This is a genomic window from Paraburkholderia podalyriae, from assembly GCF_014397785.1.
Taxonomy (GTDB): Bacteria; Pseudomonadota; Gammaproteobacteria; order Burkholderiales; family Burkholderiaceae; genus Paraburkholderia; species Paraburkholderia podalyriae.
This window is the reverse complement of the sequence record NZ_VZQQ01000009.1, coordinates 228,606-270,609: the sequence shown is the minus strand read 5'-3', so window position 1 is coordinate 270,609 and position 42,004 is coordinate 228,606. Positions and strand designations below refer to the sequence as shown.

General features: G+C 60.5%; 29 protein-coding genes and 1 pseudogene (1 of these 30 running past the window's edge). 10 read left to right on the top strand and 20 right to left on the bottom strand.

From position 1 onward, the window contains the following. Window positions 1-204 precede the first annotated feature (204 nt). The 14 genes from tssC to F6X42_RS13610 all read right to left on the bottom strand — a co-directional run bounded on the left by tssC (window position 205) and on the right by F6X42_RS13610 (window position 19,886). The gene (gene tssC / locus F6X42_RS13675; protein ID WP_187634718.1) at window positions 205-1,707 is read right to left on the bottom strand and encodes a type VI secretion system contractile sheath large subunit; all 1,503 of its coding nucleotides are present in this window, start codon (window positions 1,705-1,707) and stop codon (window positions 205-207) included. 45 nt (window positions 1,708-1,752) lie between these two features. Next, a complete protein-coding gene (tssB, locus tag F6X42_RS13670; RefSeq protein WP_187634717.1) occupies window positions 1,753-2,286 on the bottom strand; it encodes a type VI secretion system contractile sheath small subunit in 534 nt (177 codons plus the stop codon). Window positions 2,287-2,498: 212 nt separating this feature from the next. After that, complete coding sequence (locus F6X42_RS13665; RefSeq protein ID WP_246530086.1) at window positions 2,499-3,857, bottom strand: OmpA family protein; 1,359 nt, start codon at window positions 3,855-3,857, stop codon at window positions 2,499-2,501. 311 nt (window positions 3,858-4,168) lie between these two features. Beyond that, entirely contained in the window at window positions 4,169-4,852 is a 684-nt protein-coding gene (locus F6X42_RS13660; RefSeq protein ID WP_246530085.1) for a DotU family type IV/VI secretion system protein, read from the bottom strand. 51 nt (window positions 4,853-4,903) lie between these two features. After that, window positions 4,904-5,584 carry a fimbrial protein gene (locus F6X42_RS13655; protein WP_246530084.1) on the bottom strand — a complete coding sequence of 227 codons (681 nt, stop codon included), beginning with the start codon at window positions 5,582-5,584 and terminating at the stop codon, window positions 4,904-4,906. Then, the gene (locus tag F6X42_RS13650; RefSeq protein WP_187634714.1) at window positions 5,538-8,366 is read right to left on the bottom strand and encodes a fimbria/pilus outer membrane usher protein; all 2,829 of its coding nucleotides are present in this window, start codon (window positions 8,364-8,366) and stop codon (window positions 5,538-5,540) included. The genes F6X42_RS13655 and F6X42_RS13650 overlap by 47 nt, the downstream gene beginning before the upstream one ends. A 20-nt stretch (window positions 8,367-8,386) precedes the next feature. Beyond that, on the bottom strand, window positions 8,387-9,160 hold the full coding sequence (locus tag F6X42_RS13645) for a fimbria/pilus periplasmic chaperone (protein ID WP_187634713.1): 774 nt from the start codon (window positions 9,158-9,160) through the stop codon (window positions 8,387-8,389). A 90-nt stretch (window positions 9,161-9,250) separates the two neighbouring features. Then, a complete protein-coding gene (locus tag F6X42_RS13640; RefSeq protein ID WP_187634712.1) occupies window positions 9,251-9,787 on the bottom strand; it encodes a fimbrial protein in 537 nt (178 codons plus the stop codon). Window positions 9,788-10,041: 254 nt separating this feature from the next. Further along, a complete protein-coding gene (locus F6X42_RS13635; RefSeq protein ID WP_187634711.1) occupies window positions 10,042-10,692 on the bottom strand; it encodes a response regulator in 651 nt (216 codons plus the stop codon). A 447-nt stretch (window positions 10,693-11,139) separates the two neighbouring features. Then, window positions 11,140-12,567 (bottom strand): basic amino acid/polyamine antiporter, encoded by a 1,428-nt coding sequence (locus F6X42_RS13630; protein ID WP_187634710.1) that lies wholly within the window; start codon window positions 12,565-12,567, stop codon window positions 11,140-11,142. Window positions 12,568-12,635: 68 nt separating this feature from the next. Beyond that, entirely contained in the window at window positions 12,636-14,072 is a 1,437-nt protein-coding gene (locus tag F6X42_RS13625; RefSeq protein ID WP_187634709.1) for a basic amino acid/polyamine antiporter, read from the bottom strand. Between the two features lie 152 nt (window positions 14,073-14,224). Continuing rightward, complete coding sequence (locus F6X42_RS13620) at window positions 14,225-15,703, bottom strand: efflux transporter outer membrane subunit (RefSeq protein ID WP_187634708.1); 1,479 nt, start codon at window positions 15,701-15,703, stop codon at window positions 14,225-14,227. Next, window positions 15,700-18,759: an efflux RND transporter permease subunit gene (locus F6X42_RS13615; protein ID WP_187634707.1), complete on the bottom strand. Its 3,060-nt coding sequence runs from the start codon at window positions 18,757-18,759 to the stop codon at window positions 15,700-15,702. The genes F6X42_RS13620 and F6X42_RS13615 overlap by 4 nt, the downstream gene beginning before the upstream one ends. Next, window positions 18,756-19,886 (bottom strand): efflux RND transporter periplasmic adaptor subunit, encoded by a 1,131-nt coding sequence (locus F6X42_RS13610; RefSeq protein ID WP_246530083.1) that lies wholly within the window; start codon window positions 19,884-19,886, stop codon window positions 18,756-18,758. Before F6X42_RS13610 ends, F6X42_RS13615 begins: the two co-directional genes overlap by 4 nt. A 1,040-nt stretch (window positions 19,887-20,926) precedes the next feature. Here F6X42_RS13610 and F6X42_RS13605 point away from each other — a divergent pair. Further along, window positions 20,927-22,978: an esterase/lipase family protein gene (locus tag F6X42_RS13605; RefSeq protein WP_246530082.1), complete on the top strand. Its 2,052-nt coding sequence runs from the start codon at window positions 20,927-20,929 to the stop codon at window positions 22,976-22,978. Between the two features lie 1,933 nt (window positions 22,979-24,911). Here F6X42_RS13605 and F6X42_RS13600 read toward each other — a convergent pair. Both F6X42_RS13600 and F6X42_RS13595 read right to left on the bottom strand, forming a co-directional pair. Beyond that, complete coding sequence (locus F6X42_RS13600; RefSeq protein ID WP_187634736.1) at window positions 24,912-25,886, bottom strand: ParB/RepB/Spo0J family partition protein; 975 nt, start codon at window positions 25,884-25,886, stop codon at window positions 24,912-24,914. Continuing rightward, window positions 25,883-27,094: a ParA family protein gene (locus F6X42_RS13595; protein ID WP_187634706.1), complete on the bottom strand. Its 1,212-nt coding sequence runs from the start codon at window positions 27,092-27,094 to the stop codon at window positions 25,883-25,885. Before F6X42_RS13595 ends, F6X42_RS13600 begins: the two co-directional genes overlap by 4 nt. 1,049 nt (window positions 27,095-28,143) lie before the next feature. Here F6X42_RS13595 and F6X42_RS13590 point away from each other — a divergent pair. After that, window positions 28,144-29,547 carry a replication initiation protein gene (locus F6X42_RS13590; protein WP_187634735.1) on the top strand — a complete coding sequence of 468 codons (1,404 nt, stop codon included), beginning with the start codon at window positions 28,144-28,146 and terminating at the stop codon, window positions 29,545-29,547. A 35-nt stretch (window positions 29,548-29,582) separates the two neighbouring features. On the opposite strand, the gene F6X42_RS13585 is transcribed toward F6X42_RS13590, so the two are convergent. Further along, window positions 29,583-31,079, bottom strand: coding sequence for a GntP family permease (locus F6X42_RS13585; RefSeq protein WP_187634705.1), 1,497 nt, complete (start codon window positions 31,077-31,079; stop codon window positions 29,583-29,585). Window positions 31,080-31,081: 2 nt separating this feature from the next. Beyond that, window positions 31,082-32,125 (bottom strand): patatin-like phospholipase family protein, encoded by a 1,044-nt coding sequence (locus tag F6X42_RS13580; RefSeq protein WP_187634704.1) that lies wholly within the window; start codon window positions 32,123-32,125, stop codon window positions 31,082-31,084. 549 nt (window positions 32,126-32,674) lie between these two features. On the opposite strand from F6X42_RS13580, the gene F6X42_RS13575 reads away from it, so the two are divergent. The 8 genes from F6X42_RS13575 (at window position 32,675) to F6X42_RS13545 (ending at window position 40,680) form a co-directional block, all read left to right on the top strand. Then, window positions 32,675-33,046, top strand: coding sequence for a GFA family protein (locus F6X42_RS13575; protein WP_187634703.1), 372 nt, complete (start codon window positions 32,675-32,677; stop codon window positions 33,044-33,046). Beyond that, entirely contained in the window at window positions 33,043-33,165 is a 123-nt protein-coding gene (locus tag F6X42_RS45295) for a hypothetical protein (RefSeq protein WP_281393964.1), read from the top strand. Before F6X42_RS13575 ends, F6X42_RS45295 begins: the two co-directional genes overlap by 4 nt. Window positions 33,166-33,172: 7 nt before the next feature. Continuing rightward, the gene (locus F6X42_RS13570) at window positions 33,173-33,913 is read left to right on the top strand and encodes a response regulator (RefSeq protein ID WP_187634702.1); all 741 of its coding nucleotides are present in this window, start codon (window positions 33,173-33,175) and stop codon (window positions 33,911-33,913) included. Next, window positions 33,910-35,253 carry an ATP-binding protein gene (locus F6X42_RS13565; protein WP_187634701.1) on the top strand — a complete coding sequence of 448 codons (1,344 nt, stop codon included), beginning with the start codon at window positions 33,910-33,912 and terminating at the stop codon, window positions 35,251-35,253. Before F6X42_RS13570 ends, F6X42_RS13565 begins: the two co-directional genes overlap by 4 nt. Before the next feature lie 460 nt (window positions 35,254-35,713). Then, on the top strand, window positions 35,714-37,135 hold the full coding sequence (locus tag F6X42_RS13560; protein ID WP_187634700.1) for a basic amino acid/polyamine antiporter: 1,422 nt from the start codon (window positions 35,714-35,716) through the stop codon (window positions 37,133-37,135). Between the two features lie 56 nt (window positions 37,136-37,191). After that, window positions 37,192-38,451 carry an arginine deiminase gene (gene arcA / locus F6X42_RS13555; RefSeq protein ID WP_187634699.1) on the top strand — a complete coding sequence of 420 codons (1,260 nt, stop codon included), beginning with the start codon at window positions 37,192-37,194 and terminating at the stop codon, window positions 38,449-38,451. Window positions 38,452-38,566: 115 nt separating this feature from the next. Beyond that, window positions 38,567-40,060: a Na+/H+ antiporter NhaC gene (gene nhaC / locus F6X42_RS13550; RefSeq protein ID WP_187634698.1), complete on the top strand. Its 1,494-nt coding sequence runs from the start codon at window positions 38,567-38,569 to the stop codon at window positions 40,058-40,060. 284 nt (window positions 40,061-40,344) lie between these two features. Further along, on the top strand, window positions 40,345-40,680 hold the full coding sequence (locus F6X42_RS13545) for an RcnB family protein (RefSeq protein WP_187634697.1): 336 nt from the start codon (window positions 40,345-40,347) through the stop codon (window positions 40,678-40,680). A 101-nt stretch (window positions 40,681-40,781) separates the two neighbouring features. Here the strand turns inward: F6X42_RS13545 and F6X42_RS13540 are convergent. Then, a pseudogene (locus F6X42_RS13540) lies at window positions 40,782-41,986 on the bottom strand (MFS transporter). Then, window positions 41,983-42,004 carry the 3' end of a GAF domain-containing protein gene (locus F6X42_RS13535; RefSeq protein ID WP_187634696.1) on the bottom strand. Its footprint extends 542 nt past the window's final position, so 22 of the gene's 564 nt are visible here — the last part of the coding sequence; the start codon falls outside the window, past its right edge; it ends in the stop codon at window positions 41,983-41,985. The pseudogene F6X42_RS13540 and the gene F6X42_RS13535 overlap by 4 nt, the downstream one beginning before the upstream one ends.

Below are 42,004 nucleotides of genomic sequence, written 5' to 3'. Positions count from 1 at the left end.
GCTCGAACCCTGCTGCTTCATGCTTGCAATCGTCATGCGTTCTTCAGGCTGCAGTTGTTGGTAACTTCTTTTTTGCATTGGCACACCTTACACGAGCAAGGTGTTGCACTTCAAATTTGATCGCGCCGGTGCTCAATGAAAGTCAGGCATGTTTAGTGAGCGCCTGTCCGTCGCTCAATCACCGAATAAACGGTAGACGCCAGATCAGGCCGCTTCCTTCACGAGGGGCAGCTTTGCGACGAGACGCAAAGACACCGTCAGACCTTCGAGTTGGAAATGCGGACGCAGGAAGAATTTCGCCTGGTAATACCCCGGATTTCCCTCGACGTCCTCGACGACCACTTCGGCCGCTGCCAGCGGTCGACGCGCCTTGGTTTCCTGCGACGAATTCCCCGGATCGGCGTCAACGTAGTTCATGACCCATTCGTTGAGCCATTGCTGCATTTCGTCACGCTCCTTGAACGCGCCGATCTTGTCGCGCACGATGCACTTCAGGTAATGAGCAAAGCGTGAGCATGCGAACAGATACGGAAGACGCGCCGACAGATTCGCGTTCGCAGTCGCGTCGGGATCGTGGTACTCGACCGGTTTCTGCAACGACTGTGCGCCGATGAACGCCGCGTACTCGGTGTTCTTGCGGTGAATGAGTGGCATGAAACCACTCTTCGACAATTCCGCTTCGCGACGGTCGGAGATCGCAATTTCCGTCGGGCACTTCATGTCGATGCCGCCGTCATCGGTCGGGAACGTGTGGCACGGCAGGTTTTCGACGACACCACCGCTTTCCACGCCGCGAATCAGCGTGCACCAGCCGTAGTGCTTGAACGACCGGTTGATGTTCACCGCCATTGCGTAGGCCGCGTTCGACCACACGTAACGACGATGATCGGAACCGTCGGTCGCTTCTTCGAAATTGAATTCGTCGACCGGATTCGTCTTGACACCGTACGGCAGACGCGCGAGGAAACGCGGCATTGCAAGCCCGATATAGCGCGAGTCTTCCGAGTTGCGCAGCGAGTTCCACGGCGCGTATTCGAGGTTTTGCGTGAAGATCTTCGTCAGGTCGCGCGGGTTCGCGAGCTCCTGCCACGAGTCCATCTGCAGCACGGACGGCGCCGCGCCCGTAATAAACGGCGCATGCGACGCCGCCGCCACCTTTGCAATCGAGCCAAGCAAATCGACATCAGCCGGCGTGTGGTCGAAGTAGTAGTCGGCGACGAGACAGCCATACGGCTCGCCACCCAATTGCCCGTACTCTTCCTCGTAGATCTGCTTGAAGAACGGACTCTGGTCCCATGCAATCCCTTTATAGCGCTTCATGGTGCGACGCAGGTCGTCTTTCGACGCATCCATGAAGCGGATCTTCAGCTTCTCATCCGTTTCAGTGTTCGTGACGAGGTGATGAAGTCCACGCCATGCGCTTTCAAGACGCTGAAAATCTTCGTGGTGGAGAATCAGGTTGATCTGTTCGGATAATTTGCGATCGATCTCGCCAATAATTGACTCTATGTTCTTGTACGCGTCGTCGGACACCGTGACCGACGTGAGCAGCGCTTGCTGAGCGAGCGTCCGGACAGCGCCCTCGACAGCCTCGCGTGCGCGCTCCGTTTTGGGCTTGAATTCGCGCGACAGGAGCGCGTTGAAATCGGACTGATCGGTGACGCTCGCCGTTGCCTTGGTGTGCGTATTCGCTTGAAGTTCGGCCATCATTTCCCCATTGATTCAGGCTGTGCTTTCGTGCCGAAAGCAGAATTATTCGTTGGTCATCGGCTCGTCGGTGGAGGCCGCTTGCGGCTTCGGCGCCTTTGCGAGCGCTTCGAGCAACGCAGGGTCTTTCAACACCTTGCTGACCAGGCTTTCCGCGCCACTTTTACCATCCATGTATGTTTGCAGATTGGCGAGTTGCGTACGCGCCTCGAGCAGCTGCGACAGTGCGCCAACCTTTTTCGCGACGGCCGCGGGCGAAAAGTCGTCCATGCTTTCGAACGTGATATCGACCATCAGATGACCTTCGTTCGTCAGCGTGTTAGGCACCGAGAACGCGACACGCGGTTTCATGGCCTTCATCCGCTCATCGAAGTTTTCGATGTCGATATTGAAGAACTTGCGGTCGCCGACGGCGGGTAGCGGTTCGAGCGGCTTGCCCGACAAGTCTGCGAGGACGCCCATCACGAACGGGAGTTCGACTCGCTTTTCTGAACCGTATATTTCGACGTCGTATTCGATCTGGACGCGGGGAGCACGATTACGTGCGATGAATTTCTGAGAACTGTTAGAAGCCGACATGGTGCTCTGACGTTATTCGCTCAAGTAAAAGAAAAAGCGGCGATACCGCTAGCTTTCGCGCAGGAAATCCGCAACCTGGTGATCTTATGTTCCGAACCAGCGTAGCGATATGGGCGCTTGCCCAAAAAGTCGGTCTCGTTCTCACGAATGAATTGCCGGTTTGGCGTGTCGCGAGCGGAGGCAGCCAGCGGGCTACCCGCGACGAGTACTTTTTAGTGCGTGCCTGAGTCGGGAATAAGAGAAATTTCGACACGACGATTCATCTCGCGCCCCTGACTACTTTCGTTGCCAGCAATCGGCCGCGTATCGCCATAACCCTGAATTGCGAAACGTGTGACGGTCACCAGAGCAGTATTGACCAACCAATCGCGGATGGCCTGCGCGCGTGCCTCGGAAAGCTTTTGATTCGCGGCGCCGGGGCCGACGTTATCGGTGTGACCCGCGATAAGAATCCGCTTGTCCGGATTCGCGCGAATCAGATCGAGAACACCTTTGAGCCGTGGCTCTGCTTCTGATTTCAGCGTCGCCTTGCCGCTGTCGAACAACGCGAGGTTGTCGATCGTCACAGCGGACGGTGGCGAAGGCGCGGCGATCGACGGTGAGTGCCATGTCGCGCTCACCCGTTCAAGCGCGACTTGCAACAGATCGCTTCGATACAGGCCCCAGCCGAGTCCGGTCGTTGCACTGTCGCTCGCATAGCGAGCCAGCTCCGCGGATCGTCTGTGCAACGATTCCTCACGCTCCCCATCCGCGCGAGCTGTGGATATATGCGTGCCGACCTCGACACCGTTGGCGACTCGCGCGACCAACCCGCCGTTCGACCACGCCGATACACCGATCGATACCATCAAGACGACGGCCGAGGCAGCCACCGCGTGCAGCGTTACGGTCTGCGACCGGACCCACCCGCTCTTCGAAACCCGGAGGCTCTCGTTCCGCGCGACGGTCGCGAGCAAAGGCAGAGACAGCGGCTTCGGTCGCGCCTTAGACGTCGTCAGCGACAGGCGCAGCCCGGTCTTGCCGGTCAACCATCGCATCCACGCGCCGGCGCGTATCGGCGAGTGTCCGATGTCGGCCAACAGCAAGCCGCGCAGCGAGAATGGCGCGGTGCTCGCGAGCGATGAAAGGATCGATAACAGCGCCGCATCTTCTAGCCAGTCGACCACTGCATGCCCCAATCCAGCGCGCGACGCACGTTCCGGTTGTGCGACAGCGAGCCATGCCTGGTCCAGCTGTTGCCTGAGCGCTTGCACGTGTTGCCGTGCGGTTCCGGTCGCGGGGTACATTGTCGATATATCGATGGCATCGCCGAACCAGACCGGTTTCACACCCTGGTCGCCATTCGCACCGAGATACGCGTATATCGCGATATAACAGGGTAAGACGAACCCCTTGGGACCGATACTCGCATGGAGTTCATGCTTCCAGCTGGAAAATTCGCGGCGAATCACCGCGTCGTCGCACTCACCGTCGGGAACAACGGGCATCAAAACGGCATCCGGCGAACGTCGATGCGACTCCAACACCGTGGCCATCACGCCGGCGAGCGCTTCCGGGGTCCGGACAGGCATCCACACGGCATCATCGTTGCGGCGCAGCGTGGATGATTGCCCATCACGTGCGAACAACGCACCTGCGTGCGGTCCGACCACGAGAACAATCGGCAACTCACGCACGGTCCCACGCTGAACGTCCTGGCCCTCGCGGGTCGCATTCGATCGCCCGCAAGTAAGCAAAACTGCGGCGCCCACCGCCGTCAACACAACAAGGCTGAGCGCAACTGCCCACCAAGGGTGGAGGGCAAGCGGCAAACATACCCATATCAGGCCAGCTACGCAGACAACGATCCAGATCAGCGCCGCCAGGTAGCGGTCTACAGAAGTCATTGCGAACGCTCCCTCTGGCCAGGATTGCTCTGCTGCGACGACGTCTGGGGCAAGCGACGTGTCTGAACTTCCGGACTAAGGTCGAACGCCGCCCATAGTGACGCGACCGCAATCGCACCAGCAACGGCCGCGCCCGTGATCGTGCTAATGCGTGACATGCGTGACATGCACGGCGGCCGAATCGAACTCGTCCTTATCATGGCAGTCTGCGATGAGTCGGATTTGGATAACACCGCCTTATCTCGCGTATGCCTGTTCAACGCCGATTTCGCACGTTCTAGATGTTCATTGGCGTCTTCTCGTCCCCCGTCGAAGCCCAGTCCCAGCAACATGCTGTAGAACTTGAGTCTGGCGAGGTCCTGATGGCCGCCGTCCACCAACGCGTCGATCCGTTCCCATACCCGCGCGGCGCCATCGCGCACGCGATGAAAACGCATCTGCAGCGGGTCACGCAACCATTCCTCGTGTTGCCTGGAGGGCAATGCATGCAACGTCAGCTCGTCCAGCAAAACGCATTGTGCGAGGCTGATTTCCTGGATATCGGTTGCCGGAAAGGTCCGATCCTGCATTTCCTGCTGTAGCGTCTCGACCAACGTTCCACAACGCGCACGCCAAAAAGGAATAGCCGGGATCTCCGCGCCGTTGGACAGCAGTGCCGCATGCAGAGCAGTCGGTCGCATCAGTGCGGCCGTTGAGTCAGACATCATAAAAACGTATTGCCGGCGGCAACGTCAGAGCATTTCGACGACATAGGTGACGAATGTATTGACCGTACCGGCAGTGGCTCGCCCGGTCGCGTAATAGCTGGCAATGAAATCCACCGGCATCGGATCCGTGGACGTGATGGGAATGATATTCATCGTGGATCGGTCGCCGACCTTGATCCGCGATCCGTTCGCATTGGCCAGCATGACCTGCACATTCGTTGCCGATGTCGTGCCGCTCACGTTCTGCAGGTCCAGATTGCCCGTGTTGGGATCAGTCGACGAACCGCTCTCGAAATACACGCGCGCACCCGTCACGCCGCTCGCGCATTGCATCGTGATGGTGAAGACCTTTGAGCCAGCTACCACTCCGGCCGCCGGCAGCGATTGCGTCGAAAGCGTCGGCAACGTGACCGTCATGTCAGGCGAACTGACCAGCGGACACGTCATCGCGTTGTAGGTGCCGCTAAAATTGAGCGTGACTGAGGGCGAGCGTTGCGCATGCGCGCAAATTGATCCCAACAGCGCACTCGCGGTCACTCCGGAAATTAGTCCGGCGATCCGAATGTATCTACAAATATTTTTCATTTTCTGACCTCCACTGTCGGCGGAATCTTCAGGGCCGCAGCGCTGGAGTTGACCAGACATCGGCTTTCGCACTTTAGCGAAGCGAACTGAGAAGCGCTGCGCCCGCTGAACGTTGCGCAACGGACTTTACGGGCGGAGACCAGACCAGCGTCGGATCACAGCTCAGCTTGATGCGCGCAACGATTCCCGCGTGCTGACTGCTATCCGCCTTGTCGTCGTCCGGTACCGTGTAGGGCATCACGCACTGCTCCGCTGCGCCGTTGCCCCAGCGCACCAGTAGCTTGCCCTCGTGCTCGAGGCCGCGCAGGTACGCGAGGCCGCCCTGACCGACGATACCCACCGATTTCTCGGATTCGTCGAATAGCTCGGTGCCCATCGGCATGGCTTTGCCTTCGCGATTCGAGACCTCGGCGAAAATCGGCGTGCCCTGCGTGGTCGTGATCTTCACCTTGACGAGCGAATTCGCGCGCGGCACGACTTCCTCGCTCGTGTTACCCAGTTCAACGTCGAGCGGCACGTCGCTCGGATCCAGCGCGACCGTGTTGACGCGGTATGGCATCAGCGAAGGCACCACGGCATAGCCGTTGTCGTCAATCCTTGCCCCCTGGCCATTGATGATCCGGCCGCCCTTTGCTCCTTTCGCCTCGACGATCGCGAACGCCTGGCCAAGCGGCGGGCTCAGCGTGACGCCGCCACTGTGAATGACGACCGCGCCGTCGGCGTTAAACGCGGCCTGACGCGTCTGATTGCTAATCGACGCATTGCCGTTGTAGGTACCGAACTGCGTGCGGTAGATCGCGTAACCGCCCGCGGAGACGGTCCGATCTTTGCTGGCGACGATCCGCGCTGCATTGACACCGTAGTTGATCGGCGTGGCTCCGGTCGTATTGCCCGACGCCGTGGCCTGTATCGTGCTGTCCCCGTTCGAGCTGCGCGAAAGATTCGTAGTCAGATAGTCGAACGTACGATGCGCGTTCGAGTCGACCTTACCCAACGGAATCGTGAGATTCAAACCGACCTGCGTGCTGATCTGCGAATCTTGCAGGCGCGTGCGTTGCGCATATAGCGAGTAGGACACGCGCTTGTACGAGCTGTTGAAGCCAACCTGATACTGAAGATCGTAGCCCTTCGAAGCGCCCCAGTAGTTCTGCGAACTGCCGGAAATGTAAAAGGAACTGGACTCGCCGATTGGTTGGTTGATATTCAGCTGCAGACGGCTGCGCGCGCGGTAGTCATACTGACCCGAGGTGTCTCGCGAGCCATAGCGCGCGTACATTGCGTCACGCAGACTGTAGAAGCGCGCCGTCGAGTAGCGATAAGCCGCAACGGAGAAATTCGTGTTCGGCCCCGGAAGAAGCTTGCTGTAGCTGATGCGAGTACTGTAACCGGGACGGCCACCAGACACGCCGGGGAGACTCGTCCCCGCCGCCGTTACATCAAGCGCGAACGCACCGAGCGGAGTATTGAGCGCGACACCGACCAGACCAGCCCAGTATCCCTCGGAAAACTGTGCGCCGGTGTAGCCGGTCAACAGGTTTGTCAGGCCGCGCTGATAAACTGCCTGCGTCACCCACGGATGTTTATCCAGCACGGTATCGCGAGAGACACCAGCCGTCAGATTGAAACGCGAAACGCCGGGCCGCAGCAACTGCGGTACGGACGCAAACGGCACGAGAAATGTCCGCTGACGGCCGTCGGATTCCGTAATTGTGACCTGAAGGTCGCCCCCATAACCCGTGGCCGGCAGGTCGTTCAGTTCAAACGGTCCCGGCGGCACGCTGGTCTCGGCCACGATGATGTTGTTCTGGCGCACGACAATGCGCGCATTGGTTTCAGCTATACCACGCACAGCCGGCGCGTAGGAGCGCATGGAATCCGGCAACATGCGGTCGTCGCTCGATAGCTGGACGCCGCGGACGTTGAATGAGTCGAAGACGTCACCGCTCGTCGAACTGTCGCCGATCGTCAATTGACTCTTAAGCGCAGTGACATCGTGCTGTGCAAACAGTGCGACACTTTGCCAGTGTGCGTCGGAAGCCCGGCTCTGCCAGCTTGCCGTGGACCACTGGCGGAAACGCCAGCCGCTCACGTTGAATCCGCTTTGCAGACCGAGGTAGGTACTGCTGAAATCTCTACCACCGCTGTTCTGGTGAGTCGTATAACTGGCGAGGCTGTATTGCACGAAGCCGGCGTTGATCCCGTTGTCCCAACGGGATGGATCGACGTAACCCGCAGCCTCGTTGTGCAATTCAATCTGCGGGATCGACAGATCGAGTTGCAGATCCGCGGTGTTGAACGATGCGGCCGATCCCGGTATGGCTTCCACCAGCGGGACGCATTGCAATGATGCGTCGCTATCGTCAAAGTCGCCCTTTCCAGCATCCTTCAGCCGCTGGATCACGCGCTCGGTATCTACGCCAGCCCGGTCCAGGCTAGACATCGTGAAGCAGGGCGCGGCGATATCCGAGCCCGGCACTGTCTGAAACAGGACATCGAAGCGTCCACGCTTTTTACCGTTGACCAGCAGTTCGAGCGGATAAACACCGGGAGAAACGGGATTGCCTCGCGTATAGCGCGATAAATCGGCGACGTTACCCGTAAAGAATGCGGGATTGAACTCAACTTCTTGCGGAGCCTCGGCAGAGGGCGCATTGGATGTCGGCGTGGTAGATAACGCATCCGTACTCGCAGCTTCGCCGTTGGCACCGGCTGCCTGTTTCGGCCACCCGGACTCCGAGCAGTCATTGGACGGCGTTGCCGCCCAGTCGGGGGCGCATGCCGCGACCGCGGCATGCGCGGAAAAGACCCAGCCCGACGCTACGATTGCCGCCCATGCCAGAGGATGAAACCTGAAAGGGACATTACTGAATACTGTTTCAACCGCCGCCTTACTATTCCGCACGCCGACATCCCATATTCCGATTATTGATTCTTTTGCGCTTTCGCGTTTTGTGCGACTTCCACTTCCGCCGAGTCCTTGATCGCAGTACCGAAGTCGTTCAGAACCGTATAGGAAACCGTGGCAGGAACTTTGATATCCAGCTTTCCATCTTGTGGACGGAGATCGACGTGCCCGAACGGTGCCGCCATATTGGGCAAAAGAGCGATCTTCCCGCCTGCCGTTTCTACTTCTGCCGAGCCGACGGAAATGTAGTAGGGCGATGGGTTGTCCAGACGAACAACGCTCTGACCTTTTTCATCCGGTTCGACATGCCACTTCAGTTGAGCCCGCCCCGCAGTTGGGTCATCGAGCAACGATGCGGGCCGGTAGAACATCTTGATACGCGTACGGAACGCGAGCTGGATCATGTTCCGGTCATCAGCATCCTTGGGTTTCGGCGGAATTTCCAGAACATTCAGCCAATAAACGGATTCACGGTCGCTCGGCATGTCGCCGCCCGCGAACATGATGCGCAAAGCCTGACCTCTGTGAGGTTCGACGCGAAATACAGACGGCAACAACGTGAACGGCACCTTGATTTCATTCGGTGCAGCTGCCGCATCGCCGTCGTCCAACCATGCTTGGACGAGGACCGGATGGCTGTCAACATTGTTCAAACGAACATTGACTTCGCGGTTTTGCGCCGGATATATGACTCGCGTACCGGTAACGGTGATAGCAGCTTGTGCAGCAAACGAAGCCACACTGCAGGCCACGGCTGCGGCCATTAAAATAGGGAACTTCATTAAAGACATTCGCTCCTCCACGTGACAGATAAGCGGAATGCCGCTTCGGGTTGCCCTCGAGCTAGAAGGGCAACCCGATGCCATTCGGCTTAGATTGGCTTACTGATATGCCAACGTGTAGCGAACAACAGCCATCACCTTACCGGCGGTGGTTCTGTTCGTTGCGTAGTACTGGCCACCGTAGCTCATCGTTGCGGTACCGTCGCTCGCGACCGGAACGAACGTACCCGTGCTACCCAGAAGAATCGGCGTCATGCCATCGCGGTCAAGCAATTGCACTTCGACATTCCCGGCCGGCGACGTGGCTGCCTGGTTAATGGCATTACGCGTATCCGGGTTCATGTTCGTGGTCTCGAAATGCGCCGCGACATTGCTCAACGTTGCTGGGCACTTCGACACCGAAATATTGAACATTCTGGAGCCAGCGGTTTGGCCAGCTGCAGCCAGCGACTGCGTAGACAGGGTATCCAGCGTGACCGTCTGGTCCTCGTCACCCGCGTTGATCACGCAGGTGTCGTCGGTCAGTTCGCCGTTGAACGTAACCTGACCCGTGCCCGGAGCAGTTTGAGCGAAAACCATCGGCGCGACGGACAGGCCCATCAGCGCGATCATGAGTTGTGTCACTTGTTTTTTCATGAGATTCCTTTTTGTTGCTATTCGAAACTACCAACCCTTCTGAAGCCGGGGCTTCCAGCGACCGTCAAGGCAAGGAAATGATGTCATTGAAGCGGATCGCTGTTAATGGGCCGATACCCAAAATGAGTGATCATGTAGCCCAGTCAAGAAACGCCGTACCGGTTCCTCGAACCGGACCGATACCAGCCTCACTCCCAAAGTTGGGAGAAGGCGCCACCAGAACGATGGACGTCGCCTGAGAAGTGCGGCAATGGTTACGAGCAGTACCACTCGCGCACGATCGTGACGAGTTCAACGTCGTTTCTGGCGCCCAGTTTCTTCATGCCTGCGTTCTTCTGGTTGCTAACTGTCTTGGGACTGCGATTGAGCCGCTCGGCGATCGCCCCGATCGACATCCCATCGCAGATCATTCGCACGACCGTCGATTCCTTTTCAGATAGCGAGTCGAGCGAAGACCCGCCTTCCGATGCGCGCCGCGCGGTGGACAACATCCTGTTAGCAATGGAATCCGGCAGAAACACGCTCTTGTTTTTGGCGGCACGAACGGCAGCGATAAGGCTGACAAAGCCCTCGGGCCCCTTACCGACGAAACCGGCCGCCCCCGCATTGAGCGCAGCCGAAATGATGTGCGTCGATGAATGTGAGCTGAGAAAGACAACCCGTATGGCTGGAGCGGCACGCTGAATCCGGTCAAGAAGGTTGAGGCCATCGGCATACGCATCACCTTCGAATTCGTAGTCGCATACGAGAACGTCAACCGGCACCTCAACCAACAGCTGGAGCAGCCCGCCAATACTTTCGCTTTTGAAGCAGACCTGGATGTCAGGGCAAGGCTGAAGAAGATGTTCGACGCCGAGGAGAATGAATGGATGATCGTCGGCAATACCCACCCTGATTTTGTTCACTCACACTCCATGGCCATGCTGGCGAATACCTTTTTCATACCAAATCAACTGCAAGCTTTGTTACCAGAGTACGGTGTCGTTTCACGCCGTTAAGTCGCACACCTCAGGAGCGACGGCCGATCGATAAGATTCCTCGAAACCAGCATGCTTGTTACGGGTACACCGATGTCCGTGACTCGCTGATGGACAGGACGTATTAATAGAATCTTATGGAGAAGGTCGTTGTGCTTTGGTAGAGTCAAAGCAATATTTCCCACGCAACATGGCATGGTTCACCGATGGAGGCGGGATAGCGCAACGCCCCGCACACGTCGGCGAGGAATCGAAATATCCGCGCGTCGGATAGTCAGATTGTACGAGGCACTAAAAAAGAAGGAATTCAGCAGATTCCTATATATGCCATTCAGGTACATAGGAGTGCCTTGATCAAGGTGGCCTCAACACGCGCTAAGGCACAAAATGGTTGCGCACGAGATTGACGAACGCGACCAGCGCGGTAAGCAGAACCACAATACATAGCCAGCGTTCGAGCAGGGTAAACACAGGCCATTTCCCTTTGCGACGCTCGGCGATGTAAAACCACGCGGTCGCCGCCGTATAAAGTACGGTCGACATCAACAGATAGTGCAGGCCGCCCGCGTACACGAGAAACAGCGCGTAGACGCAGCCCACCAGCGCAAGCATGAAATCGATACGCCGTGCCCACGGCTGTCCCGCATACGATTCCCCGCTCGCTGCGAGCTTCAACCCATAGCCGGCGACGAGCAGATATGGAATCAGGTTCATCGATGTCGTGAACTCCTTGGCCAGCGTGAACGCCTCGGTTGAGAACAGCGTCACGATCAGAAACGCCTGGATCACGAGGCTCGTCATCCACAACGCGGCGACCGGTACGTGGTTGCGGCTTTCGCGTCCAAGAAACGCGGGCATCGTACGGCTCTTGCCCGCGGCATGAAGAATTTCGGCGGCGAGCAGCGTCCATGCAAGATAGGAGCCTAGTACCGATATCAACAGGCCGAGCTTGACCACGACCGCGCCCCAGGTGCCAACTGCGGCGCTCAGCACGCCAGCCATCGACGGATTTTTCAGCGTGCCCAACTGCTCAAGCGGCAACACGCCATACGACAACAACGTGACCATGACCATTAGCGCAAGCACGCAGAGAAAGCCGAGCACGGTCGCGACGCCGACGTCGCGCCGTTCGCGCGCATGCCGTGAATAAACACTCGCGCCTTCGACGCCGAGAAACACGAAGACGGTGCCCAACATGGTCTTGCGCACCTCGCCGAACAGACCGGCCACCGACGGCTCGGGACGGGTCCACAGATTCGCGACGAACAGTTGCCACTTGACGCTGGATAGCACGAGCACCGCAAACAGCCCGAGCGCGAACAACTTGGCGACCGTCATCGACGCATTCACTATCGACGAGCCCTTCACGCCGCGCAGAATCAGAAAATGGAACACCCAGATCATCAGCGAGGAGCTGACAATCGCGCTCAGCGTATTGCCGGCGCCGAATGAGGGCGCGACGATCGCGAGCGCGGACTTGATCAGCACGAGATAGGCGACGTTGCCAAGACAGCTGGCGCACCAGTAGCCGAACGCCGACAGAAAACCCGTATAGCGTCCAAAGCCGACGCGCGCATACGTATAAACACCAACGTCGAGCTCGGGCTTGCGCCATGCGAGCCGTTCAAAGATCAGCGCGAGTATCAGCATGCCGGAGCCGGCGATGGTCCAACTGATCAAGGAACCGACCACGCCGGTATATTTGCCGAGCGCCTGCGGCAACGAAAAGACGCCCACCCCGACCATCGAGCCGATCACCATCGCCATCAGGCCCGCAGCTGAAAGTCTGACGCGCTTGTCCATGCTGCGATCGCTCTCCCGCGAATACGTTCCGATCCAGCCGCGCTTTTGCGACTGCGATGATCATCCGCTCAGATGACAATCGTGCCGGTCGCGAGGCCGACCAGCGCGGCAAACGCGCCACAGGCGGCGACGGCAAAGATGAGCCACTCGAGTTTCGAAAACAGCCGCAGGCCACGCTCGCGTTTGGCCACCACATACAGCACCGTTCCGGGCGCATACAGCAGCCCCGACAGCATCAGAAACTTCAGGCCGCCCGCGAACAGCAGAAAAGCCGTGTACAACGTCGCGAACATCGCGACGAAATACTCGATGCGCAACGCGCCGCTCAAGGCGCCGCCGCTCTGCCCGCTATTGTGACGCGCGGCTTTGATGCCGTATGCGGCCACGAGGAAATAAGGTATCAGCGCCATCGAGCTCGTCAGGTTGAGCATCAGCGCAAACGCATCGGTCGACCAGTAGGTGCTGATCACGAACAACTGCACCACGGTACTCGTAAGCCACACCGCGGCGACCGGCAGCTTGCGCTCGTTCTGTCGCGCGAAGACGCGCGGCATCGTCTCGAGACGCGCGGCGGCGTACAGCACCTCGGCACAGATCAGCGACCACGCGAGGTACGCGCCGAGGATCGAAATGATCAGACCGGCGCTGATGAATACGACGCCGAACGGGCCGAGCAGCGCGCCGAGTACCGCGGCCATCGACGGCTGGCGCATCACCGCGATGTCGGCGCGCGGCAAGCTCGCGTAAGGCAGCAGCGTCACCAGCACGAGCAGACACAGCACGGCCACGAAGCCGGTGATCGTCGCCGCGCCGACGTCCGAGCGCTTTTTCGCGTAGCGCGAGTACACGCTCGCACCTTCGATACCGACGAACACGAACACGGTGACAAGCATCGTCGCACGGACCTGCAAGAACAGACCCGCGCCGATCTGATCGCTGCCTTCCAGCAGATTCGCGCGGAACATGTCGGCACGAAACAGCGCCACCAGCATCACGATGAATAGCACGATGGGAATCAGCTTCGCGACCGTGACGATCGTGTTGATCATCGTGGCCTGCTGGACACCGCGCAGCATCACCAGATGAAACAGCCAGATGCCCACCGACGACACGATGATCGCGGTCGCCGTATTGCCGTTGCCGAATGCGGGGACGAAAGCGCCGAGCGTCGATTTGATCAGCACCCAGTACGACACGTTGCCGAAGCAGCCGGCCATCCAGTAGCCGAATGCGGACAGAAAGCCCGCATAATCGCCGAAGCCCGCTCGCGCATACGCGAACACGCCGGCGTCGAGCTCGGGCCGCCGCTGTGCGAGCGTCTGAAAGACGCGCGCGAGCGCGTACATGCCGATGCCCGCCACGCACCATGCAATGACCGCGCCGAACGGTCCGGTCGCGCGTGCGAAATTGCGCGGCAACGAGAAAATCCCTGCGCCCACCATTGAGCCGACGACCATCGCGGTCAATGCGGGCAACGACAGTTTCGTCTGTAACTGGGTTGACATCGTCCATCCTCGAATATCGGATTCAACATCGCTCGCGCAGGCTTCCGGCCGGCCATCAATTAACAAAAACGCCGTCACCGTGGTCCTGCGGTGACGGCGCTTTCTATGTCGCGCTTCCGATGTTTGGTGCGCTTGCGGCGCCTCGCGGCCGCTCACTGCGAAGCCGGCGCCGGCCCCGTCGGCGTCTGGGTGTTCGCGGCCAATGGCGGATTGGCCAACCAGCCGCCCCCCATCGCCCTGAACAGCGCGAATTGCGCCTGCAGCTTGCCGACCTCTTCCCTCACCTGCGACGACTGGCTTTCAAGCAGCGCAACCCGCACCTGATCGATATCGACGCGACCGGTATCGCCGAGTTGGTAGCGACGCTGCACCTGGCTCAGCTGCGTGGTCCGCCGCGTAACTTCTTCATTGCGCGCCTTGAACAATTCGTCCTGCCGGTTCAAACGCGCCAACGCACGGTCGACGTCGTAGAACGCGCCGAGCGCGGTCTTTTCGTAGTTGAACATCGCCTGCTGCGCCTGCGCATCCGACGACTCCACCTGCGAGCGTCGCGCGCCGAAATCAATCAGCGGCATCGCCATCGCTGCACCGAATAGCCAGAACGTGCTGGGCCCGAGGCTTTGACCCGCGATCTCCCATCCATTGCGCGCGAGCAATCCGCTTAACGAGATGGTCGGCCAGTAATTGAGCCGCGCGACATCCGACTGCCTGACCGCCGCATTCACGCGTGCCTGCGCCGCGATCAGATCCGGGCGTCGCATCAGCAGATCGACGGGCTGGCCGGGCTCGATATGCGGCAGCGCGGTCATCAGCGTGTCGCTTTCATCGAGAATCGCGCCGAATTCCGCGGGCTGCACGCCGCATAGATTCTGCAGATTCAGCCGCGCCTGCGCGATGCCGTTCTCCACGTCCTGCAAACGCGCATCGACCTGCGCGCGGCCCGCGCGCGCCGCTTCGATGTCCATACTCAGAACGAGGCCCGCGTTAAAGCTCTTCTCGGCGATGTTGACGAAGTCGTCCGCGATTGCGCGGCTCTGCAGCAGGATCGTGCGCTGACGCACCAGCCCGCGATAGGTGACGTACAGATCCGCAACGCCCGACACCACGCTCAGGCGTACCGCCTCCGCGTCGCCCGCGGCCGCGCGTGCCTGTTCGCGTGCCGCCGAGAGCCTTGCGCGTCCCTGGCCGAACAGGTCGATCTCCCATTGCGCCTGCAAGCCGACGCGCCAGAACTGCGCATCGGTATTGTTGATGCCGAGCAGTTCCTCGAACTCGAGCTGCGTCTCGCCGCCGTGATACTTCGCGGCGCTCACGCTTGCACCGACCGACGGCAACAGCTGCGAGCGAGCCAGCCGGATCCCGGCCTGCACCTGATCGACGCGTGCGTAAGCGGTGGCGATGTCGAAGTTGTGCGCGAGCGCGAGCTCGATCAGTTTGTTCAGCGTCGGGTCGCTGTACTGGGTCCACCATGCCGCGAGCTGCTGCTCGGACATCGGTGTCGCCGCGCCCGGTTGCGCCTCCGAATACTGTGACGGAAACGCGGCGGGCTTTTCCAGCTGCAATGATCCCGTACAACCGGCTTCGAGCAGCAATGCCGCGATGGCGAAAAGACAAGGGCGCGCGCGGATCATTTTGCTTCCGGGTGTTGACCCGGCTCCCATTCCGCCTGCCTGATCTTGAACAACATCGCATACAGCGCCGGCACGGCGACCAACGTCAGCACGGTGGCAAAAACAAGGCCCGCCATAATCGTGATCGCCATGTCCTTGAAGAAAGGATCCCACAACAACGGCGCCATGCCGAGCGCCGTCGTACCGCCCCCCAGTATCACCGGCCGCAGACGGTTCATCGCGCCGTGGGTCACCGCCTGCATGCGCGGCACGCCCGCGGCGATCTGCGAATCCATCTCTTCGACGAGCACCACGCCGTTCTTGATCAGCATGCCGATCAGACTCAATAGACCGAGCAACGCCATGAAGCCGAACGCGCCGCGAAATAGCAGCAGACCGAGCGTGACGCCGACGATCGACATCGGCACGACGAGCAGCACGACGAGCGCCGGCTTCAGGCGTCCGAACATCATCAGCACGAGCAGCGCCATGCCGATGAAGCCGAGCGGCAGTTGACGGAACAGGCTCTGCTGCGCGCGCGTCGACGATTCGTGCTCGCCGCCCCATTCGAAGCTATAACCTGGTGGCAGCTTGATGTTCTCGATGCTGGAGCGTATGCGGTTGAACGCGTCGACACTGTTCTGCCCATAGATCGGGTTGGCCGAAACCGTCAGCGTGCGAATCCGGTTTTCGCGCGCGATCTGGCCTTCCTCGGTACCGACCGTGAAGCCGTTGACCACGTCGCCGAGCGGCACGTAACGGCGCAGCCCCGCGCTGAACACCTGCAGGTCCTGCAGACCCGCGACGCCACGCGTGTAGTCGGGCGAACGCAGCACGATCGGCAGTAGCTGATCGCCTTCGCGATAGATGCCCGCCCGCAGGCCTTCGCTTGCATAAGCCATCGTGTCGCTAACCTGACGGCGCGTCACACCGAGCGAGCGCGCCCGCGATTCGTCGAATTCCGGCCGCACGATGCTGATCGGGTTCTCCCAGTCGTCGCGAATCGCGATGATGCGGCCGTCCGCCTTCAGCACATTCTGTGCTTCTTGAGACAAGCGGCGCAGCATGGCCGGATCGGGTCCGGAGAAGCGTGCCTGAATGGCCGCGCCACCGCCGGGACCGAAGTTCGGTCGCGTGACCGTCCAATGCTGTTCGGGGAAGCGCTTCTTCAGGTCCGCTTCGATGTCCGGAATCATGTCGTCGATCAGGCTCTGGTCCTTCGCGCCGACGATGAACTGCGCGTACGACGGATCACGCCCCTCCGGATCGTAGACGAGGAAGAACCGCGTCGCGCCCGAGCCAATATACGTCTGCACGTTGGTGACGTCCGCATGCTTGAGCAGCACCTTCTCCATCTCGCGGCTCCTTTCGACGACCGCGCGAATATCGGTGCCGCGCGGCAAACGCATGTCGACATAGAAGATCGGCGTGGTCGACGCGGGGAAGAAGCTCCGCTCGACGAAACGGAACGCCCACCCGGCCAGCAGGGTCAGCGCGACGAGGCCGATGACCACGAACACGCGCTGTCGGGTGACCCATGACAACAGCTCGCCGTAACGCTTGTACAGCTTCGACTTGAACGGGTCGTCATCGATGATGTCCGCGGGCTTGAAAAGATACGTGCCGAACAGCGGTGTCAGGGCGATGGCGATCACCCAGCTGAATAGCAGCGAAATCGCAGCGACGGCGAACAACGACGCACAGAATTCGCCGACCGCATCCGGCGACAGGCCGATGCCCGAGAAAGCCAGAATCCCCACAATGGTCGACGCGAGCAGAAGCCATTGGCTTTGTTTCAGAATCTCGGTCGCCGCCTGGAGATGCGACGTGCCTCGTTGAACCTTCACGAGCATCCCCTCGACCACCACGATGCTGTTATCGGTCAGCATGCCCATTACGATGATCAGCGCGCCGAGTGAGATACGCTGCAGCTCGATGCCTGCCGCGTACATGACCAGCAGCGTGCCGAGGATCGACAGGAACAGCTCGACGCTCAGCACCACGCCCGCGCGCCAGCCGAGCGCAATGCCCAGCGCGACACCGACGATCGCCACGGACAGGAACACGTCGAAGATAAAACCGCGCACGCTCTCGTCGACGACCTGCGGCTGATCGTAAAGCGAGTGCAGCTTGATGCCGATCGGGCGGTCGCGCTCGAGTTCGGCGAGCTTCGCCTTGATCTTCGCGCCGACGCTCACCACGTTGACGCGCGGCCGCGCGCTGATACCGATCGTAACCGCGGGCTGGCCGTTATAGTGAATGAGCTGGTTCGGAATCGTCGCGTAGCCGTGGCTTACGCGCGCGATGTCGCCGAGCAGCAGCGGGCCGGGCGTATTGTTGACAGGCAGCGAACGAATGGCCTGCAGCGAATCGAGCGAGCCGGACGGCGCAATCCGCAACGACAGGTCGCCGACACGTTCGCGGCCCGCGGGCCGAACCTCGTTCTGCACGAACAGCGTCTGCACAACATCGTCGGTGGACAGATTGTTGGCGATCAGTTGCGACTGGTCGACGTCGACCGAGATCTGCTCCTGCTGCTGACCGGCGATCACGATGTCGGACACGTCGCCGAGTGTCAGCAGTTGGCGGCGCAGTTCGCGCGCGTACTCATACAGTTGCGCCTGCGTGTAGCCCTCGCCGGTCAGCGCGTAGAACATCCCGTAGACGTCGCCGAAACGGTCGACCACGAGTGACGGTCCCGCGCCCGGCGGAAGCCGGGGCTGTGCATCCGATACCGACTTGCGCACCTCGTCCCACACTTGCGGCAATTGCGCCGACGTGTACTGGTCGCGAATCTCGACGCGGACTTCAGAGTAGCCCGGTGTCGAACGCGAGGTCAGCTTGTCGACCTGCGGCATCTGCTGGATCGCGCTTTCGAGCCGGTCCGTCACTTCCTGCTCGACTTCGTGCGCACTCGCGCCCGGATACAGCGTCACGACGACTGCGGTCTTGATTGTGAACTTCGGGTCTTCGAGCCGCCCGATGTTGTAGTACGCGAAGATGCCGCCCAACAGCGAGATGAGCGTCAGAACCCACGCGATCAGCGGCTTTTCGATAAGGGGGCGCGCGAGATTCATTGAGGCGCATCCATTGGACGGACCGCCATTCCCTCTTTCATGAACTGCGAGCCGCCGGCCACCACGCGGTCGCCCGCCGCAACCGCCCCCGCGACGACCACATCGTCATTGCGAATTTCGCGCACGCTGACCGGCACCGCATGCACACGGCCGGACGCGGCGTCGTAGCGCCACAGACTGCGCTGACCGTCCGCGCCGATCGACACCGCGGCGATCGGAATCGCGAAGTACCCTTTGTTGTCGTTTTGCGCGACCTGACGCGCCGTGTCGGAAATCTGTACGCGCAGCGCCATGCCGGGGAACAGCATCGCGCTTTGCGGTCCTTCGATCGAGAACACGAGCCGGTAGGCCGCCGAAGTCGGCGAGCTCTGCGTGGTCCGTTCGCGGAACACGAGCGGGAAGCGGTTCTGCGGCCGCTCGGGCAGCCACGCCTCGGCTCTCAGCGTCTTGTCGACGAAGAGCCGTTCGGCGATGCTCTGAGGCAGATCGACGCCGACATCGACACGACCGATGTTTTCCAGATTGAACGCGGGCGCGCCAGCCTGCACGACCTGCTGGATCTCGATGTTGCGGCGAGCGATCCGGCCGTCGAATGGCGCGACGAGCTGGGTATTGCGTAAGTCGCGGCTCGCCATGTCGCGTGCCGCGCGCGCGGCGTCTGTGGAAGCCGACAACTGCTCATAGGCAGCCTGGGACAGAATACCGTCCTGGCGCAATACCGCCTGGCGCTTCAGGTTGTCACTCAGTTGCTGATACTGCGCGTTCGCGCGCTGCAGTTGCAGCTTGTAGGGTTCCTCGTCGATACGCGCGATCAGCTGCCCGCGTTTCACCGATGCTCCTTCGAGCACCGCGATCTGCACGACGCGGCCCGATACTTCGAAGGCGAGCGGCGAGATGCTGGTCTGCTCGACCCGCCCAGTAAAAATGCGAATGGCGGAAGCGTCGGCCGGTTCGACTTTGGTGAGCTGCACGGCTGGTCTCGCATCGGCAGTCTGTGTTTCGGTCTGCCGTTGGCACCCCCACAGTGACAGCACGAGCACACAGGTCAACACGCACGGCAATGCGCCGGTCGGTGCGACTCCGGCTGATCGGGGAACCGGCGGTGCATTGGAGCGGTTTGCGTTCATGACGTTCTCGGCTGACTGCTGACGCAACCCGTGTCGTGCACCCGGCGGCAATGTAGCTAGCGGGCCGGCGAAGACGAGGCTCTACAGGTTGCTCGGAAATTCATAGGGGTCCATAAACAGTGGACCGATGAGTGGATCCGCTGCGACTTCCACGGCCAGGTCAGCCTCAGGGAACATCTGCATCCCAACGTCTGCATCCCATTACCTATCAGGCATCCTGTCTAACTGCCACACTGCTTTGTCACGCCGAAAAGGCTGAAAAAATTGAAAAGTTCGCCCTGGTATGGAATGCACGACGATTCCAGCAAAACGCAAAGTCGAATGAACGTGCATGCGAGTTTTGCAACATGGAATCGGGTCCTTTCGATCGAGGTATGCCGCAGAATTATTTAAGGTCCCAAACAATTCATTGTCAAGCGTCTCACCGTCACCGCGCGTTCGAATCTGGAAGAATGCATGACGCTAGAATGTGCGCGTCAGATCGTTTAACTTCTTCGGCGGCATATCCCGACGCAACCATCTGTACGGCTATTCCGATGTAGTAGTGACGAGGTGCGATAGGCAAAAAGTGCTATAGGTTTGAAGGAATTTTTGATTCGGCCAATGCAGGCGCCGTGATTGTTGAATCGGAATTCTTTCTCATTGAAGGCCATGTGTGCTGTGCGAACGACGCCGGTTGCGCAAGCAATTTGCCGGGCGTACAGTACTTAGCGGACAAGTGATTAACTTTCAGATTTATCGATTCGGCGCACGAGGCAACGGCCTTGTGACTCAACTCTGCGTGACAAGAAACATGGCAGTTGCAACTTCGCAGGCTGTCGCCGCAGCGTTCATCGTTTGCCCGTGCATCAGCGTACCGTCTGTGTCGGAAAATCACCGGATCCTTTCTGCCATTCAGCCATGACGACGGTCCACCGCAAAACGACGGAGACGGCACCGCACAAGACTGGACTCTCTTCCACTCGCCTCGAAACGCTTGATGCCGGACCAGCCGACATCGGCATAGCGCGGCAGCGATCTCGCACGAACCGGTCCGACGCATGATGACCCGCGCGCTCGCATCGTGGATATCGCGGTGCGTAGCACCCGCGCTGCTCGCCAGCGGTCTTCTGTCCGGTTGCGCAATGGTGACCGTCAGTTCACAAGGCCCCGAGCAGTACATCGCGATGCGTCGCGGCGATATTCTGTCGACCGGCCGTCTAAGCGCCGCGACGCGAGACACGCTGCACGTTGTCGCACTCGATGAGATCACCTGCCAACGCGAGCCGCTCGATTGCATCAACACGATCTCGACCGTTGGCGGAATCAATACGGACCGGCGATTGTCGAGCCTCGCCGAACTGTCCTTGCAGATGGCCATCACGAATACGCCGACCCATGCCACCGAATGGAGCGACGCGCAATTCGATTTGTGGCTCAGGACCGCGCGATTCGCGTATGCATTTCTATTCCTCGGTCAGCGCACTGCCGGCGAACGTGCATTCGAAGATCGTCAGACTCAGGTTCGCGACTACTACAACTATGCAGTACAGGAACTGGCCCGCGCGCTGTTTCTGCGCGGTGCGCTCGAGACCGGTGCCAGCGACGTCGAGCCGGGCACGCAGTACATCGCAGGCTGGACCATTCATCTCGACTTGAGCCGCGTCCGGCTGCCCGAGGGTGTGCGCGAACCGCGCGAAGTCATCCCGGCGTCGCGGCTTTCCTTCGTGGGGATACGCAGCATTTATCGACGCGATGGTTTGGGCGCGGAACTCGTTGCTGTGATGAACGGCCCACCGCCTGAAGAGAATGCGGATGCGGGTGGCAATGCCGGGGGCGATAGCGGTGCGACGACGCGCGTCGATAGCCCCGCGAATGCTCCGCTCAAGGCGGGTGTGTCGTCACGAGTCGCGGGACGGCCGAGACCAGCGACGCGCTTTTTCAGCGAGATGCCGTCGCCGAACGTGACCGCCTTGATCTGGTTCAGCCAGGGCACGCTCGAACAGGTGCTTGCCTCGCATGATGTCGTGCTGTCCGTCTTCGATCCGTATCGCGAAGACAGTGTCGAGCGGCACGGCCAGACAGTGCCACTCTCGGCCAACTTCAGCGCGGGCTATGGGATCTGGCTTGCGCGCTCGGGTTTCGCGGGGCAATCGTTGCGCACGCTGTTTGGACGCGCGCGCGGCATCGATACGCCGCGCATCTACATGATGCAGCCGTTCGATCGCAATCGACGGATCATTCTGATGCTGCACGGCCTCGCGAGCAGCCCCGAGGCGTGGGTCAACGTCGCCAACGATATTCAGGGCGATGAAGTGCTTCGCCAGCATTTCCAGGTGTGGCAGGTCTACTACCCGACCAACGTGCCGATTCTGGTCAACCTCGCGCGCATCCGGCGCGCCACGCAGCAGACGCTCGCGCACTTTGATCCACACGGCACGGCGCCGGCGTCGCATGGCATGGTGCTGATCGGTCACAGCATGGGGGGCGTTATCGCGCGACTACTCGTGTCGACTTCCGGCGACGAGCTTTGGACGACTCTCAAGGACAGGTATGTGCCCGAAGGCACCGATATCGATCGGGAGGACGAGCGGCTCAATCGGCTGCTGAACTTCACGCCGATGCCGCAAGTCGAGCGCGCAATATTTATCGCGGCACCTCACCGCGGCACACCGTTCGCGAGTAACCGGCTGGCGCGCTGGGTGGCCAACCTCGTGCGGCTGCCGCTCGCCCTGCTCAATGAGATCGAGGAAGTGATGCAGACAGCGACGAGCATCGAAGCGGAGGGCCAGACTTTCCATGTGCCGAACAGCATCGAACAGCTTCGCGAAACCGATCCTTTGATTCGCGCAACATCGCAGTTGCCGATCAGCCCGCAAGTCTGCTTCCACTCGATCATTGCACGGCGCCGCGAAAGCGGGCCGCTCGAAGATTCCGACGACGGCGTGGTGCCTTATCGCAGCGCGCATCTCGCTGCCGCAGTGTCGGAGAAGGTGATTGTGGCCGGCCACAGCGTGCAGCAGACGCCGCAAGCGATCCTCGAGATCCGGCGGATCTTGCACGAGGACATCGCGCAGATCGATGAGCGCGGGAGGGCTGAGTGCGTGAAGTGATGGCTAAGGGCTGAGTCCTTTGCGAGGGCTCGTGCTTGACCAGGTCGCTAGCGCATCATGTCGCCGAAACGCCAACGGCCATTCAAATCGATTCGCTACAAATTACGTATTAAACGTTACGACTTGTTGAGACGTCGGTATTAATTCCGGCGTTTTGCCGCGGTTGAGCGCAGCGACGTAGAGTCGGTCATTATTTCGACCAATTGGCGTGAAACAAAAGCGACGTGTCATGGAAATATGCTTTAAAAACAATTGGTTAGCATATAGTCGATGCGTTTCGGTATGTTTCACGGCGGACGAATTGGCGAAATCGACTGGCGTATGGCGCTTTGGCGCTCGTATTGATTAATCTCCAGCGATTTTTCGATATTTAGTTCGTGAAACAGACGCGCTTTCTCGACCCCGTATATGGTGGCGCGTCGATTTGCCTTCGCCACGCTCGCTGACGACTCTTTGCGTCCGCGACAATTTCGCGGCCTTGCCCTCTCCTATCTTGTCGGCATCGTGCACTGAATCGCCTGCCGATGAGCTGGGAGCAGCGACCTTGGTTGCGCGCTGAACGAGCGGTATGGCATAGACTTATCCGGTTAGCGCGACAGGGCCAAATGGGACGAAGATCGATCGCGGCAGTCTGCACGTTCAGTGAGGCCTTGACGCACAAGTCCGAAGGCTTTTAATCAGCGGCCAAGTCGAATCAGAGGCCTGTCCAGTGTCATCAGTTTGGCTTGACGTGTCTACTAACCGACGACGCCATGATGGTAGATCAACGCGACGACAGCCAAACATTAGGCACCAGGGCGGCGTCCGCGATTGACTTCCGGGCGTCGGGCACCGGGCCAAATCAGCACGGACATTTGATTCCAAGCGAGCTGGCGTGCCCGGAACGCGAGGCAGACACCGATTGCGAAACGCTTCACCTGCTTCGATTGCGCGGATCGCGATGCAAGGCGCAGCATCCCTGAACGCGATATTCCAGTGACGACGCCTCACGCTGCACATTGGCACACGTCGTCTGTTCGCTAGGGCGAGCCAGATTCACTGTCTTCTTTGCGTGTTCGTTAGCCGTCATTTCATCGCGAATCGAACAGTATGGATTCCCAGCAAAAGGAGAGCTGACTTTGCGATCGATAAGCGCTGGGCTTAGCGCTTCGCGCGTCTGTTGCATCGCGTAGTCCGAAACGGCGTTGCCGCGGTTGCTGCGACAGACAGCGCCATCAAGGGCCCAGCGCTTTATGGAAAATCATGGTCTCTGCACGCCGCGCAGATTGACCGGGGTTCCGACAAGCCCGTGGTGTCCGATTACTGAGCGGAGCCTCGATGACAAGGAGGGCGGTCTTTCTCATCGCTAAGATTGGCTCCGACGTCGGCCGTGGAGAAGCGCATCGACGAATCCCGCGGATGTGCCGTGGCGTTGAGAATGATCGTGGAAGCCTGCCGGAAAGAGTTTTCGTTCAAAGGATAGAGGATCGGCCTTCCGTCCGCTTCGTCGTCTGGCGCCAGGCGCCTGTACGATTTCGGTAGTGCCCTGGGGCAATAAGGCTGGGCGCGGAAGAGTGAACGGCCAGCTGGCGGGCCGCCTCATTATTCTGCGCCGGGGGACGGCCTCGCCAATTCAACGTCGCGCGGTCGTCCCCGCAGCCGGCGCCTGCGAGGTGGTTCCGCGAACACACCACTGCGCAGATTTCCCACGAATCGTGCATGGCACGAAGGACGGTCGTTCGCACCGAACACGGCACTCTCGGACAGGCATCGGCCTGGGTCGACCATAGTGTCTAGAGCATAGTGTCTAGAGTCTAGACACCCGGATGGTACTGATGAGGTGTCGTCTGACTGAGTGTCTAGACTCTAGACACTCTTCGTCCCGAACTATTCTGTCTGCCGACAAAAAAGCCCGCGCTGGGCGGGCTTCTCCACACTACAAACCGACCATCAATCAGTTCGTTTTCGGCTGCGATTGGAACATCTGCCCGATCAACTGCCGTATCTGAACTTCTTGCGCCTCGGTAATCACCCCAGTCTTGATCTTGATCGTGAAGTTGCTGACATCCTTCGTGATGCTTCCAGCGTGCTCCCGTCCCGCAAAAAACTTTTCGATGTTGCGCCCGCTGGTACCAGCCGACGTCGTCTGCCGCGTCGCCAGCGCACTGATCGCTGCGGCGGCCTTGCCCTGATCCATTTCCCCTCTCACCAACAGCGGCCAAATTTCGCGAGCGGCTTTAACGCCATCCTCGCCATGCTTTTTGATAGCCGCCGCAATTGCTTGCGCCGCGGTCCCGCCCAGTAGTCGCGGCTGAATGTCGAGATCTTTCTTGATGAAGTCCGGCAGATTATCGAACGACAAAAACTGGTACAGACCTGCCCGCGACAATCCCATCGCTTCCGCCAGCCGCTTGCGATTCGGGAATTCCGTTTCCGATCGTCGGATCGCTACACCGATCTCATAGTCGGCAAGGTCGTCGCGGCTGATGTTTTCGACCATCGCGAGGACGGCCATGTCCGAATCGGAGCAATCCGCGACCACCGCCTTGATCGTATCCAGCCCCACCATCTTGTGCGCACGCCAGCGCCGTTCGCCGGCGACGATCTGATAGTCGTCCGCGACACGACGGACCACGATCGGCTGCATCAGCCCAACTTCCCGGATCGACTCGGCGAGCTCGGCCAGCTTCGCTTCGTTGAACACGCGGCGCGGCTGCCAAGGATTCGGCAAGATGCCCGCAACCGGCAGTTGCGAGGCGACGCCGGTCGATTCCAATTCCTGCACGCGAAGTTGCGCAACGGCCAGCGCGCCGGCGAGGCCGGGCGCCGTCTGCGTGCGGTTGCTGCGCTTCACCTCGTCCTCGTTGATCGACGAAGTCTTGCGAATGCCGGACGTCTTGGCCAGCAACTGTTCTCGCATATTGCTCATTGCGCGTTCCTCCATTTTTCCGAATAGATCTCATCGATCCAGCGACAGTAGTCGACGAGAGGCTGCCGCACGCGTTGCAGCGACTTAGCCGCGCTGTGATTGCTGCTGATGTCGAAGACTGTCGAGAACGCCAACGCGCCGGTGCTCATCACCGAGCTCGCCGGGACCTCGATCGAATGCAACCAGTTTTCGTACGCGCTTTGCGCCCACGCGCGCACGATCGGCGCCGACGAGTTCCGCCCATAATCGACCCGCGACAACACGAGCGAGACGAAGTCATACTTCTTGTCCTTCTCGAACTTGATGAAGCTTTTGGACACGTCCGAAAAGAGTCGCCAGAACGACAGCGAACTGATGAAGTCCAGGTTCTCCGGCACCATCGGCATCACCATGGAATCTGCGGCCATTAGCGCGTTCAGATTCAGATACGACAGCGACGGCGATGTATCCATCAGGATGTAGTCGTACTTCTTGCGCAGCGGCTCGAGCCCTTGACGAAGCACGGTCCAGAAACGGAAGCCCGGCCGGACCTTTTGCATGGCTGGCAGATGGAACTCTGCTCCGATCAGTTCCGTGTGCGCAGGAATCACGTCAATGCCATCCCAGTACGTCGACTGGACTCGCCCTTCGAGCCCACCTTCGATGTCCTGGTCATAGACGTACGGCAACACGGTATCTTCCGGCGTCACGTCTTTTTCCGCGTACAGTCCGCACAGTTCCGAAAGCGAAGCTTGCGGATCGAGATCGACCACCAACACTTTGCGTCCCCGCAACGACAATCCTTGGGCGAGGCACATCGTCGTCGTAGTCTTGGCGGAGCCGCCTTTGAGTTGCGCTGTGATAACGATCTTTCCGTCGGGCTCCTTCAGGCGCGTGACCAACGGAGTCTGGTAGATGTCGGAAATCTTTTGCACCCAGATCCGCGCTTCTTCCAGCGTGAAGGTCCGGGTTCGGCCCGTGCCGGCCGCTGTGCCCGAAGGCAAGTCTCCATCCCCTTTTGTCGCGAGATACTGAACCTGCGAGTGAGAGATGTTGCACATCTCGGCAATCTCGCCGGTCTTGAAAACGGGAGCCGTTTTTCGAGGACGCGGAGCCAGAATCGTGTCACGCAGCTCATTAGTGAAAATGGTGACTTTTTCTGCGAACTGGCTGATCTGCTCAAAGTGAACGGTTCGGTCTACGGCAGGAAGTTGGCTCGTTCTGACCATTCTGAGGTTTTTCCATAAAATTCCAGAAACCTCAGAATACAGGAAATACTTGAAAATAGCTTATTAAATTATTGTTTTTACGCTGATTTCTCCGAATTTTCGTACTGACGGACCGTTTCGGTCGCAGGAGCCGCAGTGGAAATTGAGCACCTGTCGCTCGTCCAGCGTACGTGAGAGCACAAATGACCTCACCTTTGTCCGCGACCCCGGCTGCGAAATCGACAAGTCTGCTTAAATTCCCGGCACATGGTGAGGTCATTTGTGCACTTCCCCGGTTCGATAAGGACGGCACGGCGACATCCGGCACAAGGAACCTCACCATTATCGGAGTTTCGCGACTTCCCTGCGAAGGTACAGCTCAGTGAGGGCGCAGTAGCACAATGAACCTCACCTACAAAAGCCGCAATGCTTCGCGCTGGACCGATAAACCAAGGCCATGTTGCAGCACCAAATGGAATCCATCACAGTTGAAGCACAACCAACCTCACCTTTGAGCCACGCCAATGCGGTAGCTTCCTCTAAGCGTCGCACAATCAACCTCACCATGCTGCGCTGCGCCATCTCGATCAGCATTTATTTGTTGATCTCAGTTAGTAGGTTTTTTTAAAACGAGAGCAAACCGACAAACCAACATGCAGATACGATCATCAATCAATTCAACCACTTGAATGTTCAAAGGTGAGGTGCGTTGTGCTCAAGGTGAGGTTCTGTGTGTTCAGAGGTGCGGCTGGTTGTGCAGCAAGGTGAGACCAATTCCCCAGCAAGGTGCGGTTCGCTATGCTTGACTGTGCCTCGAATCGCAAAGGTGAGGTGGGTTGTGCATCAGCGCGGAAATGAGGTTGGAAGTGCCGCGGCACAAGGACTTGGCGCACGGAGCGCCTCTTAAAAGGTGAGGTTCGTTGTGTACATGGTGAGGTTCTGTGTGCGAAATCGAGGAACAGAAGTGAAACGACGCTTCGCTTGCGGCCCCGTTGATGGTGAGGTTCTGTGTGTTGACAGCTCACCACTGCATGCTTACAGTCCCGTGAGCGAAAAAGTGGATGAAGAACATGGCCGCGGACAATCCGGAAGAGGGCAGGTCGAAAGCGACGTCACGCCAGATGGCGCTCGCGCTGTTCGAAGACATGTTCGATCAGGGACTGCGCATCAACGAGGCCAATCGCGAGATCGGTTATCAGCGCAACGATTTCTTCACTGAAATTGTCAACATGGGGCTGCCGGCGCGGCGCTTTCTCGATGCCGCGTACTTCATCGTCGCGCAGGAGCCCGAGCAGCGCGATCAGTACGACGTCGAACTCAACTACTTCAAGTGGCTGATGCGTTATGACAGCCGCAACCTGAAGCATTTGCGCACGATCGCCGACGAAGCGCAGAACGCAAAAGTCCGCGTGACGAATACGCCCGCGAACCGCGATCCGAATGAAGACGATCTGTGGGTGCAGGTCCAGTTGATCGGCATGGTCGGCTTTCATCGCGGACGTATGCGTTTCGACGTCCATCCGCGGCTCGTGCCGCATATCCGCGATCCGCAGAAATCGCACTGGCTGAGCTTGCGCATTTCCACCGCGTTCACGCGCAGTCTCGCGCGCGCGATCTATGACAAGGTCTTGCCGCATGTGCCAGCGGGACGCACCGACTGGATCCAGCTCGAGGAAATGCGCAACTGGCCTGGCAAAATGGGCGCGAACGCGGCCATCTTCAAATACTTCAAACGCGATTGGCTCGAGCCGGCGGTGCGCGAAATCAACGAAGTGTCGGACGTCGAGTTGTCGTACGAGACGCGGACTGCATCGACGGTGTCGAAGAAAATCGACCGCATCCGCTTCCTGCTCAAGCGCAAGGATACCGCCGACGCGGTACTCGCCAGCCTCGCGGACGCGAGCCATCTGTACAAGATTCTCACCGACGAATTCGGGCTGTCGACCAAACAGTTCAGCGAGATTTCGGAGAGCCGCGAGCTCTGGACCGACGAACGCATCCAGCAAGCCGTCGAATATACGCGCTTCAGAATCAAGCGCGGCCAGGTCAAGAAGAGTCCCGCCGGCTATCTGATGCGCGCGCTACGCGACAACTGGAAGATCTCGGACGCCGAGCGCACGATGGTCGACGTGCAGGCCAAACTGCTCGCCGACGAAGCGCAGGAACAGGCGGTCAAGGCCGAAACGAGAACGACCGTGGCGCACAGCATTGCGACGCGCGAAGAAGCAGTGCGCGCGCGCATGAACGAGGACTCGCGCAAGGGTCGCGACCATTTCAACGCCGCCGATGCGAAGACGCGCAAGGAACTGATGCATGCGTGGACGACGTCGCGCGAAGGCAAGCTGATGCTGCGTCGGATGAAGCTTGAACCGTCGACGGTCACCGAAGATGCGATCTTCGCCAATACCGAGCTGGTCTGGTATCTGGGGCAGTTCGTGTTCGGCCGGATGAACGCGGCCCGCGCGGCGGCGTGAAGTGAGCCGGCCATTACTTCAGACGCTCGGAACGCTCAGAACGAACCGACCAGCGAGCCCAGCACGATAACCACCACCAGTGCGAGCAACGCGCCGAGAATCCCGACGATCACGATGTCGCGATAGCTTTCGCGGTGCGTCGAACCGCACACGGCGAGCAGCGTCACGACCGCGCCGTTATGCGGCAGGCTGTCGAGTGTGCCAGAGGAAATCACGGCGACCCGATGCAGCAGCGCCGGGTCGATGCCGTACTGCGTGGCCAGTTGCAGATAGGTGCTGCCAAGCGCATCGAGCGCGATGGTGAGACCGCCGGAGGCCGAACCGGTCAACGCCGCGAGCAGATTGGCCGCGACCGCGAGCGATACGAGCGGGCCACCGCCGATGCTGAGCACCCATTCGCGCACGAGCGCGAACGCGGGCAGCGCGGCGATCACCGCGCCATAGCCGACCAGACTGCCGACGCTCAGCACCGGCAGCACCGATGCATTCGCGCCTGCATCGATCGTCTCGCGCAGCGCCGGCAGGCGGCGCCGATTGAGCAGCACGAGTACGACGATCGCGACGATGAGCGCCACGCACACGCCCCACACACCGGCGACCGCTCCAAGCGACGTCTCACCCCAACGGACGTCGGCCAGGTAGTCCGCGTCGATGCGCGGCAGCACGATCACGTTCATCACGAAGTTCGTCAGCACGACGAGCACGAGCGGCGCGAGCGCGACGCCGAACGACGGCAGATCCTCGCTGACATGCCCGCGCTTCGCTTCTTCCGGATCGAAACTCTGCGATACGCTTGCGCGCTCGCGCACGAGGTTGTCGCTGGCCGGCACCCTGGTGAATTTCGCCGCGCTGTTCAATTCGTCGAACCCTTCGTTGGCCGCCCTCGCGCGCGCTTGCTGCAAGGACAACCACCAAAGCCCGAACGCGACCATCACAATGCTCGCGATGATGCCGAGCCCGGGCGCGGCAAACGGCGTCGTACCAAAGAACGGCATTGGGATCGCGTTCTGGATCGCCGGCGTGCCGGGCAGCGCGGACATCGTGAAGGTCGACGTGCCGAGCGCGATCGCGGCCGGCATCAGACGGCGCGGAATATTCGCGGCCTCGAAGAGTGCGGTGGCCATCGGCGCGAGCACGAAGAACGCGACGAAGAGGCTGACACCGCCATAGGTGACGAGCGCGCCACCGATCACGACGGCGAGAATCGCCCGATGGGCGCCAAGCTTCGCCGTCATGTAACTGGCGATCGCCTTCACGGAGCCGCTGTCTTCCATCAGCTTGCCGAACAGCGCGCCGAGCAGGAACAACGGAAAGAACTGCGCGAGAAAACGCGCGGTGCTGAGCATGAAGGTCTGCGTCCAGTGCGCCAGAATCGGTTCACCCGAAATCGCGGCGGCCAGCATCGCGGCGAACGGCGCGAGCAGCAGTACGGTCCAGCCGCGATACGCGAGACCGATCAGCAGCGCGAGACTCGCGAGCATGCCAAAGAGCCCGAGACCGATCGCGAGCGGTGACAGGGTGATGACGTCCATGGTCAGACTCCGTCGAGCAACGTGTCGAGATCGAGCGAGGAGCGCACGCCGATCGAATCGCCGTGCTCGGTGAGGAACGTGTCCGCGGCACGCCGCCCTTCGTCGCGCAGCATCGTCAGAAAGCTCCACTCGGCGTTCAGCTTCGACGAGTAGCCGAGCTCGGTCATCAACTCGCTGGAGATCCGATGGATGCGCATCGCCGCCCAATGGCGGCCTTCATCGCTGCCGGCGTCCGCCGCGCGCCGCAGCAGCGCGATCATGCGCAGCTCTTTCAGCAGCGGCGAGTTGAAGGCGACCTCGTTCAGGCGGCTAATGATGTCGCGCGCGGTGCGCGGCGTTTCCTTGCGCTCGACGGGATTGACCTGGATTAGCAGCGTATCGCTCGACGCGCATTCGCGCACCAGCGGCGTGATGGTCGGATTACCGGCATAGCCGCCGTCCCAGTAGTCTTCACCGTCGATCTGGACGGCCTGGAACAGCGTGGGCAGACAGCCGGAGGCGAGCAGCACGTCGGGTGTCAGGTCGGCATTGCGAAACACGCGCGCCTGGCCCGTGCGCACTTGCGTCGCGGTGATGAACAGCTTGATCGGCGAGTCGCGCAGATGCGCGAAGTCGATGGAGTCCTGCAGGATCTTCGCCAGCGGATGCACGCCGCGCGGATTCAGGTCGTATGGAGAAAACAGGCGCGCCGCGAGGTCCATCGCAATGAAGAGCGGCGAGAAGTCGAGAGTCCAGCGGCCCATCATCACGTCGAGTGGGCTGCGGCGAAACGGGCTCAACACCGACGCTTCGAACACGCGTCGCCAGAACGCTTCGAGCGCGGCGCGCGCGCCGGCCGCGCCGTTGACCCGATAGCCGCTCACCAGCACCGCGGCGTTCATCGCGCCGGCCGACGTACCCGATATGCCTTCGATCTGCAGCCACGACTCTTCGAGCAAACGGTCGAGGACGCCCCATGTAAAAGCACCGTGCGAACCGCCGCCTTGCAACGCGAGGTCGATGAGGGCCGGTTCGCGGCGCGGGGGTTGGGTTTTCGTTGCAGCCAAGACGACTCCTGTAGCGAGGAGTGCTCCATTTTGCGAGCTGACGCCGCATGCACGGCGGACGAATGAACTGCTGGCCGATGCTTTGAACTACCGAATGACGTGCAGCGCGTTTCAAAGGCGAAACATCGCACTGCACCATCGGTATTGGAAGTGGGCAGTGCTTAAAAGTCAAGCGTCTTCAACTTGATTCACCGAACTTGCGCCAATCAGGCGGAATAAAGAAAGTCGGTTGTCATGCCAGGGTCAAAAACAGCGTGTAGCAGGGCCGGCTGGCGCGCCGGGCGGCGCCGCATACGTGCTCATGGATAAGCGGAGTATCTTTGCAGGGGAAACACGACAATGCATGCGGCATGAAGCAACCTGCGTTATCCGTTAGCGCGTGCCGCTCGAATGCCAATTCGCGCGTTTGTCTTCGCTGTTTCGGCTTGCGCTAATCGCCACGGGTTGATTGCAATGTAATGTATCGTCTCGGCGGCCGGATACATTACGACATAATTCGACTGATGAACCGGGCTATAAAGCAGGCATCGTCAAAACACGGAGAGCATCATGAGCGCCGAGTTGCTGCAAGGGTCCTGTCACTGCGGGGCCGTCAAGTTCGAAGTTCGCACCGAAATCGCTCCGGCCGGTCGTTGCAACTGCAGCCTGTGCCGCCGCAAGGGCGCGCTGATGACGCCGCGCTTTCCCGCCAGGCAGTTGAAGATCCTGAGTGGTGAGGATGCGCTGACGCTGTACCAGTTCAACACCCAGGTCGCGAAGCACTATTTCTGCAAGCATTGCGGCATCTATCCTTTTCATCAGACGCGCACGGATCCGCAGCAATGGCGCGTCAATATCGGCTGCCTCGAAGGGGTCGATCCGTATGCACTCGAAGCCGGCGTGGCCGACGGCGCGAGTCTTTCCGTGCTGGAGGACGCATGAAACGCCTCTTTGCCATCGCTCTGTTCGTCGCGGGTGGTTTCGCTGCCGAACTCGGGCATCCGTTGCAGTGTTCATTGATCCAATCGAGCGGCGTGCACCTCAAACGCCGCGGCAGATAATCCGTCGATGGAAACCTCCGACCACGTACTGATCGTCGATGATGATCGCGGCATCCGCGAACTGCTCGCGGCATACCTCGAGAAAAACGGCGTGCGCGTTTCGCTCGCGGCCAATGGGCGCCAGATGCGCGCCGCGCTCGAGAACGGCGCACCCGACCTGATCGTGCTCGACCTGATGCTGCCCGGCGAAGACGGCCTCGTGCTGTGCCGCGAACTGCGCTCGGGCAAGTTCCGCACCGTACCGATCCTGATGCTGACCGCGCGTAGCGAGGAAGCGGACCGCATCGTCGGCCTCGAAATGGGTGCCGACGATTACCTGACCAAACCGTTCGCCGCGCGCGAGCTGCTCGCGCGAATCCGCTCGGTGCTGCGCCGCGCGCGCATGCTGCCGCCCGGCATGGAGGTGACCGAATCGGCGCCGATGCTTTGCTTCGGCGACTGGCGGCTCGACACGACCGCGCGCCATCTGCTCGATGCGGACGGCACCGAGGTCGCGTTGAGCGGCGCGGAGTACCGTCTGTTGCGCGTGTTTCTCGATCATCCGCAGCGCGTGCTCACGCGCGACCAGTTGCTGAACCTCACCCAGGGACGCCAGGCCGATCCGTTCGACCGGTCGATCGATCTGATGGTGAGCCGCCTGCGGCAACGCCTGCGGGACGGCGCGCGCGAGCCGCGCTACATCAAGACGCTGCGCAGTGAGGGCTATGTGTTTTCGGCGGTCGTGACCGCGACCGGAGATCTGGAGTGAGCGCATCGCCGTCACCGTCGTTGCTGCGCTGGCCGCATTGGCCGCGCTCGTTGTTCGCGCGGCTCGCGGTGATTTTGTTCGTCGGGCTCGCACTCGCGCAGGCGCTGTCGTTCTGGCTCACGATGACCGAGCGCGACCAGACGATGACCAACATCATGATGGGCTACATCGAGCGCGAGGTGGCGAGCTCGGTCGCGCTGCTCGATCATCTGCCGCCCGACGAGCGCGCCCAGTGGCTGCCGCGCCTCGCGCGGCGCAGCTACGAGTTCGTGCTAGGCCCGGGCGTGCCCGGCGCGCCGGTCGACGCAAGCCTGTCGGCGCGCGTCGCGCAATCGATCGGCGACGGCATCGGCAGGCGTTATCCGTTGACCGTCAACGCGGTGCCCGGCGATCGCGAGCGTCTGCAGGTGCACCTGAAACTGAGCGATGGCATGCCGCTCACCATCGACCTGCGGCCGATGCCTGGCGCACCATTGTCGCGCTGGCTGCCGCTCGTGCTGACGCTGCAGTTGCTCGTGCTCGGCGCCTGCTGCTGGCTCGCGGTGCGGCTCGCAACGCGTCCGCTCAATCAACTCGCAGTCGCAGCCGACACGCTCGGCCCCGACCTGAAGGCCGCGCGTCTGCCCGAAGCCGGTCCATCCGAAGTGGCGCGCGCCGCGCGCGCGTTCAATGCGATGCAGGACCGGATCGCCACATACATGGCCGAGCGCATGCAGATTCTCGCGGCGATTTCGCACGATCTGCAGACGCCGATAACGCGCATGCGCCTGCGCGTCGACACGATGGACCACCAGAGCGAAGCCGCGAAGCTGCGCCAGGATCTGCGGGAAATGGAAGCGCTGGTCAAGGAAGGGGTGACGTATGCGCGCACGATGCATGGCACGACTGAGATGCCGCGCCGCATCGACCCCGATGCGCTGTTCGACAGCCTCGTCTGCGATTACGTCGACGCGGGTCAGCAAGTGTCGCTGCAGGGCCACTTCGGTCAGTCATTGACGATGCGTCCGCAGGCATTGAAGCGCGTCGTCGGCAATCTTGTCGATAACGCGCTGAAGTTCGGCGGCGCCGCGCAGATCGAGATCGGCGCGTTGCACGACGGTGAGGCCACCGTGTCGGTGCTCGATCGCGGTCCCGGCATTCCGGCCGAGTCGCTGGAGACGGTGTTCGAGCCGTTCGTTCGACTCGAAGGGTCGCGCAATCGTCAAACGGGTGGCACGGGTCTGGGGCTCGCGATCGCGCGCCAACTCGCGCTCGCGATGGACGCGACGCTTACGCTGCACAACCGGGTCGGCGGCGGTCTCGAAGCGCGGTTGACGTTGCGGAAGTTGCGCGAGTCGTAGTTGAGTAGTCTTCCCGTCAGAAAATTCACAAAGACGTGTTTCTCAGTAGTGTTCAACGACCACTGGTTCAGCATGTCTCGGCGATTCCCTATCATTTGAAGAAACCACATTGGCGATGCGTCACATCGCATCATTATTAAATCATCGATATCGAATGCGACTTATCGATGCGAGCAATCCAGATGCGTGCATCGCGTGTCATATGACACACGGGCAATCGAGTTAATTCGCGCATTCAACGAAATTCGGCAATGCAGCATCGATCGGTTCGATTACCTGACGCGCGGCAGGCGGTTAGCTGGCCTTGCGATTAATTGACAAACGCTAACGGACAGCCCATTCTTTTCGTGTGGTGGTTGCAGAGTAACACGGCTGATCAACAGCAAGATTGGCCGAGAGACACGTTTCGTTCGAATCTGATTAAGGTCCTTGTTAAAAAGGTAACTAAAAAGGAATCCGAATGGCGTCCACTCCACAAAAAATGTCAAAAATGCAACTCACCGGGATGGTGGTGGGCGGCATGGTCGGAGCCGGGATCTTTTCCCTGCCGCGCACTTTTGCGAATGCCACCGGTCCGTTGGGTGCCGTGATTGCCTGGCTGATTGCGGGCACGGGCATGTATATGCTGGCGCGCGTGTTTCAGGCGCTGGCGGAACGCAAGCCCGAACTGGACGCCGGCGTGTTTGCGTATGCGAAAGCGGGCTTTGGCGATTATCCGGGCTTTCTCTCCGCATTTGGCTACTGGATCGGCAGCTGTATCGGCAACGTTTCGTACTGGGTGCTGCTCAAGTCGACACTCGGCGCGTTTTTTCCCGTGTTCGGCGACGGCAATACGGTCGTCGCGATCGTCGTTGCATCGATCGGCATCTGGCTATTTCATTTCATGATCCTGAAGGGCGTGCAGCAGGCGGCCTTCATCAACAGTATCGTCACGGTCGCCAAGGTCATTCCGATTCTGGTGTTCATCCTGATCCTGATCTTCGGCTTCCGGTTGGACCTGTTCCAGGCCAACCTCTACGGTGGAGGACTCGAAGGCAATATCCTCGAGCAGGTGCGGGCCACGATGCTGGTCACGGTGTTCGTGTTCATCGGTATCGAAGGGGCGAGTGTCTATTCCCGTTATGCGAAGAAGCGCTCCGATGTCGGCCAGGCGACGATTCTCGGCTTCGTCGTCGTGACCTCGCTAATGGTGCTCGTGACGATGCTGCCTTACGCAGTGCTCCAGCGCGCCGACATCGGGGCCATGCGGCAGCCGTCGATGGCGGCGGTGCTTGAAGGGGTGGTCGGTCATTGGGGCGCGGTTTTCGTCAGCATAGGCCTGCTGATTTCGGTGCTGGGCGCTTATCTCGCCTGGTCGCTGATCTGCGCCGAAGTGTTGTTCACGGCGGCAAAGACCGAAGACATGCCCGCCGTGTTCGCGAGGGAAAACGCCAACAAGGTACCGGCCAATGCATTGTGGCTGACCAACATCGTGGTGCAGCTGCTCGTCATCAGCACATACTTCTCGCGCGACGCGTTCGCGCTGATGCTGAATCTGACGAGCGCGATGTCGTTGATTCCGTACCTCTTCGTCGCGGTGTTCGGCTGCATGAACGCGAATCGCGGTGACGGTTACGACGTGCGCGCCGACGAGCGCCGGCGCGACTTGATCATGGCCGCAATCGCCTCGATCTACACGGTCTTCATGATCTGGGCGGGCGGCCTGAAATTCATTCTGCTTTCCGCCGTGCTGTATGCGCCAGGCACGGCGCTCTATATCTGGGCTCGGCGCGAGCGGAACAAGAACGTCTTCATCGCTTCCGACTGGATCATTTTTATCGTTGCGGTCATTGGCGCGATCATCGGCATCTATGGCCTCGTCACCGGAAGGATCGCGCTTTAGCTTTAATGACATCCGATTGAACAGAGCGGGCCAACACTGGTACTCAGGAGATCATCATGGCGAACACGGACGCGAAAGCGGGTGCATTAGGTGTCTACTCGGAAGTCGGGCAACTGCGCAAGGTGATGGTCTGCGCACCGGGGCTCGCGCATCAGCGTCTTACCCCGAGCAATTGCGATGAACTGCTGTTCGACGACGTGCTATGGGTCGAGAACGCGAAGCGCGACCACTTCGACTTCGTGACGAAGATGCGCGACCGCGGCGTCGAAGTGGTGGAGATGCACAATCTGCTGGCCGAAACGGTCGCGGTGCCCGAAGGCAAGAAGTGGATTCTCGACAACCAGGTGGTGCCGAATCAGGTCGGCCTCGGCTTTATCGATGAATTGAGAAGCTATCTGGAGGGGCTCGACAATCGCAAGCTGGCCGAAACGCTGATTGGCGGGCTATCCACTCACGACTTCCCGGAAGCGCACGGCGGCAAGGCGCTGGAGGTCGCGAAAGAAGCGGCGGGCGGCACCGAATATCTGCTGCCGCCGCTGCCGAACACGCTGTACACGCGCGACACGACTTGCTGGATCTATGGCGGCGTCACGCTGAATGCGCTGTACTGGCCGGCCCGTCACGAGGAGACGATCCTGACCACGGCGATCTACAAGTTCCACCCGGACTTCGCGGGCAAGGTCAACGTGTGGTGGGGCGACCCGACCCAGGACCACGGTCTGGCCACGCTGGAAGGCGGCGACGTGATGCCGATCGGCAAGGGCGTCGTGCTGATCGGCATGAGCGAGCGCACGTCGCGTCAGGCCATCAGTCAACTTGCGGCAACGCTGTTCGAGAAGGGCGCGGCCGAGCGCGTGATCGTCGCGGCGATGCCGAAGATTCGCGCGGCGATGCACCTCGACACCGTGTTCACGTTCGCCGATCGCGATTGCGTGCTGGTCGCCCCGGACTTCATGGCGAAGACGCGCACCTATTCGTATCGGCCGAGCAGTCATCCGAGCGGCGTGGAATTGCACGCCGATAACAAACCGTTTACCGACGTCGTCGCCGAGGCGCTCGGGCTGAAGCAGCTGCGCGTGGTCGAGGCGGGCGGCAGCGACTATCAACGCGAGCGCACGCAGTGGGATAGCGGTGCGAATCTCGTGTGCGCGTCGCCGGGCGTCGTCTATGCATACGACCGCAACACATACACGAACACGCTGTTGCGCAAGCAGGGCATCGAGGTGATTACGATCGTCGGTGCGGAGCTTGGCCGTGGACGTGGCGGCGGTCACTGCATGACCTGCCCGATCATCCGCGATGCGGTCGACTATTGATCGGTCGGGCGAATCGATCAGGCGGGTGATCGGCAAGGTGCCGCGCGCTCGCTGAAGTGGCGAGCGGGCGACAGCGGCGAGGTTGCAGAGTTAGCCGATACGGGGACGAACTCGAATGAACAGGCCCGAATCACCCCAGCCGGTCACGCTGACCGAAGCGATCATTCCGGTCGCCAGCCTCGTCATACTGGTGGGGCTGTCCTACTACCTGTTCGGCGACGCAGGTGCGAGCGGGCCGAACCAGGTGGGGCTCACCGTCGCGGCGATGATCGCCGTGTTCATCGGCTGGCGCCGCGGGCACTCGTTGGCCTCGCTCGGCGAGGCCGCGGTGGCGAGTGTCAGCACTGGCATAGACGCAATTTTCATCCTGTTCGCGGTGGGTGCGCTGAACGGCACATGGGCGCTCAGCGGCACGCTGGTCGGCATGGTGTATTACGGCCTGAAGCTTCTCAGCCCTAACTATTTCTACGTGACGGCGGCCGCGATCTGTGGCGTCGTGTCGATGAGCATCGGCAGCTCGTGGACGGTGGCCGGCACGATCGGCATCGGGCTGATGGGCATCGCGCAGGGTATGGGACTGAACGAGGCGATTGCGGCGGGTGCGATCATCTCGGGCGCCTATCTCGGCGACAAGTCTTCGCCTTTGTCCGATTCCGCGAATCTTGCCGCGGCGGCGTCGGGAGTCGAACTGTACCGGCATCTGCGCGAAGTGTTGCTGACTTCCGCCGTGGCGCTAATCATCGCCTTTGCGTTCTATTTTCTGGTCGGTCGCCCCGGCGATTTCGACGCGAGCGCTGAGATCGACGCAATGCGTGGAGCATTTCACATTTCGCTTTGGCTGTTTGCGCCGCTGGTGCTCGTCATACTGCTTGCGCTCTTCAAGATGCCGCCGTTTACCGCGATCTTTCTCGGCGCGCTGGCAGGTGGCGTGCTCGCCGTGTGCGTCGCGCCCGAGCGCGTGGTCGCGTTCGCTTCCGCAAAGCCGGGCGTGCCGAACTGGCTCGCGCTCGTCAAAGGCGTCTGGCTTGCTCTCGCAAGCGGCTACAAGACGTCGACGGGCAACCACGCGCTCGACCTGCTGGTCACGCGCGGCGGCATGGAGAGCATGCTGAATACGATCTGGCTGATCATTGCCGCGCTCGGGTTCGGCGGCGTGGTCGAAAAATGCGGCGTGCTCGAGCGTCTGATTACGCCTGTGATCGACAAAGCGAGGCGCGCAGGCGCGCTGGTGGCCTCGCTGGTCGCGGCGGTCGTCGCCACCAATATCGTCACTGCCGATCAATACATCGCGGTCGTGCTGCCCGCGCGCATGTTCAAGACGGCGTTCGCGCGACGCGGGTTCGCGCCGGTGGTGCTGTCGCGCGCGGTCGGCGATACGGCCACACCGACCGGTGCACTGATTCCGTGGAATAGCTGCGGCGCATATATGGCGGCGACGCTCGGTGTTGCCACGCTCAGTTACGCGCCATATGCGGTGTTCTGCTTCGTGAGTCCGCTGTTGACGGTGGCGATGGCCTATGCGGGCATCCGGATGCCGCGCGTGGCCACCGACACCGCCGCAGCCGCGTCCGCCAACGCGCAGGCTGGCGCGACCCATCCAGACGATTGACGCGACGAATCGCATCGCTCCGCCAATTGCCGGGTCGACGCACGCGGTCGCCGTGGGCAGGTCCGGCTTGAAGTCGAACTCGCTTTTACTATACTTTTTAACGACTTCGAGTCACGCCTGAATTATCGAATTTAATATCGCGCTATTTGCAAAAATTGCATTCGATAGGCCAGCGATCGCTGCAATGAAGTTCGAGTTAATGAATCTGCGAGTAGCTGGACGATCACTTTCACGTCGATCACGTGAATGCCCGGAGGTTTCTTCCACCGCACGGAGGTTCGAACATGAATAATCGCATTGTTGCGCAACTCGTCGCCTTGTCATTTGCCGGTATGTCCGCGCTCGCGATTGCGGCTGGGCCGACGCAGGACGAGGGCGGCGGCCAGATGGCCGGAACGGGCCGTCAGCAGATGATGCCGTCGATTCCGCATCGTGACTGGCACAAAGGCCAGCGGGTGCCGGCCGAATACCGTCATTACAATTTCATCATGGACGACTGGCGTGGACACGGCCTCGATGCGCCGCCGCGCGGACATAAATGGCTGGGTGTCAATGGGGACTATGTGCTCGTCACGACGAACAACTGGACCATTTCCAATATCGTCGCCGGAACGCAGTAATGCTTCATCGTGGTGCCCAGGCTATCCGGCGACCGGGCTTTAGCGCCGGAGCCTGGGGAATTCATCGACACGACATGATTTTTGTCATTTTCGCCATCGATTTAACGCCGTGTATCGTATAGCCGGTCCGGAACGAACAATGCAGTCACGCCGCTCAAAAAGAATACCGCGCCGACTACCAGAAAGCCGAGACCGATCGAGAACTGCGTGGCGATATAACCGATGACGATTGGCGCCGCGCCCGAACAGAAGCGCCCGAGATTATACGAGCCGCCCACCGCGGTGCCCCGCACCGACGTTGCGAAGCTCTCCGACATAAAGGTGCCGATCGTGCCGAGCGGCACGCCGTACAGAAAGCCGAAGAAAAGCATCAGCGTGGCGATATTGTCGCGGGTGTGCCAGAAAATGATAACGGGCAGAAAGAGTGCCGCACCGATGCAGCCGAGCACGTACACGCCGCGCCGGCTCCAGCGATCACCGAGCCAGCCTGCAAAGATCTGAACTTGATGTGCAGTTCCTTTTCGAGGTACGTCGGCAGCCAGTTGTTCAGGCCGTAAAAGCCGGACAGAATGAAGATCGACGTGAAGGTCCACAGGATGAACATGGTGCGCGCCTGCCGGTCGCGGAAAATCTGCGCATAGCGATTGTCGACGAGCCGCGCTGTGTCCTTGCGGTCGGCGGCCCGGCTCGCGAGCCATGCCGCCGGTTCGGGCACCGCGAACTTGATCGCGAATGCGAGCAGCACCGGCACGGCCGACACGTAGTAAAGCGTGCGCCAGCCGTACAGCGGCAGGATCCAGTTGCTGAGCGCAATCACGACGATATAGCCGGCCGAAATGCCGGTTTGCAGCATGCCAAGCACCAGCGAGCGCCGCTCGGTCGGCACATATTCGGCCACGAGCGTCGTGACCAGCACCATGCAGCCAATGCCGAGCGAACTGATAAAGCGCACCGCCGCGAATTCGACGAAGCTGTGCGTGAACCCGAGCATCCCGGCGCCGAGCGAGAACAGCGCGAGCGCCCACGCGACGACCCGCACGCGGCCGAGACGATCGCTCGCCCAGCCGCCGACGATGCCGCCGATCGCCATGCCGAGCAAGGTCAGACTGCCGAGCGCGCCCGCTTCGACATTGGTCAGGCCGAAGTCGTCCTTGATACGCGACAGCGTGAGGCCGTACATCATCACGTCGGCGCCATCGGCGATCAGCGCGAGGTAGCCGAGCACGAACACCAGCAGCCAGCGGCCTTGCGAGACGGTGGCATGGGTTACGGCTTGATAGGGCTGCAGATCGGATGGTGTTTTCATGAACGGGCGGCGCCAGCG

Coding starts and splice junctions, on each gene's coding strand:
- tssC (WP_187634718.1), bottom strand. CDS start 1,707: ATGGCCGAACTTCAAGCGAATACGCACACCAAGGCAACGGCGAGCGTC.
- tssB (WP_187634717.1), bottom strand. CDS start 2,286: ATGTCGGCTTCTAACAGTTCTCAGAAATTCATCGCACGTAATCGTGCT.
- F6X42_RS13665 (WP_246530086.1), bottom strand. CDS start 3,857: ATGCCTGTCCGGACCCCGGAAGCGCTCGCCGGCGTGATGGCCACGGTG.
- F6X42_RS13660 (WP_246530085.1), bottom strand. CDS start 4,852: ATGCGACCGACTGCTCTGCATGCGGCACTGCTGTCCAACGGCGCGGAG.
- F6X42_RS13645 (WP_187634713.1), bottom strand. CDS start 9,160: ATGTCTTTAATGAAGTTCCCTATTTTAATGGCCGCAGCCGTGGCCTGC.
- F6X42_RS13640 (WP_187634712.1), bottom strand. CDS start 9,787: ATGAAAAAACAAGTGACACAACTCATGATCGCGCTGATGGGCCTGTCC.
- F6X42_RS13630 (WP_187634710.1), bottom strand. CDS start 12,567: ATGGACAAGCGCGTCAGACTTTCAGCTGCGGGCCTGATGGCGATGGTG.
- F6X42_RS13625 (WP_187634709.1), bottom strand. CDS start 14,072: ATGTCAACCCAGTTACAGACGAAACTGTCGTTGCCCGCATTGACCGCG.
- F6X42_RS13620 (WP_187634708.1), bottom strand. CDS start 15,703: ATGATCCGCGCGCGCCCTTGTCTTTTCGCCATCGCGGCATTGCTGCTC.
- F6X42_RS13615 (WP_187634707.1), bottom strand. CDS start 18,759: ATGAATCTCGCGCGCCCCCTTATCGAAAAGCCGCTGATCGCGTGGGTT.
- F6X42_RS13610 (WP_246530083.1), bottom strand. CDS start 19,886: ATGAACGCAAACCGCTCCAATGCACCGCCGGTTCCCCGATCAGCCGGA.
- F6X42_RS13605 (WP_246530082.1), top strand. CDS start 20,927: ATGATGACCCGCGCGCTCGCATCGTGGATATCGCGGTGCGTAGCACCC.
- F6X42_RS13600 (WP_187634736.1), bottom strand. CDS start 25,886: ATGAGCAATATGCGAGAACAGTTGCTGGCCAAGACGTCCGGCATTCGC.
- F6X42_RS13595 (WP_187634706.1), bottom strand. CDS start 27,094: ATGGTCAGAACGAGCCAACTTCCTGCCGTAGACCGAACCGTTCACTTT.
- F6X42_RS13590 (WP_187634735.1), top strand. CDS start 28,144: ATGGCCGCGGACAATCCGGAAGAGGGCAGGTCGAAAGCGACGTCACGC.
- F6X42_RS13585 (WP_187634705.1), bottom strand. CDS start 31,079: ATGGACGTCATCACCCTGTCACCGCTCGCGATCGGTCTCGGGCTCTTT.
- F6X42_RS13575 (WP_187634703.1), top strand. CDS start 32,675: ATGAGCGCCGAGTTGCTGCAAGGGTCCTGTCACTGCGGGGCCGTCAAG.
- F6X42_RS45295 (WP_281393964.1), top strand. CDS start 33,043: ATGAAACGCCTCTTTGCCATCGCTCTGTTCGTCGCGGGTGGTTTCGCT.
- F6X42_RS13570 (WP_187634702.1), top strand. CDS start 33,173: ATGGAAACCTCCGACCACGTACTGATCGTCGATGATGATCGCGGCATC.
- F6X42_RS13560 (WP_187634700.1), top strand. CDS start 35,714: ATGGCGTCCACTCCACAAAAAATGTCAAAAATGCAACTCACCGGGATG.
- arcA (WP_187634699.1), top strand. CDS start 37,192: ATGGCGAACACGGACGCGAAAGCGGGTGCATTAGGTGTCTACTCGGAA.
- nhaC (WP_187634698.1), top strand. CDS start 38,567: ATGAACAGGCCCGAATCACCCCAGCCGGTCACGCTGACCGAAGCGATC.
- F6X42_RS13545 (WP_187634697.1), top strand. CDS start 40,345: ATGAATAATCGCATTGTTGCGCAACTCGTCGCCTTGTCATTTGCCGGT.